Here is a 57671-nt window from a genome sequence, read left to right on the forward strand (position 1 = left end):
CATCATCACCCGTAGCGCTGACAGGCCCACCGCATCGGGTTGCCGGTCCTCGGAAAGTGCAAGCAGATCATCGCCTCGCAGCGCATGTGGCGTGCCGGGACGGCAAGGCGAAGGCCCCTCTTCCACCAAGTAGCGATACAGCTGGCCAGGCTCCACCGGTTCGCCGGATTCACCTTCGAACTCGAGTTGCAGGCCATAGCCAATGGCGTCCAGCAGATCACGCTCAAAACGCCGCAAGGTCCACGCCAACGGCTCGGTACTGGCCAGGCGCGGTAGCGTTCGTGCGTAGGCATCGAACAAGGCGGGATGCGGGTCCTGGCGCCCGGTCAGTCGTACGGCCAGCTCATTGAGATAAAGCCCGGCGAGGCCGGCATCGCCCAACAGACGCAATGGCGCACTCGTGCTCTCGGCACCCAGCAGGGTCGCGAGCTCTCCCCGCAACAACATATCGAGGGCCAGCGGCTGGAAGGGCTCCAGCTGAGCTCGCTGCAGGCGCGCGCGCTCGCGCCGCACGCCCCGCGCCACCACACCGATGCGGCCGTAGTCACGTGTCAGGCATTCGAGCAGCATGGATGTTTCGCGGTAAGGCCGCGAATGCAGGACGTAGGCCGGCTGCTGCTCGATGCGCATGAGGTGGTTACGATCGAGTACTGCGGAGCAGACGAAGAGTCAGTGCCAGCGTGCGGTCATCGCCACACCCGAGACGACGATGTGCGCCAGCCCCCTCGCCGTCCATGCCACGCCTCTCAGTCCGTGTAGCCGAACTTCTTGAGCATCGTCTCATCGTCCACCCAGCCTTCGCGCACCTTCACCCACAGGCGCAGGAACACTTTGCGTTCAAAGGTGCGCTCCATGTGCCGGCGCGCGGCCGTGCCAATAGCCTTGAGCTGCGCACCGCCGTTGCCGATCACAATAGCCTTCTGGCCATCGCGCTCGACCCAGATCACGGCATGGATCTCGGCAACACCATCGGGTCGATCCGTGAACTGCTCGATCTCCACCGTGGTGGCGTACGGCAGCTCCTGATCCAGACGCAGCATCAGCTGCTCGCGGACCATCTCGGCTGCGAGGAAACGCTCGCTGCGGTCGGTGATTTCATCTTCACCGTAAACTGGCGGCTGCACCGGCAGGCGATTGAGAATGCCCAGCTCCAGCTCCTTGAGCCCCTTCTGCTTCAGCGCGCTGATGTAGAAAACCGCATCAAAACTGTGACTTGCCATCAACTCGGCCACGAATGGCAGCATGGCCGACTTTTCCTTGGCCAGGTCGACCTTGTTGATCACCAGCAGCCGCGGCACCTTCTGTTCTACCAGCGCGTCGTAAAGCGCCTGATCTTCATCCGTCCAGCGACCGGCTTCGATCACCTGCACAACCAGATCCACCTCGCTGATCGCCGAGCGGGCAGCACGGTTAAGGCTGCGGTTCATGGCGCGCTTGGCGCCACGATGGAGGCCAGGCGTATCCACGTACATGATCTGCCCGGCTTCGCTGGTGGCAATGCCCAGAATGCGGTGGCGGGTGGTTTGCGGACGCGGGCTGACGATGGACAGCCGAAAGCCGATCAGCGCATTGAGCAGCGTGGATTTGCCCACGTTGGGGCGCCCCGCCAATGCCACGGTGCCGCAACGGAAGTCGTCGTGGGGAAGTTCGGCGGGTGCGCCGAGGTCGAGTTCGTCGTTGTCGTTCATGAGTTCAGTTCCTGCAATCGACGCAGCACGCTTTCGGCGGCGTCTTGTTCAGCGGCACGGCGACTGCCGCCGCGACCCTCAGCCCGGATCTTTGCGGGCTCGGCGATTTCGCAGGAGACGTCAAAGGTCTTGGCGTGATCCTCGCCGTGGCTGTCGATCAGATCGTACTGCGGCAGGGGCCATCCGCGCCCCTGCAATAATTCCTGCAAGCGGGTCTTGGCGTCCTTCGACGAGCGCGGGATCGCCGCCACCAGCGGTTCGAACAGCGCACGCACCACGGTGCGGCATGCGTCAAAACCAGCATCGAGATAGACCGCAGCCACCATGGCTTCAAACGCGTCAGCCAGGATGGACTCGCGACGAAAACCGCCGCTCTTCAGTTCGCCGGAACCAAGCTTGAGTTCGTCGCCAAGCTCCAGCTCACGGGCAATGACCGCAAGAGCCTGGCCGTTGACCAGCTGCGCTCGCAATCGGGAAAGCTCACCCTCACTGGCATTCGGGTGAGCCTCATACAGAAGCTCGGCCACAACCAAGCCCAGCAGTGCATCGCCCAGGAACTCCATTCGCTCGTTGTTCGGCTTCCCAGCGCTGCGATGGGTAAGCGCCAGCTGCGCGAGCGCGGGATCACGAAAACTATAGGCGAGCTTGGTCAAATCCTGGGCCTGCGCTTAACCGCTGACATTACCTTGCAGAGCCACACTTTTCTCGAAATGCAGCAGAAAATCGATGTTGTACATAAAGGGAATACGCTTGTCATAGCTGACCATCAGTTCCGCAGCGTTATCGGCGCGCTTGAGTGTAATGTCTTTGGGCTTGATGGTCGCGTCAGCTACGTACTGAAAATCGAGCTTATATATGAGATCACGACGCAGACTATCCAATGATCGTCCTTCTGCGCCGCCGCTGGCCACCTGATTCATAGCCTTGTTAACGCCCATAAACTCAACATATGCAGGAACCAGCTTCATGGCCATAAAACCGAAGAAGCTAGCGACGACCAATACGAACATAAACCCAATTAGGGTGATACCTGTCTGCTTCGATTTCATAGTCCCCTCGCTATGCCACACGTTGCGATTTCCGGCTGACTGGCCATGCGCCACCGACGCGCCCCGGCAGCCCGGTCGGCGCATCCATTGTCGCCGGTAGCTGCCCCAACGTCACTGGCAGACAGCCTATGGCCATCACGCTTTTAATGGATGACCGTGCCCATGCGATGGAACGCAACGCCCGAGCCAGTCCAGCTCAGCCAGATCAGGAAGGCCTTGCCCGCCAGATTCTGCTCCGGCAGACAGCCCCACCAGCGGCTATCCGTGCTGTTGTAACGGTTGTCGCCCATGGCCAGATAGCAACCCTGCGGCACCACCAGCGGCACGTGCGGGTTAGGCAGCGGCGGCGGCACCGCGTAGTTGGGCATGCGGGCCGCCAGATGGTTGACCACGCCGCCCTGACCGTTGGGCAGGTGCTCGTTCCACACCGTGGCGCCCATCTCCAGCATCAGGCGGGACTCCGCGCGCTTGGGGTCGCCCTCATAGGGACCGATCAGATCAGCAGCCACCGGCTCGCCGTTAACCACCAACTGGTCCCCATGCATTTCCACGCGATCGCCGGGCATGCCCACGATGCGCTTGATCCAGTTCTGGCTGGGCACCGGCGCATGCGGGTCGGCGCAGCTCTGGTCGCCACTGCGAACCAGCTTGCCGCCGTCTTCGCACAGATAACCGGGGAAGCGGAACACGATCACATCTCCGCGCTTGGGCTCGCCCAGGCTAAGAAACTTGTTGTTGAACGCCGGCATGCGCAGGCCGTAGGCGAACTTGTTGACCAGGATGAAGTCGCCCACGTCCAGCGTCGGCATCATCGAGCCGGAGGGGATGCGAAACGGTTCTGCCACAAACGAGCGCAGCAGCAATACCACCAGCACTACCGGAAACAGCGAACGGGACCAGTCCACCAGCACCGGCTCGCGCTCTTCCGCGCCCGCTGCCTCGGCCCTGGCCTTGCGCTTCTTGTGGAAGAACAGGCGGTCCAGGCCCCACACCACGCCGAACAGCACGGTGAGGCCAAGCAGAATCGCCGAAAAGTCGAAATCCATGCCCTACTCCAAGGTTGCTCGACGAGGGGAACGCCGAATCCACAGGTTTATTATTTGTCCACCTTCAATACGGCAAGGAAGGCTTCCTGTGGGATCTCCACGCGGCCGACCTGCTTCATGCGCTTTTTGCCTTCTTTCTGCTTCTCGAGCAATTTCTTCTTTCGGCTGACGTCACCGCCATAGCACTTGGCCAGTACGTTCTTGCGCAGCGCCTTGACCGTGGAGCGGGCGACGATCTGGGCACCGATGGCGGCCTGGATGGCCACGTCGAACTGCTGGCGGGGGATCAGGTCTTTCATGCGCTCGACCAGGTCGCGGCCACGACGCTCGGCATGGACGCGGTGCACGATCAGGCTCAGTGCGTCGACGCGATCGCCATTGATGAGCACATCCACGCGCACGAACGGGCCGGCCTCGAAGCGCTCGAAGTGGTAATCCATCGAGGCATAACCGCGCGACACCGACTTCAGGCGATCAAAGAAGTCCAGCACCACCTCGGCCAGCGGCATTTCGTACGTGATCTGCACCTGGGTCGCCAGATACTGAATGGAGCGCTGTACGCCGCGCTTCTCTTCGCACAACGTGATGATGTTGCCGATGTAATCAGCCGGCGTGAGGATGCTCGCCACGATGATCGGCTCGCGGATCTCCTCAATGAGATTCGCAGCCGGCAGCTTGGCTGGGTTGTCCAGCATCATCATCGAACCGTCGCTCTTCACCACTTCGTAGACGACGGTAGGCGCGGTGGTGATGAGGTCGAGGTCGTACTCGCGCTCCAGGCGCTCCTGCACGATCTCCATGTGGAGCATGCCGAGGAAGCCGCAACGGAAACCGAAGCCCATGGCCTCGGAGCTTTCCGGCTCAAAGAACAGCGCTGCATCATTGAGGCGAAGCTTGTCGAGCGCTTCGCGCAAAGCGGGATAGTCGTCAGCCGACACCGGGAACAAGCCGGCGAACACGCGTGGCTGCATGGTCTGGAAACCTGACAGCGGCTTCGCGGCCGGCTTGCCGGCCAGCGTCAGCGTGTCACCCACTGGTGCGCCATGCACGTCCTTGATCGACGCGGTAATCCAGCCCACCTCGCCCGGCGAGAGCTTGTCGAGCTTCTTGCGTTTGGGCGTGAACACACCCACTTCGCTCACTTCGTGCGCACGACCGGTCGACATCACCAACAGCTTGTCGCCCGGCTTGATCTCGCCCTGCACGACGCGCACCAGCGACACAACGCCCAGGTAGTTGTCGAACCAGGAGTCAATGATCAATGCCTGCAGGCGATCCGTGTCGCCTACTTTCGGTGGCGGGATGCGCGCCACAATGGCTTCCAGCACCTCGATCACGTTCTGGCCGGTCTTGGCGCTAACTGCCACGGCGTCGGTGGCATCAATGCCAATCACGGCTTCGATCTCGCCCTTCACCTTTTCCGGATCAGCGGTGGGCAGATCGATCTTGTTGAGGACCGGCACCACTTCCAGGCCCATTTCCACCGCGGTGTAGCAGTTGGCAACGGACTGTGCTTCCACACCCTGGGCTGCATCCACCACCAGCAGCGCCCCTTCACACGCGGCTAGCGAGCGACTCACCTCATAGGAGAAGTCGACGTGCCCCGGGGTGTCGATGAAATTCAGCTGGTAGGTTTTGCCGTCGCGTGACTTGTAAGGCAGCGACACCGACTGCGCCTTGATCGTGATGCCGCGCTCGCGCTCGATCGGATTGTTGTCGAGCACCTGCGCCTCCATCTCGCGTTCGGTCAGTCCACCGCAGATCTGGATGATGCGGTCGGCCAGTGTCGACTTGCCGTGATCGATGTGGGCGATGATGGAGAAGTTTCGGATCAGTTCCATGGAGCACGCTAGCTGCGTTTACTGCCTTGCGCGGTGCGCGGGCAGCGTATCGCCGGGGTTGGCAATACGAACCCGGCATTATCGCATGGAACGCTCGGTTGTCGGGCATCGCCGGAAGTTGCCAGCGCTCCCGCCACCATGCCCCGGGACGATGGTGGCCCAAGCGCCCATCGTCCCGAGGCCGTTGACGGCTGAAAAGACCTGTCGCGGCGCTGCCACGCCGCGCCCTGGGCTCCTCAGTCGTCCTTACCACCCGGCACGGTCAGTCCAATGAAGCCGCTCTGATTGCCGTGCCGTACGAGCAGCAGCACCGTATCGCCCGGCTTGGCGTCCTTGGTCGCCTCGCGGAACGCCGTGGCACTGCCCACCTTTTGCTGATTCACCATCAGGATCACATCGCCCGGCTGCAGGCCCGCGCGAGCGGCCGCCGCGCCAGTGACGTTATTGATGCCCACCCCCTCGCCAGCCTTCAGGCCCAGCTGCTGGCGATCGCCAGCGTCCAGGTCTTGCACGGCGAGGCCGAGTGCGCTGGAGCCGCTGGCAGCCGCTGCCTTGCCGGTATCAACCGAGGCCAGCACGGCACTCTTGTCGCGGGGCATCTCGCCGACATTGACGTTCACATCCTGCTTCTTGCCATCGCGAAGGATCTGCAAGGTCGCTTTGGTACCCGGCGTGGTCTGACCAACCAGCGGCGGCAGATCGGTGGACGAATTGATGCTCTGACCGTTGTAGGCAAGGATGATGTCACCCGCGTGCAGACCGGCCTTCTCCGCCGGGCCGCCCTTGGTCACTTCGGCTACCGCCGCACCGGATGCGTTGTCCAGCTTGAACGCCTTCACCATGGCATCGCTGATTGGCTGCACCATCACGCCGAGCTGGCCACGCGAAACGTAGCCCTTCTCCTTGATTTGCTTGACCACATTCATGGCCACGTCAATCGGAATGGAGAACGCCACACCCTGGTATCCCCCGGTGTTGGAGTAGATCTGCGAGTTGACGCCGACCACCCGGCCTTGCAGGTCGAACAACGGACCACCCGAATTACCGCGATTGATCGGCACGTCGGTCTGGATAAACGAGGTGTAGGGCTGATCCTGGCTACCCAGGTTGCGCCCGACCGCACTGACGATGCCTTGCGTCACGGTGTAGTCAAAACCAAATGGCGAGCCGATCGCCAACACCCACTGACCCGGCTTCAGCGCGCGCGAGTCACCGATGGTGACGGCCGGCAAACTGCCCTTGGCGTCCACCTTCAGCAATGCAATGTCGTATTGCGGGTCGCTGCCCACGACCTTGGCCGTCAACGTGCGATGGTCCTGCAGACGCACGGTGACCGTGTCCGCGCCATCCACCACATGGTTGTTGGTGAGGACATAGCCGTCCCCGGAAATAACGAAGCCCGACCCCAGCGAGGTGCGCTGCTGCTCCTCCGGTGAAGGCACCATGGGCATGCCGAAAAAGCGGCGGAACAGCTCCGCCGACGGATCATCACTATCATCGGGCATGTCCGGCATGCCGCGCGCTGCAGCACGTCCCTTGGTCTGCTTCTTGCCGCTGTACTTGGCCTCGACATGCACCACCGCCGGCGCGTTCTTCTGCACGATGCCGGTGAAATCGGGCAAGCCGGATACGGCGGGCGCAGCATTCTGTGCCTGTACACCGCCAGCCAACACCAGGCTCATCAGGACGGCGCACGACAGCGTGCGCAAAACGAGTCGATTCATGCATTCCTCCATGGGTACGTCAGGCGCATCCATACAAGCCCGCGACGCGGACTTGCATGAATGATTGGCAAGGGAAACAGATCAGGCAATAAAGCAAGCCGCGGGAATAGACACACGGCTACGCGTCACTGAGCGTTGGCGGGGGCCTGTGCAGCTTGCTGCTGTTCGGGGTGAATCAACAACAGATAACTGCCGTCGCCATTGTTCACGGGATACCGCGCCACACGATAAGGGGTCAGACTGTTGCGCGAATACAGCAGCGTGCTGTTGTCGCCCTCCAGCGTCGCGGATGCCTGCTGGCTCAGCTTGTAGGGAGAGTCGGCATACGCATTGACCCACGGCGGCGCCACCGCCGGCACATCCTGGTGGGCCGCCACCTGGATGCCGCTACCAGGCGTCGCCGCAACGGAGGTTGCAGAGGCCACCTGAGGCCCAGCACGATCCGCGCTCGGTCCTGCGGGCTGAGCCACCATGAGGGCAGCGACCGCCACGCTGGCGGCAATAGCGCCACCCGCCGACCAGTGCAGCCAGTGCCGGCGTTTGCCATGAGCCACCGCGCCTTCCTGCTCGATCGCCTGCATCACGCGGGCAGCGAAGCCCTCTGAGGCCTGCGGCGGAAGCTGGCGACGCAAGCCATCACGGGCTACGTGATAGCGCGACCAGGCCTCCTGCAGCGAGACATCGTGGTCGAGCCGGCGCATCAGGAAGCGCAGCTCTTCCTTCGACAGCTCGCCGTCCATGCCTGCAGAAAGGTTTTCGCGTTGGGTATCTGTCATGGGGTTTTGTCCTCGCGGTCGGACAACAGTGGCCGCAGTTTCTCATCGATAGCTTCGCGCGCCCGAAAAATACGTGAACGTACCGTACCGATCGGACAGCCCATCGCCTCAGCGATTTCCTCATAGCTGAGGCCGTCCACTTCACGCAAGGTGATCGCGGTCCGCAATTCCTCAGGCAGCGATTGGACAGTGGAAAATACGGTTTGTTCAATTTCTTGCCGCATGAGTTCGCGCTCGGGGGTGGCGCTCTCCTGCATACGATCTGCCCCGGGTATAAATGCGGCATCGTCAATGGCGATGTCGTCCGCCGGCGGGCGGCGCCCCATCGCCACCAGATGGTTCTTGGCGGTATTCACGGCAATTTTGTACAGCCAAGTATAGAAAGCACTTTCGCCACGGAACGAGCCAATCGCCCTCCATGCCCTGATAAAGGCCTCCTGGGCAATGTCTTCACACTCGCTGTGGTTCTTCACATAACGGGAAACCAGCCCCACGACCTTGTGCTGGTACTTGCGCACCAGCAGGTCAAAGGCCCGCTTGTCCCCTTGTTGGACGCGCTCGACCAGCGCACTGTCCAGTTCGTTTTCGCCCATCCGGGCCATCTCCTTCGTCGATGCTGCCACGCGCCTCGGGATGCCTAAGGATGTGAGCGGATTGCTCAGACAAGAACAATGCCTCCTAGTTCAGCATGACGGCTTGCGTTTACCAACCCCAGTTGGGGAGTGCGCCTAATGGCGACACTATCAAGGGAAAACGCACGAATGCGAAAGAGGCGCACCGCCCCTTGCCAAGCCGCTTACTGCCCCCTGGGCGCAGCCAACGGGCGCATCAGGCGCCCTTCACCAGAAGTATGGGGGCCATATGGGCCCATGCAAGTCAGGCGGCTGTCCCGCTGACGCCACTCAGCATGCGCTGGCGCTCCTGCAGCAACTTTTCGAAGGCCGGCTGTGGTAGAGGACGGCAGAACAGGTAGCCCTGCAACTCATCACACTGATTGTTACGCAGGAACTCCATATGGGGTTCGGTCTCCACACCCTCGGCCACCACCCCACGATTCAGTCGATGAGCCATTTCGATGGTCGCTCGAACGATGGCTTCGTCATCCGGATCAACGCCGATGTTGCGCACGAAGCTCTGGTCAATCTTGATGCGGTCGGCCGGCAGCTTGCGCAAATAGTCCAGCGACGCGGCGCCCGTACCGAAGTCGTCGATAGCGATGCGGCAACCCAACCGGTGCAGGCCCTGAAGGTTCTCCACCAGATTGGGGGCAGCCTTGATGCTGATGCTCTCGGTCACCTCCATTTCCAGCAGATTGGCATCCAGTCCGCTCTCGTCGAGCGCCGAGGCGACGATCTCCAGCAGGTTGGGCTGCATCAACTGCACCGCCGACAGGTTGACACCCAGGCGCAGGCCCAGCCCGAAGCGGCGCTCCCATTCCTGGGCATGGCGGCACGCGGTACGCAGCACCCATTCGCCGATGGAGACAATCAGCCCCGTTTCCTCAGCCAGAGGAATAAAGAACCCGGGCCCGATAAAGCCAAGCTCGGGATGCTCCCAGCGCACCAATGCCTCCATGCCGACGATGTCCTCTGTCACCGCGTCGACCTGCGGCTGATAGAACACACGCAGCTCGCCTTTGTGTTCGGCGTGGCGCAGGCCGGATTTCAGGGCGAGGTTTTGCTGTTGCGACTGATCGGCCCGTCCTTCAAAGATCTGGTAGTTGTTGCGCCCCAGGCTCTTTGCCGCATACATCGCTTCATCGGCGTGCTTGAGCAGGGTCTCGGCATCGGGCGCGTCGTCGGGGAAGAAGCTCACGCCGATGGATGCAGTGACCTGCAGCTCGGTGCCGTCGTCGATGCGCAACGGTGCGCCCATGACTTGCACGATCTTCTCGGCGATCCGCAGCACGTCTTCGTTCTTGACGATGTGGCGCAGGATCACCACGAATTCGTCGCCCGCATAGCGAGCCACGGTGTCCGAAGCGCGCACGGTGCCGCGCAGCCGTTGCGTGGTGGTGAGCAGTACCTGATCGCCTACCGCATGACCCAGGGTGTCATTAATGGTCTTGAAGCGATCCAGGTCGACAAACAGCAGTGCAAACGATTCGCCCGTGCGGTTGGCCTCGCGGATCACCGTATCCAGGCGATCGTTGAACAGCAGGCGGTTGGGCAACCCCGTGAGTGCGTCAAGCAAACCTTCCGCGCGACCCTGCTCGCGAGTGTGGCGCAGTTCGAGGGCATGGGCAAAACGCGATGCCGCACAACGCAGCACTGGCTGCACGATATCCAGCGACGGCAGCGGCTGACGCGTTCCGATCAACAATGCGCCAAGCACGGTGCGCCGCTCATCCTGTAGCGGCCAACCGGCGAAACCGGCCAGCCCAAGCTGTGCAAGCAAGGGATCCATCGGCGCCAGCCGGGCGGCATCCGCCTGATGCAACATGGCCTGCCCCGAAAGCACCAGGCGCAACGAACTTTGCAGGTGGGGTCCTGGCCACAGCTGCTCGTCACCGCGCCAATACTGCACCAACTGAATCGGCGAACCGGCTTCGTCTGGCCGTGATGACCACACAGCCACGTAGTCCAGCCCCATCTCTTCGTAGAGCATGCGAGCCGCGGCCGCCATACCTTCATCGCCGCTGCCCGAGCCGAACATACGCGCAAGCAGGCCGAGGGCGATCTCCGCACGCACGCCGGCGCGATCGCTACGGAAGACAAGTGCCACGGCATCACGGCCGGCGTGGCGCACGGCACGCGCACTCGCCTCGCCGCTATCCACGCCGCGCACTGAGCGACGCCGCCCGGGATACCAGCGACGCGCACCCTCAGCGATCACCTGCTCAACACTGACGTCGGCAAAGCTGAGAATTTCCTGCAACGGACGGCCACGTAACTCGTGATCACCCAAGCCGCTGTTACGCGCCAGCGTCGGGCTGTACTCGACCACGCGCCCGCGAGCCGGGTCGACGATCAACCATTCCCGCTCGGCTTCCTCAAACGCAAAGCGATAGTCGCTCTCTCCCGGTACCACGAGTTCGCCCGCAGTCGCGCCGGGGCGTGCCGCGACGCGCTGCATGCGTTGCCAGCGTGGCAGTAGCTCGTGTTCGATCTGCGAACCGTATAACCAGTCGGCAATGCCTGCAGGCAGCACGTTGGGCTTCAGTACGGCCGTATCGTCCAGTACGGCAATGACCGGCGCGACTGCGCAAGCCGGCAAGCTACGCAGCACCTCCATGCCGGCCATCGCCTCGCGGCCATCGCCATCAAACACCATGATGATCAGCGCCAGCGGCGGCCTGCCCTCCAGCAGGATGCCCGCATGAGTGGCATCGCGGGCGGAATGCACCACGAAATGCCCATCGCGCTCAAACGTATCGAACAAGGCCCGGCGCAGCTCACGCTGTGCCGCCACGACGAGAATGCCAGCAGGACTTGCCATGTCAGAGCATCCACCGGCCGTCGCGAAGACGTGGGCGCTGCGCAGGCTTGGGCTGGCAGCTCAAACGTACGAGCACGTCGTTGAAGCTGGTCAGCAGGGCATCCGGTGGATCGAGCATCACCACGCGACGAACATGACCCGCCGTGGCCCGTGCCAGCTGCCTCAGCAGGGTGGCATCAGCCATGGGTAAAGGCGCCGGCAAACGCTGCAGCAGGTACACGCCGAAATGATTGCTCTGCAACATATAACGCAGCGCAATATTCAGACGCTGCGAGCCAGGCAGCCCAATGTGCTCCTCGCGAAGGTTGCCAAGCCCCCCTTCCGGGGTCCACAGATAGACCGCCTGACCACTACGCCGGACCAGGGGGCGGAGTTGCCCGACCAGGCCCACTTCCTCGCCTCCCTCGAGCGCAAGCAAATTGCTGCGCGCAGCCAGGATGCGCTCCAGGATCTCGGCGCCAGCCTGGCTGGCGGGGGACGCGATAGGGGTACTCATTCGGGCTTAAATTACGTGGTTCGGGTGCGTTCGCCTAGGGAGAAGGCAAGCCTCGCCGGAATCCGCGCCGCATTTCATGCGGCAGCGCACAGGACGCGGTTTTACGGGACATTCATGGTTGGGCGGAACATACGCGCCCGTCTCGCAATCCTCGCTACGGAAAGGTATGGTGCGAAGCTTCCCGGTCACCATCTTTATCCCCATGTTCGAAGGATTGCGCTTCAATCATTGGAAGACGAGCCTGGATGACAGCGGCATCGTCACCCTCTCCCTCGATCGTGCCGGCAGCCATGTCAACGCGATTTCTCGCGAAGTGCTGGACGAACTCGGCCAGATCGTCGAGCGACTGGCCATCGAAAAGCCGGCTGGCGTGCTCATCCATTCCGCCAAGCCATTTGGTTTTGCGGTGGGCGCGGATATCAAGGAATTCGTCACCTACGCCCAGCAGGGCACGGTGCTGGAAAACATCGAGAACGGCCAGCGCGTCTATGAATCGCTGGCCCGGTTGCCCTGCCCCACGGTGGCGGCCATCCATGGCGCCTGCATGGGTGGCGGTACCGAGCTGATCCTGGCCTGCCGCCAACGTATTGCGGCGGACGACGACAAGACCCGTATCGGCCTGCCGGAAGTGATGCTCGGCATCCACCCAGGCTGGGGCGGCACGGCCCGCTTGCCGCGCCTGATCGGTGCCACCGACGCCCTGCCGGTGATGCTCACCGGCAAATCTCTGTCTGCCAAACGTGCCTTGTCGCTGGGTGTCGTCGATCGCCTGGCGCCACTGGCGGAACTGCTGGCAGAAGCCCGCGCCTTGTTGCGCCGCCCCTACGTCCGCCCCTTCGCCCTGCGCGCCAAGGCATGGGCCACCAATACCTGGGCGGCTCGTCAGATCCTTGCCCCGATGGTCATCAAGCAGACCGCCGCCAAAGTCCGCAAGGAGCACTACCCGGCGCCGTTTGCACTCATCGACGTGTGGAAGCGTGGCGGCGCAAGCATTCAGCAGCGACTGAAACTCGAGGCCCGCTCGGTCGCCAAGCTGGCGGAGACATCGACAGCGCAGAACCTGATCCGCATCTTCTTCCTGCAGGAACGCCTCAAGGGCCAGGGCAGCGGCATCGAGCACGGCATCAAACACGTCCATGTGGTCGGCGCTGGCGTGATGGGCGGCGACATCGCCGCCTGGGCCGCTTTCAAGGGCTTTGAGGTCACGCTGCAGGACCGTGAGATGAAGTTCATCCAGCCTGCGCTGGATCGCGCACGCCAGCTCTACGAAAAGAAGCTCAAGACGGCTGAAAAAGTGGAAGCTACCGCGCGCCGGTTGCGCGCCGATGTCGAAGGCAAAGGCGTTGCCACCGCAGACCTCGCCATCGAAGCCATCTTCGAGAATGCGGACGCGAAGAAAGCGCTGTATGCGTCCATGGAACCGCAGTTCCAGTCCGCTGAATTGCTGGCCACCAACACCTCCAGCATTCCGCTGGATGAATTGCGCGTGGGCCTGAAGGCGCCACAGCGCTTCCTTGGCCTGCACTTCTTCAACCCCGTCGCTCAAATGCCTCTGGTGGAAGTGGTGCGCCATGACCAGCTCGATGCCGAGGCGGAGAAGCGCGCACTCGCCTTCTGCAAGGCCATCGGCAAGTTGCCGGTGGCGGTCAAGGGCACGCCCGGCTTCCTGGTCAACCGCATTTTGATGCCGTATCTGCTGGAAGCCATGCGCCTGTACAGCGAAGGCGTACCGGGTCCCGTACTCGACAAGGAAGCCAAGAAATTCGGCATGCCGATGGGGCCGATTGAACTTGCCGACACGGTGGGCCTGGATGTCTGCGCCTCTGTCGGCAAGGAACTCGCCCCCTTCCTCGGCCTCGAGTTGCCGCCAGGACTGGAAGACAAACTTGCAGCCGGCAAGCGCGGCAAGAAGGACGGTCAAGGCATTTACGTCTGGCAGGACGGCAAGCCACAGAAGCCCGAGGTGGATCCGGATTACGCCGTGCCGGCTGACCTGCAGGACCGCATGATCCTTCCCATGGTCAACGAGGCCGTGGCTTGCCTCGCCGACGGCGTGGTGGATGATGCCGACCTGCTCGACGCGGGCGTGATCTTCGGTACCGGTTTCGCCCCGTTCCGTGGCGGCCCGATCCAGTACACGCGCAGTGAAGGCGCCACCGTGATCAAGGGCAAACTGGAGCGTCTCGCCCAACGCTATGGCGAACGATTCGCGCCGAAGAATGGCTGGGATCTGCCGACGCTCACCAAGACCGGTTTCGAGCTACCTGCCGACACGACGCAAGACGCTGCTGTCGAAGCCTGATCATCGTCGAGATGGCCTAAGAAAACGCCCGGCTGAAGCCGGGCGTTTTTTGTTCACGCTATCGAGCAATGAGCGACGTCACCACATCAAATCATCCGGCACGCCATCTTCGCCGACGCCGCCTTCGCTACCGGGCTCGACCAGCAAGGCCAGCTGGTGCACATCGATCGCTTTCACCTGCTCGGCAATCTCGCGCGTCACCAGCAAATAGCGGCCTTGCTGCTGTACGACACCGAGTTCGCCCGCATTGAGCGCGACCAGTTGGTCGGCGTCCACATGGATGCGACGGATCTTGCCGCCGTATTCAAAATGGCGCACTTGATCGACGTCGGCCTTGTTGAGCGTCTTGCCTTCCAGCAATTGCTGGATCTTCAATTTCCGCTCGCGCCGCAGGCGCGCTTCCTCAGCCGCGGCCTGCTCGGCCCGTTTGCGTTCGTTCGCTTCGGTCTGAGCGCGAATGGCATAAGCCTTGGCCAGGTCAATGTCTTCCTGGCTCTTGCCGCCCGGCGGCTTGCCCTGAGGCCGGTGCTGCCCGGGCTTGCCACCCTTTGATGGCGAACCGCCATGGCGCTGCTGGGGCGGCTTGCCACCTTGCGGCGGTGCCTGACGCTTTTCTTCGCGGACCTGTTTGACGATGCCGCTCTTGAGCAGCTGATCGCGCAGGGATTCGGCCATGATGAAAACTCGCTTGCGTGGTACGGGTACGAAGGGTAGCTATCAATAGTGCGGCGGCGGGGGCTCGCTATGGGGATCATGCCCCTGCGAAACCCGCATGGAGGACAGCTCGTTACGCAGGTCGCGAATGATCCGCTCAAGCGTCGCGATGCGTACCGACTGCTCGGCATCCGCAGAGGCCAGCGCATTCACCGTGTCGTCGATGAAAGTCAGCCGTACCTCAAGTTCGGTCAAGCGCTGCTGTAGCGATTCGTCAGCCATGCTCATTGCCTCAGGCTGCGTCCGCGGCCGATGCCGTAATACGCCAAGCCGGCTTCTTCGACCACCGCGGGGTCGTAAAGATTTCGGCCGTCAAAAATGGCGGGACTGCCGAGCATCGCGCGAACACGTGCAAAATCAGGGCTGCGGAAGGCCTTCCACTCGGTGACGATAGCGAGCACGTCTGCGCCTTCCAATGCCTGATAGGCGCTGTCGCAGAGAACCAGGTCGCCGCGGTCGCCATAGATGCGATGCGTTTCCTTGCGCGCCTCAGGATCAAAGGCACGCACCGTCGCGCCAGCGTTCCACAGCGCCTCCATCAAATTGCGGCTGGACGCCTCACGCATATCGTCCGTGTTTGGCTTGAACGCCAAACCCCACAACGCGATGGTTTTGCCCGCCAGCTTGCCGTCGAAATGACGCAAGATCAGCTCGAACAGCTTAGTCTTCTGATCGTGATTTACGGCCTCAACCGCGCCCAGCAGGCGCGCGTCGTAACCCACGCCACGTGCCGTGCGCTCCAGCGCCTGCACATCCTTCGGGAAGCAGGAGCCGCCATAGCCAGCGCCCGGATAAATGAAGTGGTAGCCGATACGCGGATCGGAACCGATGCCCTGGCGCACCAACTCCACGTCGGCACCCACTAGTTCGGCGATATTGGCGATTTCATTCATGAAGCTGATCTTGGTGGCCAGCATCGCATTGGCCGCGTACTTGGTCAGCTCGGCAGAGCGCTCATCCATCACCACCGTGCGGTCGTGATTGCGGTTGAACGGTGCATACAACTTGCGCAACACGCCGACTGCGCGCTCACTCGAGCTGCCGATGATGATGCGATCCGGGCGCAGACAGTCTTCCACTGCATCGCCTTCTTTGAGGAACTCGGGATTGGAGACGACATCGAACTCCACCGACACACCACGCTTGGTCAGTTCCTCAGCAATCGCAGCGCGAACACGATCCGCCGTACCCACCGGCACGGTCGACTTGTTGACCACCACGGTATAGCGATCCATGTACTGACCCACCGTGCGAGCTACGCCCAGCACATACTTCAGGTCGGCACTGCCATCTTCGTCCGGCGGCGTGCCTACGGCGATAAACACCACCTGGCCATGCTCGATTCCCGGGGCCGCATCCGTAGTGAAGTCCAGCTGCCCGCTCGCATGATTGCGCTTGACTATGGGCTCAAGACCGGGCTCATAGATGGGAATCTCGCCCTGCTTGAGGCGCTCCACCTTGCCCGCGTCGATATCGACACAGACCACGTGATTGCCCATTTCGGCAAGGCAGGCCCCGGTGACCAATCCCACATAGCCGGTGCCAAAAATGGTGACCTTCATTGTCGCGAGAACTCCCGGAAACAAGGTCGCAGATTCTAGCAGGCTGTACGTGACGCTATGCCTGACTGATATCAGCGAAATGCCCGACCTTCCGGTATGGCATCACCAGAAACAACACGGGGCGCGAATTGCTTCGCGCCCCGTGCCATGACCTTGAAGTCGGTACCGGCGATTACTTCGCGCCGCCAGCCTGCTCGCCAGCCGCCGTCGGGCCGGTCTTGACCAGGGTGACGTCGAAGATGATCGTCGCATTCGGCGGGAAGCCGTTCTGCGGCTGCGCACCGTAAGCGATGTTGGCCGGGATGAAGAACTTGTAGTGGCCGCCGACCTGCATCAGCTGGATGCCTTCGCGGAAGCCCGGGATCACGCCAGCCAGCGGGATCGAAGCGGCACCGCCGCCTTCGTGCTTAGCCGAATCGTCAAACACTTCGCCATTGACGAAGGAGCCGACGTAGTTGACCTGCACGGTGTCGTTCGGACCCGGACGAGCGCCGGTACCCTGGCTGAGCACCTGGTACTGCAGACCCGAGGCGGTGGACTTCACGCCGGCAGCGGTCTTGTTCTTGGCGAGGAAAGCGTCGCCTTCGGTCTTGTTCTTGGACGAGACCTGAGCGTACTCAGCCTTGGCCTTGGCCTGCAGATTGGCCACGAAAGCATCACGAACCTGCTTGGCTTCGGCTTCGCTCATGGTCGGCTTCTGGCCGGACAGAGCGGACTGCAGCGCGCGAGCCACAGTAGCCGGGTCCACTTCCTCGCGGACCAGCGGCGGCAGCGAGCTGGCCAGATCCCAACCAACCACGTAGCTGGCCTTGGTCTTGTCGACCGCGGCGGGAGCAGTGGCGGGGGCGGCGGACTTCGCGGCCTGTGCGTGCACGCCAGCGGTCATGCCCAGTGCAACGGCCAGGGCGGCCGCCGTCAGCGTAGGACGCAGAAAATGCTTCATGTGGAACTCCCTCGTATTTGGATGTGCCGGCGCTACCGGACTGGCCCCCCCGATGGAGGCAGGCCCCGCATTGTGCGGCGCTTGTCGAGTCTTGGCAACGATGTGGAACCTACGACCGTCAGTCGTGATTAAAAGTTCACAATACGGCTTTAAAGCGCGGTTTTTTACGATTTATGGACACCCACTGTGCTGAGTCAGGTGTGCCCATCATCGGATCGACCCGGCTTTTCGAGCGTATCGCGCAACGCTGCCTGTAGGCGCGCATGAACCTGCACCAGGCCGCGCCAGAGCAGCCACGCCAGCACCAGCAGCACCAGCACCAGCACCACTGCCACCTCACGCGGAGGCAGGATAGTGGAGGCCAAAGCGGCCACTAGCAGCCCAAGCACCCCCATCGTCGCGAGGGGGATAAATCGCGCCAATACGGCGCGAATACGCATGTTGTAGGCGCCACCAATACGCTCAGGAATGCTCAGTTCCGCCAGCAGCATGCCCAGCGCGGTCGCCTTGCGGTAGGCCGCCACAATCATCGGCAGGGAGACCAGGGCCGCGATCGACCATGCCAGGCTACGCCTCACCTGAGGCTTGTCGGCAAGAAAGTCCCAATGGAAAACGCCGCGCCGATGGAGAAAGGACATGATCAGGAAGGCGGCCACGACCAGCATCATGTTGATGATGATGTGCCACACCAGGCGCCGGATCATCTTGGCCACCATGGCCCCCTGCCCGCTCAGGCTGAGGTTGCCCATCCACTCGGTATACGCACTGAACAGGCCGGTGAGGTTACCCGGCAGCCTTTTCGCCAACCCACTGGCCAGCGGATCAGAAGCGCGAATGAGATACGGCGTGAGGAAGGTGGTAACGGCCGACACGGCCACTGCCACGGGATAGAGAAAACTGCTGGTCACTTTCAGGGTTGCGCCCAACGACGCGATCACGAAGGAGAATTCGCCGATCTGCGCCAACCCCATGCCTACGCGCAGCGAGGTGCGCCCGTCGTTGCCGGCCACAAACGTACCGAAACCGCAGGTAATCACCTTGCCCAGCACAACCACCGCCGTGACCACCAGGATCGGCGACCAATACTGTTTGAGCATCGCGGGGTCGATCAGCATGCCAATCGCCACGAAAAAGATCGCGCTGAACACATCGCGCACGGGCCCGATGATGCGCTCGATGCGCTCCACGCTCTGCGACTCGCCCACGATGGCGCCAATCATGAAAGCGCCCAGGGCAACGCTGTAGCCCATCTCGGAAACCAGCAGGCAAAAGCCGAAGCACAGGCCCAGCACCGCCACCAGCAGCACATCATCGCGGCTGACGTCCGCGATGTAGTCAACCACACGCGGCACCAGCAGCAGGCCGACCACCAGCGACACAACCATGAACAACGTGAGCCGGCCCACGGCGGCCATCGCCTCGCTGGCTTCCAGACCGCCGGTGCTGGCAATACCCGTGAGCAGCGCCATCAGCACAACGGCAATCACGTCCTCGATAATCAGAATGCCGAACATCAATTGCGCGAAGCGCTCACGCTTGAGGCCCAGATCGTCGAGCGCCTTCATGATGATGGTCGTCGACGACATGGAAAGCATGGCGCCAAGGAACAGCGAGTCCATCGAGCTCCAGCCGAAGAATCGCCCTATTTCGTAGCCGAGCCAGAGCATCAGCACGATTTCGCAAACCGCCGCCACCAGCGCCGCGCCACCGACTTCGCGCAGCTTCTTCAGGCTGAACTCCAGCCCCAGCGCGAACAACAGAAGGATCACGCCGAGTTCGGACAATGTGCGGATGGTCTGCGCATCGCGGATAAACACGACGGGAAACGTAAAGGGTCCCACCAGCACGCCGGCAATGATGTATCCAAGCACGACCGGCTGACGCAGCTTTTGAAAAATCACCGTCGTCAGTCCCGCGATCAACATGACGGTCGCGAGGTCTTGGATGAAATGCAGATCGTGCATCAATGAAATCCGTAGGGACGTCTGGCAAGACTAACAATCGAACACGCGATACACAGCCCTGCGTGACGAAGTAGATCGCTTGCACGGATTCAAGACACACCTGACGATCGATCACCGTGTTTGCGGATCGATGTAACTAGTTGTTGTTATTCGTTCGTGAAAGAAAGTTGAAAAATATTCACATCGAACGCTTGACGAAATCGCGATCTCTATCTATTCTTTCGGGCTTCCAGAGGCACACGGGGCCATAGCTCAGCTGGGAGAGCGCCTGCATGGCATGCAGGAGGTCGGCGGTTCGATCCCGCCTGGCTCCACCAAATTTAGATACGTCCCCATCGTCTAGAGGCCTAGGACATCACCCTTTCACGGTGGCGACCGGGGTTCGAATCCCCGTGGGGACGCCACTCTAACGCTAAACCGGGTTCCGGCGAAGCAGTCAGAGTGGACATGGATGTAGTCTAGATTGGTGTTGCGTTGGAAGCAGTAAAAATGCGGAGCGGTAGTTCAGTCGGTTAGAATGCTGGCCTGTCACGCCGGAGGTCGCGGGTTCGAGTCCCGTCCGCTCCGCCACTTTACGAAGAGCCCGCCATTGGCGGGTTTTTTGTTGCCCGAAGAAAAAGCTGAAGCACCGTTTTCGGGAGCGCACCCTGTGCGCGATAACCCTGCGAAGCGATAGGCCCGGAGTTCTGCGGTTGCGCACTGGGTGCGCTCCTACCGTTTCCTGTTAACCGGGCATCTCATCGGGCGACTGGTGATCTTCCAGCCGCTCCAGCGTCCCTTTCGAATGCCCCTGCTCCGCCAGGTATTCCAGCCAGCGCGAGAGAAAGCCATTCATGCGCAGGCGATGCTGAAACACCGTGTGCGCAGGTGGAAACGGGCCAAGCACCTGCCAAAGATGCCGGCCTGGATGACAGTGCAGCGCCTCAGCCACGTGCGCGTCGGTGTACATGCGCAATTGCGCCGATGGCGAGGGCTGTCCGGTATGCGCATCCACAAAGTTATAGGTGAGCTCCAGTTCCAGCGTATAGGGATGGCGCTCCTGTACCTGCAGGCGCACATCGAGCCCATCGTCCACACTGGACACGTAAAACCCCGGCGGCAGCTCCTGCGGCGCAAACAGCCTGACCAGCCGGTGATAGTTCTCCGCGTAAAGCCCCATCAGGAAGCCGAAGCGTCCCGGTAGCAAGGCATTGCGGCTGTCCAGTACGGCACTCATGGGCGATGCAGGCTCCTTTAGAACATGGTCCGCTCGATTCCGAAGCGGTCAAAGATCTTGCTCGCGATCTCCTCGATCGACACGTGCGTGGTGTTGAGATTCGGAATCCCTTCCCGGCGCATCAGCTTGTCGGCCTGCGCCAGCTCCCAGCGGCACTGCTCCAGCGTTGCGTAACGGCTACCGGCGCGCCGCTGTTCGCGGATCTGCGCCAGGCGCTGAGGATCGATGGTGAGACCAAACAGACGATCCTTATACGGTCGCAGGCGCGCCGGCAGTTCCAGCTTATCCAGGTCGTCATCGGTCAGGGGGTAATTGGCGGCGCTGACCCCGTAATGCAAGGCCATATACAAACAGGTCGGCGTCTTACCCGAGCGGGACACGCCCACCAGAATCAGGTCGGCCTGCGCGTAATCCACGTCGATGCCATCATCATGCGAGAGCGCATAATTGGTGGCATTGATGCGCGCCTCGTACTTGTCGAAGTCCACCAGACCGTGCGAGCGGTTGACCGCTCCAGAACGCTTGGCCCCCAGCTCATCCTCCAGCGGCCCGATGAAGGGCGCAAACACGTCCAGCATCAGTGCGCCACTTTCGGCGACAATCTCGCACAAGTCTCGCGAGGCCATGGTATTGACCACGATGGGACGCTGCCCGGTTTGCGCATAACGGGTCTTGATGCGCAGCGCTGCGGCCTCCGCTTTGTGGGAGTCGTCGATGAAGGGCAGACGGTGCTTTTCGAACTGCACCCCTTCAAACTGCGCCAGAATGCTGTTTCCGATCGTCTCGGCCGTAATACCAGTGGAATCGGAGATATAGAAAACCGTTCGCTGCATGAGTAACCCGAAGTCCCTGACTGTTCCTGCCCACCACCTTAGCGCAACGTCAAAAGCCTGTCTTTGCTTGACTCTCGGCTGACTGGTATGCAGTTGGCGCTGGTTTTGGCGTAAATGGTCTTCTTGTGCTCCGCACCATCGGCAGCGGACAATACCAGTTCTTTGTAACCCGGTTTCCCCAATCAACCGGGGGCAAGCCCACTTCCAAACCTATAAAGAGCTCTTGAGGAGACTCCCTTGAACGATCTGGTGCTTTGGCTCGACACGCTGCGCATGACCGACCTGGGCAAGGTCGGCGGCAAGAATGCGTCGCTCGGCGAGATGATCGGCAATCTCGCCAAACTCGGCGTGTCGGTGCCCGGTGGCTTTGCCACCACCGCTGACGCGTTCCAGCAGTACCTCGACAAGAGCGGTGTGGCCAAGCGCATCCAGGCGCGTCTGGCCACGCTGGATGTGGATGACGTGGAAGCGCTGACCGCCGCCGGCAAGGAAATCCGCGAGTGGGTCACCGAAACCCCGCTGCCGGCTGATCTGGACCAGGCCATCCGCGACGGCTACGCCAAGCTTTGCAAGGACGCCGGTGCGGAGAACATCGCCGTGGCCGTGCGTTCCTCTGCGACTGCCGAAGACCTGCCCGACGCTTCGTTCGCCGGTCAGCAGGAAACCTTCCTTAACGTCGTTGGCATCGAGGACGTGCTGCACAAGGTGAAGGAAGTCTTCGCCTCGCTGTACAACGACCGTGCCATCGCCTATCGCGTGCACCAGGGCTTCAAGCACGAAGACGTGTTCCTCTCCGCCGGCGTGCAGCTGATGGTGCGCTCGGACGTGGGCGCCTCCGGCGTGCTGTTCACCCTGGACACCGAGTCCGGTTTCCGCGACGTCGTGTTCGTCACCGGCTCTTACGGTCTGGGCGAAATGGTCGTGCAGGGTGCCGTTAACCCCGACGAGTTCTACGTGTTCAAGCCCACGCTCAAGCAGGGCAAGCCGGCCGTGTTGCGCCGCGCTCTCGGCGCCAAGCAGCAGCGCATGGTCTATTCGAACAAGCCCGGCGAGCGCGTGAAGATTGAAGAAACACCGGCTGAGCTGCGCAACAAGTTCTGCATCACCGACGCAGACGTGGAGGAGCTGTCCAGGCAGGCACTGATCATCGAGCAGCACTATGGCCGCCCGATGGACGTCGAGTGGGCGAAGGACGGCAACACCGGCAAGCTCTACATCGTGCAGGCCCGTCCGGAAACGGTGAAGTCGCGCGCGCATGCCACCCAGCTCGAGCGCTTCCACCTCAGCGAAAAGGGCAAGGTGCTGACCGAAGGCCGCGCCATCGGCCAGAAGATCGGCGCTGGCAAAGCCCGCGTGATCCGCTCGCTGGCGGATATGAACAAGGTGCAGCCGGGCGATGTGCTGGTTGCCGACATGACCGATCCCGATTGGGAGCCGGTGATGAAGCGTGCGGCCGCCATCGTGACCAATCGCGGTGGCCGTACCTGCCATGCCGCGATCATCGCCCGTGAGCTGGGCGTGCCGGCCGTGGTCGGCACCGGCAACGGCCTGGATATGATTCCCGATGGCGCCGAAGTCACTGTGTCGTGCGCCGAAGGCGATACCGGCATGATCTATCAGGGCGCGCTGAAGTTCGAGCGCGTGACCGCGGACCTGGGCGACATGCCCGAGGCCCCGCTGAAGATCATGATGAACGTGGCCAACCCGGAACGCGCCTTCGACTTCGGCATGTTGCCGAACGCAGGCATCGGCCTGGCCCGCCTGGAAATGATCATCGCCAGCCACATTGGCGTGCATCCGAAGGCGCTGCTGGAATATGCCAAGCAGGACGCTGAAACCAAGAAGAAGATCGACGAGCGCATGGCCGGCTATGCCGATCCGGTGTCGTTCTACGTCGATCGCCTCGCCGAAGGCATCGCCACGATCGCCGCATCGGTGTACCCGAAGCCGGTAATCGTGCGCCTGTCGGACTTCAAGTCCAACGAGTACGCCGGCCTCATCGGCGGTTCGCGTTACGAGCCGCATGAAGAGAATCCGATGATCGGCTATCGCGGCGCCAGCCGTTACGTCGATCCGGGTTTCGCCGAGTCGTTCGCCCTCGAGTGCAAGGCGGTCAAGCGCGTGCGCGAAGTGATGGGCCTGGACAACGTGTGGGTGATGATTCCGTTCGTGCGTACGCTGGACGAAGGCCGCAAGGTCATCGGCGTGCTCGGCAAGAACGGCCTCAAGCAGGGCGAGCATGGCCTCAAGGTCATCATGATGTGCGAAGTGCCGTCCAATGCCCTGCTCGCTGCTGAGTTCCTGGAGATTTTCGACGGTTTCTCCATCGGCTCCAACGACCTCACTCAGCTCACGCTGGGCCTGGATCGCGACTCCAGCATCGTGGCCAACCTGTTCGATGAGCGCGACCCGGCAGTGAAGAAGCTGCTGGCCATGGCCATCCACACCGCTCGCGAAAAGGGCAAGTACGTGGGTATCTGCGGCCAGGGCCCGTCCGACCATCCGGACCTCGCTGAGTGGCTGATGGATCAGGGTATCGAGTCCGTGTCCCTCAACCCGGACACGGTGGTGGATACCTGGCTGCGTCTGGCCAAGAAAAAGAAAGCCGCCTAAACGTCAGGCGTCGATCGAGGGGCGGTGGCAACACCGCCCCTTTTTCGTGCCCGTAGGGTCAGGGCGAACACGGTCGTCCACCCGCGTCGAACGTGCTGTCGTCGCTCCGTATAAGCCCCTGCCTGACCGTCAGAAAGGTGGATATCGACAAGACCAGTGGAGAGCTACTCTGCCCGCTCTTCGCGACGAAGCGCACCGCTACGTGATCACCTTGCACGACCATCTGCGCTATCTCGTCATGGATGTCGGGAAACGCCGCGAACAACGCGCGATAAGTCCGCTTGACCTCCTCACGCCCCACGCGAGGTGCGCAGAAATCCGATGAACTCAACAAGGCGTCGTCGGCATAGAGCTCCGCCATGGCCACGGCATCGTGGCGGTTAAAGGCATCGAACATCGCCCGCACCACCGCCTCCGGCGCGGGATCCGCAGTCACCGGGGCGGCCGGTACGGCCATCAGAAACACCAGGCTTTTCAGGTTCACGCGGATCTCCTTGCGCTTAGGCCAAGATCGCCAGCCTCGCGCGACAAGACTCGCGGCGCGTGTCATGCCTTGCTCATTTCTCGCCCCGGAACCTTTACCGAGAGGCAGGGTCCACTCAATTCAACGTGCCAACGGAGAGCGCCCATGCGATGGCTGACAGAGTCCCTAGCGAAGAACAAAGGCTTTCTCACCTTCATGCTTTGCATGTTCATGTTCCGCAGCGCCATCGCGGACTGGAACGTGGTGCCCACCGGGTCCATGCAACCCACCATCCAGATCGGCGACCGCATCCTGGTCGACAAAGCGGCATACGACGTGCGCGTGCCCTTCACGCACGTCTCCCTGCATCATGTCGCCGACCCGAAGCGGGGCGACATTGTCGTCCTGGATTCCAGTGCTGCTGGCGAGCGGCTAGTGAAGCGTGTCATTGGCATACCCGGCGATCGGGTGGCGCTCGTACAGAATCACCTCACCATCAACGGCGTGGCCGCCGACTACCAGCCGATCGCTGTGCAAGGCATCCAGGATGATCGCGAGGATCCTGCGCTATACGCCGTGGAGCGCGTGGGAGCCACGCATCACGCCGTGCGCTGGTCCATCGCCCAACAAGGCCACACCAGCGACTTTGGCCCGGTCACCATACCGCCCGGCCAATATCTGCTGCTTGGAGACAACCGCGACAACAGCGCCGACTCTCGTTATTTCGGCTTCTTTCCGCGCAACGAGATCATGGGGCGCGCGACTCGCGTTGCCGTGTCGCTGAACCCCGCCAACCACTATCTGCCCCGCAGTGGGCGCTGGGGCGCGGCCTTGCAGTAATTACCCCCTACCCCATTGCCACGCCCTTGCCCGGTGCGTACAATTGCCGGCTCGCGTGGACCACACGCACCGCTTTGGAGAGGTGGCAGAGTGGTCGAATGTACCTGACTCGAAATCAGGCGTACGTGTAAGCGTACCGTGGGTTCGAATCCCACCCTCTCCGCCAGAAACGCAAAACGCCCCCTCGTGGGGCGTTTTGCGTTTCTGGCGGAGAGGGTGGTGTGGACGAACCCACTTGGTTCGACAAATTCGTCTGGAACGAATTTGGACAGCGGAAGGCTGGCCCCGTAGCGCGCGAGCGCGGAGGGGTCGGGTCCATGGATGGACCCGACAATCCCACCCTTCACGCCATCGCGCAGTCGAACAAAGCCCCAAACATGCTGGTTTTAATCACCCACTTTCTTTGCGCATTCCCCCCACTTCCGTCATGCTCCCACCGGCCCGCTATACCAGGTCCCCCATGATCGAATTCGGACACGGAACACACGTCGGCCTGCGCCGCACGCGCAACGAAGACACCTACTACGCCGACGCCTCGCTCGGCCTCTTTCTCGTGGCCGACGGCATGGGTGGCCACCAGCACGGCGAAGTGGCTTCAGCTCTGGTTCGCGACGCGGTAGCTGACTTGGTAACCCGCGGACACAGCCTCGTCGAAGCGGTACGCGCTGCAGACGAGCGCCTTATCCAGCACAGCCGTGGTTTTCACGATCCGCGCCCAATGGGGACCACCATCGCCGCGCTACGCCTGCACGCAGACACCTACGAAGTCGTTTGGGTCGGCGACAGCCGCGTCTATCTCTGGCAGAAAACGCTACGCCAGGTTAGCCACGATCATTCGCTGGTACAGGAACTGGTAGCGGCAGGCACGCTCGATCCGTCCCAGGCTGCCCGGCACCCTCAGCGCAACGTCATTACCCAGGCGCTGGGCATCACCGCAGCAGAACAACTGCACATCGGTATGGCACGCGGCCGACTGGAACCGGGCATGTGCTTCCTGCTGTGCAGTGACGGACTTACTGAAGAAGTAGACGACACGGCGATCGCCAGTATCGTCTCGCGTTATGACTTGTCGGCCCAGGAGTGCACCGAGCATTTGCTGCTCACCGCACTGGATGCCGGCGGCAGCGATAACGTCACGGTGATGCTGGCACGTATCAACTGATACGCCATGCGGCGGTTCAGTGAACCGCCGCTCCGTCGTCGCGACGCCACACACTCGTGCCACCGGCACTCTTGTCGAGCGAATCGAGACGTTGCTCATGCGCCGCAAGCTCGTCGTCGTTGGCACGCAGCACTCGCGGACGGCGATCGAGCACGATCGGCGCCAAAGCTACCGTCGCACCCTGTTCCTGCGCTCCTTCGAATCCGAGGTCGAGCACGACCTGGCCCGAGGTCATCGAGAGATAGACTTCAGCCAGCAACTGCGAGTCGATCAGGCCACCGTGCAGGTCACGTGCTGAATTGTCGACACCCAGGCGCTTACACAGCGCATCGAGGCTGTTGCGCTGACCGGGATAACGCTCGCGCGCCATCACCAGCGTATCGAGCACGTTGCAGCGATCTTCGATGCGCCCGTACGACTCACCCATTCGCGCCAATTCCGCGTTGAGAAAACCAACGTCGAAGGTGGCGTTATGAATGATCAGCTCGGCGCCATCGATGAAGGCGAGAAATTCGTCGACGACGTCAGCGAAACGCGGTTTGTCGAGCAGAAATTCATCCTCAATGCCCGTGACCTGTCGCGCGCCCTCGTCGATGGCGCGATCCGGGTTGAGGTAAGTCTGGTAATGGCGGCCCGTAGGGCGGCGCTCGACCATCTCTATACAGGCGATTTCGATCAATCGATGACCCTGGCGTACTTCGAGACCGGTGGTCTCGGTATCCAGCACAATCTGCCTCATGCTTTACTCCTGTACTGCTCGGCCTGTTCGCGGGCCGCTACATCAACACGCTCGTTCTCTACATGGCCATTGTGGCCACGCACCCAATGCCAGCGCACCTGGTGCGCTTGCGTCGCGTTGGACAATCGCTCCCACAGATCCTGGTTCTTCACCGGTTTCTTGTCAGCGGTTTTCCAACCATTGGCACGCCACTTGGGCACCCATTGTTCGATGCCCTGCATCACGTACTTCGAATCGGTAGTCAGTGCCACTTTGCACGGACGCGTCAGCGCCTCGAGTGCCGCAATGGCCGCCATCAGCTCCATGCGATTATTGGTGGTATCCGGCTCACCGCCTGCGACCATGCGCTCGGTCCCTTTGGCGCGCAGCAGGGCAGCCCAGCCACCCGGCCCGGGATTACCCAGGCAGGCGCCATCCGTAAAAGCTTCAACTTCAGTCATTGTCACCCATCAAAAAATCAGGATTGTCTTTCAGGACGCCGCGTTTCGTCGCGCGCCGGGCGCCAGCCCCACGTTGACCGTCGCAGGCAAGGCTTTGGTTTTCAGTCGGATCGGCGTGGCCATGCGCCGGCGCTTGCGCGCGATCAGCAGATAACCGCCTCCAAACGCGTGCGATGCATCGAGACCCACGCGACTGCTCGGCCACCATCCGCCCACACGCTCGACACGCTCGATGTCCAGCTCCATACGCCGCACCCACCGCTCCAGGAGAATGGGTGAGTGCATCGCCGGCGCGCGCCCGCGGGTACGCCACATCATCCATGGCAGCCACGCACTAAACGGGTGCAGGCCGGTCAGCGCAAGCACGCCGCCAGGCGCCAGCACACGGGAAACCTCTTCCAGCATATCCAGCGGCGTACGCGATACTTCGAGAGCGTGGCGCAACAGCACCAGATCAAACGCGTCGTCCCTGAACGGCAAAGGCTCGTCGGCGCGGGCCTGTACGTCCCCGCCATAACGCTCTGCCGCCATGCTCAGCTTGATCCAGTTACCCAGTAAGGGAAGTACCGGTGGCACGTCCTCTTTGGTCGCACTCACCAGCAGCGCATGCGTGCCGCTGCAGCGCTGCAGACCTGGTCCCAGCGCCACCGTCTCCTCAGCCAACAGGCTGCGCAGAGGCGCGCTGGAATAGATGTCTTGATCGCGCTGAGACATGCCCTGGCTGGCCCGGTCGTATCGATGGGGACAGTGTACTTGCAGCCCGGACATAACGTGTCCTGGTTTGCAGGCAGACCGACGACGGGCCCACAAGGCTGAACAGTCCAACTGCTGATTAACGTCTCACTAACGAGTGCGCCGGCGGGGCGCTCTATAGTCCCTCCCTTCGCGCAAGCCAAGGATGCCTGCGTCAGTCGATACGAATATCGCGGAGGGTGATCTCCTTGCACGTCGTACCGTTACCGGCGCTTGCCGACAACTACATCTGGCTGCTGCACGACGACGATGGCCAGGCCATCGTGGTCGATCCGGGCGACGCCGACCCGGTAGAAGCAGCACTGCATCAGCGGAATTTGCAGCTCCGCGCGATCCTGTTGACCCATCATCACCACGATCATATCGGTGGCGTGGATGCGCTACTGGCGCGGCATCACGTGCCGGTCATCGCTCCTCGCGACGAACGCATCGCGAAGGCGACGCAGCGTGTGGACGATGGCGACATCGTGCAAATGGAGCAACCACGCGTGCGTTTCGAAGTCTTGGCCGTACCCGGTCACACCACAACCCATATCGCTTATGCGGGCGAAGGCATCCTGCTCTGTGGCGATACGCTCTTCAGCATGGGCTGCGGCCGGCTGTTTGAAGGCACGCCCGCGCAGATGCTCGCGTCACTCGATCGCCTCGCGTCGTTGCCAGGCAACACGCTGGTGTGCTGTGCGCACGAATACACCACCGCCAATGGGCGCTTTGCGCAAACGATCGAGCCCGCCAATCGCGCCTTGGCGGTAAGACAACAGGAAGTGGCGGCGCTACGCGCACACAACAAACCGAGCCTGCCAGTGACGCTTGCTACCGAACGGGCTACCAATCCGTTCCTGCGCACCGACAGCGACGCCGTGATCGAATGGGGCCGCCACCACGGTGCAGGCGAAGACCGTGTGGCGCGCTTCGCGGCGCTGCGGGCCAACAAGGACGTATTCAGGACATGAATACCCGGTGCCTTCGCCCCCTGCCCCTTGCCCTGACGGTCTTCCTTGCCGCCTGCGCAACCGGCCCCACTCAAAAGTTGCAATCACCTTCCGTCCAGGCCCCCAAGCCAGAGCCGGTGCGCGACCTTCGTCACTCCGTTACCGTGCCGGTCATTGCAGACAGCAATAACGGCAATATTTGGGAAGACCTGCGTGGCAGCTTCGCCATGGCCGATTGCGATGCCGACCCTGGCATCACCATGTGGGCTCGTCGCTACACGCAAAATCCAGACCGCTTCGAAAGCCAGATTGCTGCGGCCGCGCCACGCCTGGCCTATGTGCAACAGGTCGCGGCCAAGCACCATGTGGCTGGCGAGTTTGCACTGCTGCCCTGGGTAGAAAGCCAGTACCGCCCGGTTGCTGGCGGCAAAGGCATGCCCGCCGGTATGTGGCAGATCATGCCGTCTACCGCTGATGCGATGGGCATTCGCGTCAACCGGAACTTCGATGGACGTATGGACGTCCCCGCGGCGACCGATGCCATCATGGCGCTGCTCAGCCGGTATCACGATGATCTCGACGACTGGCGACTGGTGGATTACGCCTTTAACGCCGGCGAATTCGGGGTTAAGCGGATGGTGAGCCAACACGGCACGCCACCCGCCGAACCGGTGATTCCAAAGATGCCGGTCAAGCCGGTCACACGCGAACACCTGGTCAAACTATTGGCGATCGCCTGCGTGATCCGCGATCCAGGTCGCTTCAATGTCAGCCTGCCCTCCTTGTCCTCCGAGCAGCGCCTGGTAAAGGTCAGCATCGACAATTCCATGCCGATGGCCCATGCCGCCAGCAACGCGGGCATGTCCACTGACGAATTCAAAGATCTCAACGCGGCGTTCCGCAACGGCGTCGTCGATTCCGACGCATCCCCTTATCTGCTGCTTCCCAGCGGCCGCGCTCAGCAGTTCCGCAACTCCCTGCTGGCCTCCGCTAGCGGTGAGGCGCAGAGCGTGCCCGGTACCGCCTCTCTGCCGCCGCTTGGCGCAGCACTCAGCGGCGCGACCAGCGATGACGACACGCCGAAAGCCTCGACCAAACGCCACGCTGGCTCCGGCAAGACCCACACCGTGAAGTCAGGCGAAAGCCTATGGTCGATCGCTCGACTTTATTCGGTCGATATCAAGCAACTCGAGCAGTGGAACCACCTGCAGGGCCCCAGCGTGAAACCCGGCCAGGTACTGAAGGTCACGCCGGGCTGACACTGGCCCGCAGCATCCACTGATAAACTCCTGGTACGACGCCAACGGGTTCTCCGGGAGGGCTCATGGGATTCCTGCACGGTAAACGTGCGCTGATCGTAGGCATTGCCAGCCAGCGCTCGATCGCCTGGGGGATCGCCAACGCGATGCATCGTGAAGGCGCCCAGATGGCCTTCACCTACCAGAACGATCGCCTCAAGGATCGCGTCGACGAGGCCGCCAACGCGTTCGGCTCCAACATCGTGCTGCCATGTGACGTGGCCAGCGATGATCAGATCCATCAGCTATTCGTGGACCTCGGCAAGCATTGGGATGGCTTCGACATCCTGGTGCACTCGGTGGGCTTCGCGCCGCGCGAATCACTGCAGGGAGAGTTTCTCGATCACCTGACTCGCGAGAGCTTTTCCGTAGCGCACGACATTTCCAGCTATAGCCTGGCGGCGCTGGCCAAAGCGGCGCGCCCACAAATGAAAGGCCGCGGCGGCGCCATTCTCACGTTGAGTTACCTGGGCGCCGAACGCGCCATGGACAGCTACAACGTGATGGGTCTGGCCAAGGCCAGCCTGGAAGCCAATGTGCGATACCTCGCGCTCAACCTGGGCCCGGAAGGCACGAGGGTGAATGCGATTTCGGCCGGCCCGATCAAGACACTGGCCGCAGCCGGCATCGCCAACTTCCGCAAGATGCTCGACCATGTCGACGCTTATGCGCCACTACGCCGGAGCGTCACCATTGATGAAGTGGGCAACGTTGGTGCCTTTTTGTGTTCGGATCTGGCGTCCGGCATCACCGGTGAAATCACCCATGTGGATGCCGGCTACAACATCCTTGGTATGACCGGCATCTGATCTCCTTTTGTCGCCCCAACAAAAAGGGCGGCCATTCGGCCGCCCTTTTTATGTTCTATCGCAAAATCGGGCTTACATACGATCCGCCGCGATCTTGATCTCGGTCTTCGCCTTCAGCGCATCAATGAATTCCTGCGTAGCGAGGATGCCGTAGGCCTGGGACATCTGATCACGCAGAGTATTCCGCTGCTCGAAGGAGACCTTGCTCAGATCACCGTCCTGCACCTTATCGACAGCGACCAGCGCATAGTTGCCGTCCGCCGTCTCGACACGGGCAAACTGCGGCTTGCCTTCTGCCGGATGCGGCAGCAGGAACGCCTGCTTCAACACCTCTGGCGGAAGCGACGGCTGCATACGGAGGGCCTCCGGCACAGCCTGCATGTTGGCACCTGTGGATGCGGCAACCGCCTGGATCTCCTCGCCCTTCTGCAAGCGAGCCAGCAAGGCGTCGGCGCGCTTCTGCGCTTCGGTGGCGGTACGTTCGCTGAGGATCTTCTGGCGCACCTGGTCGCGGACATCGGCCAGCGGACGTGCTGCCGCCGGAATGTGCTTGTCTACGCGCACGACCACGGCATGGTTCGAGCCCAGATCGATCAGGCCGGAATTATTGCCCTGGGACAGCACGTCATCCGAGAACGCAGCCTGGACCAGCTTCGGATCGGCGGTGAGGCCCTCACCACCTTTACGCGAGAACAGCCCGGTGGTCTTGATAGGCAGGTTCAGTGCCTGCGACGCCGGTTCCAGCGACGAGGGGCTCTGGTAGGTCTGATCGGTCAACTTGCCAGCCAACTCACTGTACTGACGGTCACGCTCAGTGGAGAGGTAGTCCTTGGCGATCTGATCACGCACTTCGGCAAACGGCTTGGCGTCGCCACTGCGCACATCGCGCAGGAACAGCACGTGATAACCCTCATCGGACAGCACCGGCTTGGAAATCTGGCCCTTCTGCAGCGAGAACAACGCCGAATCGAACGCCGGGTTGGTCACGCCCTTTTCCAGCCAGCCCAGATCGCCGCCGGAGCGCTTCGAACCCAGATCGTCCGAATCCTGTTCGGCGAGCTTGCCGAAATTCTCTGCGTTGGCTTCACCAGCGATCTTCTCAGCCTTGGCTAGCGCGGCCTTCTGCTGGTCCGGCGTCGCGTTCTTGGGAACGTTAACCAAGATGTGCGACACCAAGCGCTGCTCCGGCTGTACGAAGCGCTGCTTCTGGTCCTCGTAGCGCTTCTTCAGTTCGTCTTCGCTGGGCTGCGCGTCGATCTTCAGATCGGCGCCATTGACCTCGATGTACTTCAACGACACCTGCTCGGGGTTCATGAAGTCGGTCTGGTGTTCCTTGTAATACGCCTCAAGTTGCGCGTCCGACACGTCGGTATCGGTCAGCGCCGGGCGCGGTACCGCAAACCAGCGCAAGTCGCGGCGCTGATAAAGCAGGCCGAGGTAACGATCCATGTCCGCATCGGTGATGATGGTGCCAGCGATGATGGCACGCGGCATCAGACCCGGCTCCAGCGATGCGCGCTGGCTGTTTTCGAACATGGCAGGCGTCATGTTCTGTGCGGCCAGGATGGCGCGATACGTCGCCGGATCAAACTGCCCGTTGACCTGGAAAGCCTGCTGATTGGCGATGCGGTCGCGCAGCTCGACGCTGGACACCTTCAGGCCAAGCTTATCGTTCGCCTGGCGAAGCAGCTGCTCGTTGATCAGCTGATCGAGGATCAGCCGCTTGGTTTCCGGCAGCTCGAATTGGGCCGCATTGAACTGATCGCCCATGCGCGCCTGTGCGTCGCGGCGGGCTTCATTCATGCGGCCCTGGAAATCCCGCTGGGAAATTTCATGCTTGCCCACCATCGCCACATACGTGTCGGTGCGTGAGCTGAAATAGGACTCGATGCCAAAAAACGAGATCGCGAAAACGCAAATGCCCAGAACGACAATGGAAGGCCATCCGTGAAGCTTGTTACGCAGTGCCTGCAGCATGGAGATGTTCCCGGCTCTCGTTGTTCAGCGCACCAAGTGCGCGGCGCTTAAAAGGCAAGGGCGCCACACGGGCGCCCTTGCGAACTGTGGCGGAGCGGACGGGACTCGAACCCGCGACCTCCGGCGTGACAGGCCAGCATTCTAACCGACTGAACTACCGCTCCGCATGTTTCTGGTGGGTGCTGTAGGGATCGAACCTACGACCCTCGCCTTGTAAGGGCGACGCTCTACCGCTGAGCTAAGCACCCGAAACTAAGCAAGTAGCCGCTTAGTTTAGGGCATCCTTGAGGGTCTTACCAGCCTTGAACGCCGGAACCTTCGAGGCCTTGATCTTGATCGTCTCATTGGTGCGCGGGTTGCGGCCCGTACGAGCAGCGCGCTTGCGCACGGTGAAGGTGCCAAAGCCGACCACCGACACGTCCTCACCCTTCTTCAGCGCCTTCTGCACGGTCTCGAAGAAAGCCTCGAGAGCACGGCCGGCGTCAGCCTTGGTGAGTTCGGCCTTTTCGGCAATGGCATTGATCAGATCGGTTTTATTCATTGAGACACTCCCTTAAACGGTTATGCAGCCCGCGTGGTCATTCTGGGACCAGGCGACGCCTCCTGTGACAGCGCACCGGGCATCGCCAAGCAACCCCGCATCACTGCGCATCGTGCTTGGCGTCAGGCTGCGGTGCCGCCTTTATACCAGTGCCCCCCAGGGTCCGCAATGACAAGCAATACCAAGGGTTCCCGCGATTCAGCATGCTTCGCAAACGCTTGCAAAGTGCCTGCTGAAACGCTAAGCGCGCACTGTTCCATGCATGTGACCTGGCTATGAAAAACGGGCGGATACCCGCCCGTTTTCGGTGACTCCTATCACAGGTCAATGAGGCCGCGCGTACGACTCCTGCGACTCATCCTGACTGTCTTCCCGCGGCGCCTCGACCTTGGGCTTGCTATCGCCTTCAGTGACCTGCAGCGGCTGCAACGGGCGCTCCAGCGCGATGTCGAGCACCTCATCGATCCAGCGTACCGGATGAATATCCAGCGACGCCGTGATGTTCTCCGGAATGTCTGCCAGGTCCTTCTTGTTCTCGTCCGGAATGATGATGGTGGTGATGCCGCCGCGGTGGGCCGCCAACAATTTCTCCTTGAGCCCACCGATCGGCAACACGCGGCCACGCAGGGTGATCTCGCCCGTCATGGCCACCTCGGAGCGCACCGGCACCTTGGTAAGCGCCGACACCAGTGCCGTGCACATGGCGATACCCGCGCTGGGGCCATCCTTCGGCGTCGCACCCTCCGGCACGTGGATGTGGATGTCGAACTTCTGGTGGAACTCCGGATCGATGCCAAGGCGATCGGCACGCGCACGTACCACGGACAACGCCGCCTGGATCGATTCCTTCATGACGTCGCCGAGCTGCCCGGTATTCACCAGGCGCCCCTTGCCTGGAACCACCGAGGCTTCGATGCTGAGCAAGTCGCCACCGACCTGGGTCCAGGCCAGGCCGGTCACCAGACCGACTTCGTTCTGGAGCTCCTTGCGGCCAAAGTCAAAGCGACGGACACCCAGGTAATGCTCCAGGTTCTCCGACGTCACCTTGACCGCTTTCTTCGATTTAGCCGTCTTTACGGCCGCCGAAGACTTCTTGGCTTCGACCTTCTTCTTACCCACCTGCGACAGCGTCAGCTCCTTCACCACCTTGCGGCAGATCTTGGAAATTTCGCGCTCGAGGTTACGCACGCCGGATTCGCGCGTGTAGTAGCGCACGATGTCCCGGATGGCCTCTTCGTCAACACTCAGCTCCTCCGGCTTAAGGCCATTGGCCTTAAGCTGCTTGGAAAGCAGGTACTTCTGCGCGATCCCCAGCTTCTCATCCTCGGTATAACCCGGGATACGAATGACCTCCATGCGATCCAACAGAGGACCGGGGATGTTCAGAGAGTTGGCGGTGGCAATCCACATCACCTCGGACAGGTCGAGATCGACCTCCAGGTAATGGTCGTTGAATGCATGGTTCTGCTCCGGATCGAGCACTTCCAGCAGCGCCGACGACGGGTCACCGCGGAAGTCCATCGACATCTTGTCGATTTCGTCCAGCACAAACAGCGGGTTCTTGGTACCCACCTTGTTCAAGTTCTGCACGATGCGACCCGGCATCGAGCCGATATAGGTGCGGCGATGGCCACGAATCTCAGCCTCGTCACGCACGCCACCCAGGCTCATGCGGACAAACTTGCGGTTCGTTGCCTTGGCAATCGACTGTCCAAGCGAGGTCTTGCCCACGCCCGGAGGACCCACCAGGCACAGGATCGGGCCGCGCATGGTGTTCACGCGCTGCTGCACGGCGAGATATTCGAGGATGCGCTCTTTGACCTTTTCCAGACCAAAGTGGTCGGCATCGAGCACGTCTTGTGCGAGCTGCAGATCCTTGCGGACCTTGCTCTTCTTCTTCCACGGCACGCCGACCAGCCAATCCAGATAGTTGCGAACCACCGTGGCTTCGGCCGACATCGGCGACATCTGACGCAGCTTGCCGAACTCGGCGCGCGCCTTGGCCAGCACCGCCTTGGGCATGCCAGCGTTGTCGATCTTCTTCTGCAGCTCTTCGACTTCGTTCGGGCCTTCCTCGCTCTCGCCGAGTTCCTTCTGGATGGCCTTCATTTGTTCGTTGAGGTAGTACTCGCGCTGGCTCTTTTCCATCTGCGACTTCACACGGCCGCGGATGCGCTTTTCCACCTGCTGCAGATCCATCTCGCCATCGACCAGCCCGATCAGCAGCTCAAGGCGCTGCCCCACGTCAGCAGTCTCCAGCACCTTCTGCTTGTCACCCATGCGCACGGACAGGTGCGCCGCAATCGAGTCGGCAACGCGCGACGGGTCATCAATGCCCGACAACGTAGCGAGCACTTCCGGTGGCAGCTTGCGGCTCTGCTTTACCAACTGCTCGAACAGCGAAATCAGCGTGCGCGACACCACATCGAGCTCGCGCTCCTTGTTGCTGTACACCGGCTCGATCACGCGCGAGGTGGCGGTGAGCATGCCGCCTTCCTCGTCGTAATGCTCAATCGCGACACGCGACTGACCTTCGACCAGCACCTTTACGGTGCCATCGGGCAGCTTCAGCAATTGCAGCACGCTGGCGAGCGTGCCGATCTCGTGCAGGTCGCCGATCTTGGGATCGTCGATATCCGGGCTCTTTTGCGCCACCAACAGGATCTGGCGCTCGCCCTCCATGGCGCGCTCCAGCGCACGCATGGACTTGTCACGACCCACAAACAATGGGATGACCATGTGGGGATAAACCACCACGTCGCGCAGCGGCAGCACTGGCAGTGCGTCGAGCGCGGCTCCGGTGGCGAGGGGATTTGGGGCGTTCTTTGCCATCGAAGAGAATCTCTCAGGGATGAATAGCGTCTTTTGCCCCGACACTGCGCCGGGACCTTCTGTACGTCAAGTGGTGGCAGACAGTCATGCACTCAAGTGCATGGCAAACCGCATAAACGCGATGGCCCCGGCAATACGCTGCCAGGGCCATCACAAAAGTTAATGCGATGTGTCGTTGGATCAGGCGGCGTCGCCGCCCTCACCCGCCGCGCGCGGCTGCTTGAGGTTGCCGCGATAGATGAGATAAGGCTCTGCCTGACCTTCGATCACAGCATCATCGACGACGACCTTGCTGACGTGCTCCAGCGAAGGCAGCTCGTACATCGTGTCCAGCAGCACCTGCTCAAGAATGGTGCGCAGGCCACGAGCACCCGTCTTGCGCTTGAGTGCCTTGCGGGCAATCGCCTGCAGGGCTTCCGGACGGAACTCCAGCTCCACGCCTTCCATCTCAAACAGCTTCTTGAACTGCTTGGTGACGGCGTTCTTCGGCTCGGTCAGGATCTTCACCAGCGCCGGCTCGTCCAGTTCGTCGAGAGTGGCGACCACCGGGAGACGACCGACGAACTCAGGGATCAGACCATAGCGAACCAGATCCGACGGCTCGACTTCGGACAGTAGTTTGCCCAGGTTTTCCTTGCGCTCCTTGCTGCGCACTTCGGCCGAGAAGCCGATGCCCACGGTATCGGAACGCTGTTGGATCACCTTTTCCAGACCCGCGAACGCGCCACCACAAATGAACAGGATGTTCTTGGTGTCGACCTGCAGGAATTCCTGCTGCGGATGCTTGCGGCCACCCTGCGGCGGCACCGAAGCCAGCGTGCCCTCGATCAGCTTCAGCAGCGCCTGCTGCACGCCTTCGCCGGACACGTCGCGGGTAATCGACGGGTTCTCGCTCTTGCGCGAGATCTTGTCGATTTCGTCGATATAGACGATGCCAGACTGCGCCTTGTCGACGTCGTAGTCGCACTTCTGCAGCAGCTTCTGGATGATATTTTCCACGTCCTCGCCGACATAGCCCGCTTCGGTAAGCGTGGTGGCGTCAGCGATGGTGAACGGCACGTTGAGCAGGCGCGCCAGCGTCTCGGCCAGCAGCGTCTTGCCCGAACCGGTGGGACCGATCAGGAGAATATTGGACTTGCCCAGCTCGACGTCATCGCTCTTCTGGCGCGATTCCATGCGCTTGTAGTGGTTGTACACCGCTACCGCCAGCGCCTTTTTGGCACGGGTCTGGCCGACCACGTACTGGTCGAGCGTTTCCATGATTTCGCGGGGCTTGGGCAGCTGGCTGCGCCCGGAGGCGGCCTTCTCCTCCAGCTCCTCGCGGATGATGTCGTTGCAAAGCTCTACGCACTCGTCGCAGATGAACACGGACGGACCCGCGATCAGCTTGCGCACTTCATGCTGGCTCTTGCCACAGAAGGAGCAGTAGAGAATCTTGCCGCTGTCGTTGGAACGGCCCTGACGGTCGTCGCTCATGCCTGGATCCTGCTGAAAAATCGATTGCGGTTTGAGAATAGCACAGGGTTCCGCGTCTGCACCGAGACGCGGAACCGCTTGCAAACCTGGTACCAGGTGCCTGAAATCAGGCCGATTTCACCGTTTCGATGGCGCGGCGGTCCAGAACCTGGTCGATCAGGCCGTATTCCTTGGCTGCCTCGGCGCTCATGAAGCGATCGCGCTCCATGTCCCGCTCGATCTTGTCGAGGGGCTGGCCGGTATGCTGAACGTAGATATCGTTCAGGCGGCGACGCAAGTACAGGATTTCCTGAGCCTGAATCTCAATGTCCGTGGCCTGGCCGCGGGCGCCGCCGGACGGCTGGTGGATCATCACGCGCGAGTTGGGCAGCGAGTAGCGCTTGCCCTTGGCGCCAGCCATCAGCAGCAGCGACGCGGCGCTGCAGGCCTGGCCGATGCACATGGTGCTGACGTCCGGCTTGATGAACTGCATGGTGTCGTAGATCGCCAGCCCGGCGGTGACCGCACCACCCGGGCTGTTGATGTACAGATGGATGTCCTTGTCCGGGTTTTCCGATTCAAGGAACAGCATCTGCGCGACCAGCAAGTTGGCCACCTGATCGTTCACCTCGCCCACGAGGAAGATCACGCGCTCCTTCAGAAGGCGCGAGTAGATGTCGTACGAGCGTTCGCCGCGAGCGGTCTGCTCAACGACGATCGGTACCAGGTTGAGGTTCTGGATCGGGTCCATAGCCATGCGTGTCGCTCTCCGGTTGATTGGCCTGAAGGATGCCTCAGGCGCTGACCGGGCGCATCACCTCGTCGAAGCCCAGATTCTGCACGGTGGTTGCAGCGTGATCTGCCACCCACTCTGCGACCTGGTCTTCCATCACGCGGTTCTGCAGCCCAGACATCAGTTGGGGGTCGCGGTTGTAAAGTTCAACAACCTTCTCCGGCTCCTCGTAGGTCGAGGCGATGGCAGCCAGCTGCTCGGCCACGCGGGTGCGATCAACGGCCAGCGACTGCTTGCGGGCGATCTCACCCATCAGCAGACCGGCAATGACGCGCTTGCGTGCGATCGGCGCGGCAGCCTCGACCAGCTGCGGCGGCACCTGCTGGCCGCGCGGCACGCTGCCCTGGGCGAGGGCGTGCGCTTCGGACTGCACCATCACGTTCGGCACGTCCAGATCGGGGTAGGCATTGGCCAGCTTCTCAGCCACTTCGGACTTGAGGCGAGCCATCAGCGTGGCCTTGAGCTCGCGCTCGAGGTTTGCGCGCACTTCCTTGCGGAAATGCTCCAGGTCGCCATCGGCAATGCCGAACAGCTTGGCGAACTCGGCGTCCACTTCCGGCAGCTTCGGCTCCTGCACCTTCACGATCTTGAAGTGGCACTTGGCCATCTTGCCGGCGAGGTTTTCGTTGCGGAAATCTGCCGGGAATTCGACGTCGGCGTCGAACTCTTCATCGGCCTTGCGGCCGGTGAGAACGTCATCCAATGCCTTGAACAGGTTGCCCGAGCCCAGCACGCTGCCGGCGCGCTCGAGGTTTTCGGCCGGGAAACGGTAGTCGCCCGCCTGCGCCGAGTACTCGAACATCACGAAGTCGCCTTCAACCGAGGCGCGCTCAACCGGGTCGAAGCTGCGGCGCTGGGCGCGCAGGGTTTCGATCATCTTCTCGATGTCGGCGTCGGACACTTCTGCGACCGGACGCGAAACTTCGAGCTTGGCGACGTCGACTTCCGGGAATTCCGGCATCACTTCGAAGGTGGCGGTGTAAGCGATCTCACCGTTCTCCGGGCGGCCCGTGGTGTCGATCGACGGGTTGGCGATCGGACGCAGGTTTTCCTGGTTGACGGCTTCGCGCAGCGTGCTCCCGATGAGGTCGGAAAGCACTTCGCCGCGCACCTGGTCACCAAAGCGCTGCTGGATCACCGCGGTCGGCACCTTGCCCGGACGGAAGCCCTTGAGACGCACAGTGCGACCCATTTCGGCGATGCGCGCGCTTACCTGCGACTCGAAGCGCTCCGCGGGAAACTTCACCGTGAGCTTGCGCTCGAGCTTGCCGACGTTTTCAACCGAAACCTGCATGACGTCTCCTGGAGTACCGATATGAGCGCCTGAAATGGCGCTTGGCAGCCACTGGCCGCCTGCATAAAAAACAAAGGGATGGTGCGAAAGGAGGGACTCGAACCCTCACGGGGTTACCCGCTGGAACCTAAATCCAGTGCGTCTACCAATTCCGCCACTTTCGCATCAGAACAACTCTGAGGAATTTACCGCAAGCACCGGATTACCAAGGAAAAAGATGGGTATGAATACCCTCGCACCCCGCCCCGCCAGCTTCCGGACACTCCGCCCTAAGTCGATGATTCCCTTACACGAAAGAGGGTCATTTTACGGTTCGTGCGGGGGGCAGCACAAGCGGTGCCGGGCACGCTGCCGCCGGGGTCGCGGCGGCGTTGCGACGAGCGCGTCAAACCGGACACAACCCGATCAAAGTTCTCGCAAAACACGGAAGCCAACACGGCCGCTGCGCACGCTTGCATCAGCCCCCTGGCGATAAGCCGAACGCACCTGATCCGGCGAACTGCCCCATGAGCCGCCCCGAACCACCCGCACCCCGCAACCTGGATTGACCCAGGCGCTGCCATCGCGGGGCGCACGGAGGTAGCTGTCGTGCCAGCAGTCCTGTACCCATTCGGAGACGTTGCCGTCGATGTCGTACAGACCGTACGGATTGGGCGCGAAGTTCATAACCGGCGCCGGCCCCCAGTAGCCGTCACGGTAACCGGCGAATGCGTTACTCCAGCGCCGGCCGCTGGGCGAGCGATCGCCACTGCCCGTCAGGTTCTCCACCTTGGACGTCGGCGCGCCCTCTCCCCACCAATAACGTGTGGTGGTGCCGCCACGCAGGGCATATTCGAACTCGGCCTCGCTGGGCAATCGATAGGTTTTGCCCGTGCGCTGGCTGAGCCACTCCACATAGGCCTTCGCGTCGTCCCAGGACACATTGACCACGGGCAACCGGCTATCCGCGGAATGGCCGACGTAGTCGGTCTGCCAGCCCGCATCGGCGTCGTCGCGCATGGCGCCCGTACTCTCGTCGTAAACGCTTGCGCCACCCAATTTGACCGAATCTGGCTGATAACCGCTCGCCCGAACAAAATCGCGGAACTGCCCGACTGTGATGGAGGTACGGGAGAGCGCGAACCCCTTGGCGACACTGACCTCGTGTTGCGGGGTTTCTGCATCTTGCCGACCGGCCTCGCCATCGGGCGCCCCCATCTGGAACGACCCGGTGGGAATCACCACCATCGAGGGTGTCTGCCCGGGCATGTCGACGAAGCGGTCATTGAATACCTGTCCGGGTTTGTAGCTGGCGTACAACCGCGCGTTGGTCAACCGCTCACCAAAGTCGGCCAATCCAGCGAGGTCGGGGCTGATGGCTTTAGCCTGATCGGCCAGTTGCTGCGCCAACGCCAGATTGCCTGCATCGAGCGCCGAGCGAGCCTGGGTCAACAAAGCATTGGCGCGCGACTGACGCATGCCATCGACACGACCACGCACGTCGCGCAACGCCGTCGAATCTGGCGACACCTGGCTCGCTTCGGCCAGCGCCTGATCCGCGCCCTTGAAGTCGTTCTGCGCCACCGCCGCCAGCGCGCGATCAAGCACGGCACGCTGCACTTGCAGAATGCCCTGCTCCGCCACGGCGTTACCCGGATCCAGCTGCAACACCTGACGATAGAGCTCCAGCGCGTTGTTGCCGGCGGGCTGATCGACGTTACCCTGCTGCAGCAACGTCGCCGCCTTGGCCAGCAACGGACGCGCCTGCGCCAGCGTCTTCAGCTTGCCCTGCAGCTGTGCCACGTCGTCGCTCGAATCAGGAAGCGTTTTAAGTGTCTCGATGAGATCGCCAACGGCATCGGCATCGCCCACGGCCAGATCCTGATTGATCTCCGCCACCAGACGCTGACGCACTTCGTACAACCCCTGGGCGGCACGGCGGCTATCGGGTTTTTCTTTGAGCGCTTGCTGATAAAGCGATGCGGCGCTGTTCTCGCCCCCGGCAAGCTGCCCGGCGCGCAATGCCTTATCGGCCCGGGTGATCAGCGCCTCCACCTCCGGCGTGTCAGCACTGAGCTGTTCCGGCAGGTTTGCATTTTTGTTGCCCAGACGGGAAACGATGACCGCAGTGGGAGCGAGCGTGAGTGGCGGCCCGGCATCGATCTCCGGCACGACCGGTACGCGTATCGCCTGCGCCGGCGCCGCCGAGGTCGCCGGCCCAAGATTCATCGCCCGGTGCGAGGCCGTAGCCGACGGCTCGACGTGAAATACGCGCGGAAAGAAGTGATAGACCAGCGCCATTCCCAGCACGACGACGCCAACGGCTCCGCCGAGGGCACGCTGTCGTCGTACGGTTTCCTTACTCGGCATGTTGGGGGACCTTGGGCGGCCTGTTATCGTGGACCGCCTAACCATAGGCAGAAACCGATGTCAGGACAATGCGCGAACGCGTGTTCTGCATCACCAGGAACACGCATGCAACAAGAAACCGCCCTATCCCCCGACGCTGCATGGATCGACCAGCGCGACGCCCTGCAGGCATGGCTTGCTGCGCTGCCTGACGATGCCGCGCTCGGCTTCGATACCGAGTTCATGCGCCGCAACACCTTCTATCCGCAGCTGGCATTGATCCAGTTGGGTTGGAATGGACGGTATGCGCTGGTCGACCCGCTGGCCTTTCCCATTGGCGAGTCGCTACGTCCGCTCATCGGCGAAGGCAACGCGGTGACTGTGATGCACAGCGCCAGCGAAGATCTTGAAGCACTTTCGCCCTTGCTACCGCATGGCCCACACCAACTGTTCGACACCCAGATCGCCGCGGCGTTTGTCGGCATGGGGCTGGGCATCAGCTACCGCGCCCTGGTGGCGGAACTGACCGGCGCTGAACTGGACAAGGGGGAAACGCGCTCGGACTGGCTGCAACGTCCGCTCACCGATTCTCAGCGCACCTATGCCACGCTCGATGTGGTGTATCTCAAGCCCGTGCACGAGCAACTGGCCGAGCGGCTCGCGCAACGCGACCGCGCTGCCTGGCATGCCGAAGATTGCGAACGGCTCAAGCAGCGCGCCTGCTACCGCGAAGGAGATCCGCAACCGCAACGTACCTTTCGCAGCGCCTCGGAATGGCGTCCGGAAAAGCGTGCCTTGCTGCGCCGCGTGCTGTTGTGGCGCGACCAGGTCGCGCGCTCGCTCGACCGGCCGCGCCCGTGGCTGCTTGAAGACGCACTGGTGATGAACCTCGTCCAGCAACAACCCGGCTCGGCCAGCGACCTGGAACAACGCACCCGCGGCCAGCGCGCGCTGCGATCGCCGCAACGTGGCGAATTGCTCGAGGTGCTGCAGCGGCCCATCGATGGGGACGAAGTGACAGCTACCGCGTCCATTCCCGAGACGCCCCAGGGCGAGGCCAAGCGAGCCCTTGCCGCCATGAAGGATTACGTGGACAAGTGCGCCGTCGAACAGGATCTGCCGGCTGGCCTGCTGTGCCCGCGCAAGGTCCTGGAGGAATACGTCGTTACAGAGCAGTGGCCGGAGTTTCTGGAGGGGTGGCGCCGCGAGGTACTACACGACGGACTCAGCCGTCTGCATCCCTGAAGAAACCGGGGGCTTGGCGAGGACTGGAACACGCTGGTAACATCGTTGGCTCATGTGGGGCCATAGCTCAGCTGGGAGAGCGCGTCGTTCGCAATGACGAGGTCGGGAGTTCGATCCTCCCTGGCTCCACCAAAACATTCCAGACAGAAAGCCCCGCGTACCTTCGTACCCGGGGCTTTTTCGTATGGATGCCGCGCAACACCCCTCGCTTGTATGCGTGACGTCGAAAGAGCCTGCGAAATAGCTGACTGCAAGGAAAACGAAAGTCGCTTACCCCTTGATGTCATGCATGCAGGGCACACTTTCGGCACTGCATCACCCGGTAGCCTGAGCGCCACATTGGGTGCCATTCGTAGCCCCTTGGAGATTCGCACGTCATGACACCGCAGGAACAACAGCTACTCGACGATTTTCTCCAGCGCCTCGCGGCCGCCGGCAGCGTGATGAAGGATCCGCAAGCCGACGCGCTCATTCGTCAGCGGCTGGCCAGTCAGCCCGATGCGCTTTATCTGTTGGTGCAGCGCAGCCTGCTGCAGCAACAAGCATTGGAAGGTGCCAAGGCACAGATCGCGCAACTGCAGGCGCAGCTCGCCTCGCAGCAAGGTGGAGGCAGCTTCCTCGGTGGACAGCAACAGTCCGCATGGGGCGCCTCGCCACCGCCGATGCCGCAGCAGCCTCAACCCGCCGCTGCGCCTGGCTGGCGCGATCGCCTGTTTGGCAGCGCGCCGGCACCCGCACAGCCGCCCGCAGCAGCACCGAGCTTCCTGTCGCAGGCGGCCACGACAGCCGCAGGCGTCGCCGGCGGCATGTTCCTGTTCGACGGTATTGAAAGCCTGATCGGCGGTCATCACGGCGGCGGATTCTTTGGCGGTGGTGGCCAATCCACCGTGGTCGAGAACGTCACCGAGAACAACTTCTACGACAACGGCGACCGTTCGCGCGGCATCAGCGATCAGGACTTCGCATCGACGGACGATTTCGACGACAGCAACGACGGCGGTTTCGACGACAGCAGCTGGTCGTAACGGCACGCCAGGCGCACCCAGTGGAGTACTGGGTGCGCTCTACGCTGTGACTGCGGCGAGGGCCCGCAACTCCGGGTGCCGCGACTGACTCAGGTCACAACGCAACGCTTCCGCAAAATAAGTGGGCGCAATCGCCATCGCCATGCGCAGCAGCGCGCACGCCTCTTCAATACGCCCTTCCTCGGTAAGCACTGAAGCCCAGCTGCACTGCCCGCGGTAATCGCCCTTCTCCGCCGAGCGGCGGTAGAGCTCCTTGGCCAGATCGGCATTCGGCGCCGTTTCCCAGCCGTGCTCGTAATACTGCCCCAGGAAATGCATGGCTCGTCCGTGACCCGCTTCCGCGGCACGCCCGAACCAATGAAACGCCTCCGCGCGATTCGGTTTGATGCCGCGGCCGTTGGCAAGCACGTGAGCGTAGTTGTACATGCCCCAGTCCGAACCGTGCTCAGCCGCTTCCCGATACCACACCGCAGCCAGTTCGTAGTTCACTGCGCCGCCCCAACCATTTTCAAGGCAGCGTCCGAGCATGTTCATCGCCATCGGCTCGCCCTGGTGCGCAGCGTGCTGGAACCAGTAGCGCGCCTCGGCACCATCGCGCTCGCAACCAATACCTTCCAGGTACATCTGGCCAACCGCCAACTGCGATGCGCAGTCACCGATAAGCGCCTGCGTAAGGAGCAGTCCGTGCGCGCGCGCCGGCGCCGACCGCAGCAGGTGAGGAAATTCGTCCGCAACGGCCGCCTGTTTCACGCTCATGTCTCGGACCAGGTTCGCAGCAAGTTGTGATAAATGCCGGTCAGTCTCAGCAGATCGGGCTGAGGCGCGCTGACCTGGGTCAGGCTCTGGATGGAAACGTCCAGCTCCAGCAGCAAACGCCGCTGAGCTTCGTCCCGAACCAGGCTCTGTATCCAGAAGAAGGCCGCCACCCGCTGGCCGCGCGTCACCGGCTCGACACGATGCAGGCTGCTGGCTGGATAAAGAATCATGTCGCCCGCCGCAAGCTTGACCGTATGCGTGCCGTAGGTGTCTTCAATGACCAGCCCGCCGCCTTCGTAACTGTCAGGCTCGCTGAGGAACAGCGTGGCGGAGAGATCCGTGCGAATGGGCGAGCTCGCACCGTTGCGACGGTCATAGCGGATCGCGTTGTCCACATGGAACCCAAACGACTGCCCACCGCGATAGCAATTGAAGAGTGGCGGAAAAATGTGACGCGGCAAGGCGCCCGCGAAAAACGTCGTGTTGCGTGCCAGTGCATCGAGCACCAGCGCGCCCAGCTCCCGCGCCTCGGCGCAATCCTCAGGAAGCTGCAAATTATCCTTGGCCTGAGCCGATTGATGGCCCGCCGTCACCCGCCCATCCACCCATGGCGCCTTGGCGAGGCGCTGCTGGCAATGCGCCAGCTCATCGGCGGTAAGCACTTCGGGGATCTGCAACAACATGATGTTTCCTCAGCTTTGCAAATCGATGACGTGCCACACGGGCACGTCATCGATTTCGGCGACCCTATCAGAAACTGAAGTTGGCCGTGAGCATGCCCGACCGCCCCGGCGCCACGGAGGCGTAGTGCGCGGCATAGGCCTTGTCGAAGTAGTACTTGTTGGTGAGGTTTTGCACGTTGAGCTGCAGGTTCAGGTGCTTGTTGACCTGATACGACACCATGGCATCGAAACGGGTCCACGCCGGCACCCACTTCGTGTTGGCGGTATTGCCGTACACCTTGTCCTGGTAATACGCGCCACCACCCACGCTCCATTGCGAGGTGATGGCGTAGCTCGTCCACAACGTAAAACTATTCGCGGGCGTATTGGGGAACTGGTTGCCCTGGCTGGCGAGATCGCCGGCCCCGGTCTTTACCAGCGTGCTGTCGAGGTAGGTGTAGCCACCGAACACATTCCAGCGTTCGGTGAGCTGACCGCTGAAGCTCAGTTCCACGCCATCCACGCGCTGCTTGCCCGCGTTGATTTGCGGGCTGCCGCGGCCACCGGTGGCTACGCGCGCGTTGTCTTTCTCGCTGCGAAATACCGCGGCGGTGAGTGACAAGCGTTCGTTGAATACATCCCACTTCGTGCCCAGTTCCAGATTGCGGCTGCTTTCGGGCTTCAGGTCTGCGTTGGTGACGGCGATGCCATCGGCGCCATCGCCCGCATCCACGCCTGGCGGATTGGACGATGTGCCCCACGACAGATAGACGCTGCCGTTCTGCGCCGGCTTGTAGACCACGCCGAGCTGGTAATTCCAGAAATTCGAATCATTGCTGAGACGGGACACCACACCGGTGGTGGTGGTCGTCGCCACCGATCGGGTGCTGAAGCTGTCAAAGCGCACACCGCCATTGACCGACCACTGCGGGTCAATCGTCACCGTATCGAATGCCCAGGCCGAACGCGTATCGGTCACGATGCGCGTGGGATTCTGGCCACCGATGATGACGCCATTGAACGGATCATTCGGCGTGGGATGCTGCGCGTTCGTGCACCAGTAGCCGGATGGTGCACCGATGCCGTACCTGGGGCTGCAGGCGCCGTTGATGATGGAGCCGGTGTTGTGCGTGTCCGTCGCGCTGGTTGCCGGGTCAACCAGATAGCTGGTGCGCTGCGTCTTCTCACTGCTCAGCTCGATACCCGCCGCGATGCTGTGCTTGAGCGATCCGGTTTCGAATTCGCCGGTGAGATCCGTCTGGTTGGTCAGGTTGGTGGTACTGCTGTTGCGGTTGTTGTTGCGGCGCCAGATGCCTCCGTTCACCAGGAAATTGCCCTGGCTGTCGTCCGGCTGGGTCCAGATGTAGTCGTTGGTGGTGCGTGCGTACAGCGTGGTGTTGCGCAGCGTCCAGCCGTCGCTGAAATCATGCTTGATCAGAATCGAACCGGTGTCGTTGCTCTGCTTCTGGTAGTCGCGAGCGAGCCAACCGTAATAGGTGCCACGCGGAACCGAATACGGCCGGCCATCGCCGTTGAGATTCGCCAGCGGGCTGGTGGCGGCAAACGGGTTGTTGTACGGAATGCCGCTGTCGGGCGTGTCATCGCTCTGCAGGTGGTAGTAGCTGAGCGTGACGCTGGTCGGCGCATGCAGGCCAAACGTCACCGAGGGTGCGATACCCCAGCGCGACATGTCAGGACCGTCACGGCCTGCGACGTCGTTGCTGTGCCCCATCACATTCAGGCGAATCGCCGAATCGCCGCCCACCTGCTGGTTCCAGTCGACCGTGGCGCGGTAATAGTTGTCCGAACCCACGCCGCCGGTGCCGCGCACGAAGTCCTCTGCCTTGGGTGCTTTGGTCACCAGATTGATGCTGCCACCCACGGCACCACGGCCCGTGTAGACGGAGCTCGGCCCCTTGATGACGTCGACCTGGTCGATGTCGAAGATCTCGCGCGACTGCGAACCGGAGCTGCGGATTCCGTCGATAAACACCGAACTTTCCGAATTGAAACCACGGATGATCGGCCGGTCGCCATTCGGGTTGCCGCCCTCGCCTGCACCAAACGTAATGCCCGGCACCTGCCGCAGCACGTCGAGCAACGACGTCGCCGCCGTCTGCTGGATGATCTGCTGGGGAATCACCGTCACCGAGCGCGGCGTGTCCAACAAAGGCACGGTGAACTTGGGCGAGGTGGTGTTGACGACCGTAGAACGCACCTTCACGCCATCGAGGTTCTGCGCATCCTGGGGATCGGCGGTCGTGTCGCTGGCAGCGTCGGCGGCGGTAGCGGCCATGGCCGACGTGGAGGCCAAGGCCAGGCCTAGCGCGCTCATGGCGAGCCGGACAGGCGGGTTGGCCGCGGAAGACACCATTGCTTTGGAGGTCATGCTCGATCCTTCGGGCAGGCGAACGCGGGCCACCCTGGTGGCCGGGAGCCCTTTCGCTGCGGGTTATGGGGTGGGATACGCGAGCCGTGGCGAGGTAACGACCTCCAGCTGGGCTGCACCAATGCACGGTAACAAGATTGAGAATGATTCGCAATATCTTACACGCGACGCGGTGCCGCACCCACAAAGGCTCAGCCCTCCCCTCACCTTGAGCGACCCGGTCCGCGCATCAGGTAACACCGCGCACGCCCATGAGCCCGCCCCTCCGATGGCTACGCCGGCACGCCATCGCGACAACGAAAGCAACCAACGCACAAACCCGTCACAGCACGCGCATCCGCCATCCGGCAAGCAACCTCTGGCCTAGCGGAAACAACAGCTGACCCTGATAGCCTTGCGCCGCTGACGCGCGTTGTGTCGTTCGATACGCGCAACATCACGTCAGTTTCTTATCAGGGGTACGCGTTCTGGTTATCTGCACAGGCAATCCATCGGATACCCTGCAGACCGAAGCGTTGCTCCACTTCAACCAGTCAGCGGAAACCCGGCATGCATAACCTGGAAGACACCAAGCTCGCCATCATTGGACTCGGCTATGTCGGCCTGCCGCTCGCGGTGGAATTTGGCAAGCACTACGACACCATTGGTTTCGACATCCATCAAGGCCGCATCGACGAACTGCGTGCAGGCCGCGACAGCACACTGGAAGTCAGTCGCGATGAACTTGCGGAAGCAGGGAGCCTGCGCTTCAGCTCGCAGCTTGCCGACCTTGCCGATCGCAACGTCTATATCGTTACCGTGCCCACGCCCATCGATTCGGCCAAGCGCCCGGACCTCACGCCGCTGATTCGTGCCAGCGAAACGCTGGCCAAGGTGCTCAAGCCCGGCGACGTGGTGGTGTACGAATCCACCGTTTACCCGGGTTGCACCGAAGAAGTGTGCGTGCCGTTGCTCGAAAAAGGCTCGGGTCTGGTGTTCAACCGCGACTTCTTCGCCGGTTACAGCCCGGAGCGCATCAATCCCGGCGACAAGCAGCATCGCGTCACCAGCATTCTCAAGGTCACGTCCGGCTCTACGCCCGAAACGGCGGATTTCGTCGATCGCCTGTACGGCTCCATCATCACCGCCGGCACGCACAAGGCCAGTTCGCTGAAAGTCGCCGAAGCCGCCAAGGTTATCGAGAACACCCAGCGCGACCTCAATATTGCGCTGGTCAATGATCTTTCCATTCTGTTCAACAAGCTGGGCATCGATACGCTTGAAGTACTGCAGGCCGCCGGCACCAAGTGGAACTTCCTGCCGTTTCGTCCGGGATTGGTCGGTGGCCACTGCATCAGCGTGGACCCCTATTACCTCACCCACAAAGCGCAGGAAGTCGGTCATCACCCGGACGTGATTCTCGCCGGCCGCCGCACCAATGACAGCATGGGTGGCTACGTTGCCAACGAAGTGATCCGGCTGATGGTGCGCAAGGGCATCAACCCGGTGCACGCGCGCGTGCTCGTGCTTGGCCTGGCCTTCAAGGAAAACTGCCCGGATCTGCGCAACACGCGCGTGGTGGATATCGTGCATGCATTGCGTGGGTACAACGCCGAGGTGGATGTGCATGACCCGTGGGTCAATGTGGCGGAAGCCGAACACGAGTACGCACTGACGCCGGTGGCGCAACCGCAGGTTGGCAGCTATGACGCCGTGATCATCGCCGTGGGGCATCGCCAGTTTGCCGCGCTGGGCGCCGAGGGCATCCGCGCGCTTGGCAAGCCGGCATCGGTGGTGTACGACGTAAAATATGTGCTGCCGCGCGACGCCGTCGACGGCAGGCTCTAAGGAAAAAACAGATGAAAGTGTTGGTCACCGGCACCGCCGGATTCATTGGTTCCCATGTTGCCGAACGCCTGTTGGCTCGCGGCGACGAAGTGGTCGGGCTGGACAACCTCAGCGATTACTACGACGTCACGCTGAAAAAGGCGCGACTGGCGCGTTTCGCGGATCGCCCGGGCTACACGCACGTCCATGCCGATCTCGCTGATCGCAGCGCCATGGAGCGCGCCTTTGCCGAGCATCGCCCGCAACGCGTCGTGCATCTGGCAGCGCAGGCCGGCGTGCGTTATGCCGCCGAGAACCCGCACGTGTACACCAGCAGCAACGTGACCGGCTTTCTGCATGTACTGGAAGGCTGCCGCCAGCACGGCGTGGAGCATCTGGTTTTCGCATCCACCAGTTCGGTCTACGGCGCCAACACGGCCATGCCGTTCTCCGAACACAAATCGGCCGAACATCCGCTCACGCTGTACGCCGCCACCAAGAAAGCCAACGAGCAGATGGCGCACAGCTACGCGCATCTCTACGGCATTCCTTCTACCGGCCTGCGCTTTTTCACGGTGTACGGCCCGTGGGGTCGCCCGGACATGGCGCTGTTCCTGTTCACCCGCGCCATCCTCGCGGGCGAGCCCATCCGCGTGTTCAACCACGGCCGGCACAAGCGCAGCTTTACGTATGTGGATGACATCGTCGAAGGCGTGATCCGCACGCTCGACAAGGTGCCGTCGATCGATGCGAACTGGAACAGCAACATGCCCGATCCGGCGAACAGCGGCGTAGCGCCCTATCGCCTGTTCAACATCGGCAACGAGCGCCCGGTGGAATTGCTGCACTACATCGAAGTGCTGGAACACTGCCTTGGCCGCAAGGCCGTCATGGAATTGCTGCCCCTGCAGCCGGGCGACGTGCCGGATACCGAAGCGGATGTAACGGACCTGATACAGGCCGTTGGCTATAGGCCGCAGGTTTCGGTAGAAACCGGTGTCGCTAACTTTGTACGCTGGTACAGAGAGTACTACCGCGTGTGATCGACCCGAGTCCGTACGCGATCTCCGCATAGCCAGTGCCGGAGATCGCGAGCAGGCTCCACGTCCGCAGTCAGCCCGGAGCGGCTAACGGGAATGCCAAGGACCAGATCCACGAAACGACACGTCTCTTGCGTGGATCAATGGAGCAGGCACTTAGGGGGTTGGTGTGATCATCGACTACTTGAGCGGGACACATCCGTCGGATGTGGAAGTGGATCTGTGCATCGTCGGCGCAGGTGCTGCCGGCATCGCCATCGCACATGCTTTCATCGGCACACCGGTAAGCGTGTGTCTGGTTGAAAGTGGCGGATTGGCCGCTGAACATCGCAGTCAGGCGCTGTGCGAAGGCAGCGCCGCCGGTTGTGCGGAGTTTGATCCCGGCACATCGCGCATGCGGGTGTTTGGCGGCAGCTGCAACTTGTGGGGTGGCGGCTGCATCCCGCTGAGTAGCGAAGACCTGAGCGCACGCGACTGGGTGCCGCACAGCGGCTGGCCCATCAGCTACGCTGAGCTGGAGCCCTACTACGCGCGTGCCCGCTCGTTCTGCCAGCTTGGCGCCATGGCCTTCACCGAAGGCAGCTTCGCCGAGCCCACGCCACGGCCCCCCATCGCTTTCGACGACGACAAACTGGTCAATCAGTTGTTTGCGCGCAGCCCCATCCTGTTTGGCGATGCGTATCGGAAAGAACTGGATCAGGCACCCAATGTGCAGGTGCTGCTTCACGCCAACCTGCTCGAGCTGAAGGCGGTGCCCAACGGCAGCCACGTACACGAAGCGAGCATCGGCTCACTGGGCGGGCATCGCGGCCGGATACGCGCCAGGCATTACGTGTTGGCCTGTGGCGGCATCGAAAATGCCCGCCTGCTGCTGTTGTCGAACACCACCGTGCCGCAGGGATTGGGCAATCACCACGATGTGGTCGGCCGCTACTTTATGGATCATCCCAGCGGCACGCTGGGCCGCCTCACTGCCGACAAGCCGCATCACGTCACCCGCCCCTACGAGCGCCGCCGCGGCAAGGGCGCGCCATCTTTTCCCGAGATCGTGCTGTCGCCGCATTATCAGCGCACTCATCGCATGCTCAACGGCCGTGTCCATCCATTCGGTGTGGAGGGGCCGTTGCCACTCGGCATCCGGGCCTTGCGGGAGCTGCGCTCGGCACTGCGGAAAACCGCGCAGGACGAGAACGCGCTGCTGGAGGCGCGCTTGTCCGACGCACTGCGCAATGCGCCGGCCGCCGAGGCCATCGGCGCACCGGACAGCCTCGGCCTGACGACGCTCAAGCTGGGCCTTGGCATCGGCGATATCGCCCGCGCCTTCGTGCACAAACTGGCTGACCGGCCCACCGTGGCCAGCAGCCATGTGGATCTCGTCGGATACTTCGAGCAGGCGCCTAATCCTGACAGCCGTATCACGCTGGGGCGCGAGACCGATGTACTGGGCCAGCGCAAGGTGCACGTGGACTGGCGACTTACCGAACTGGACCGTCACACCTACCGCAAGGCGGCCGCGCTGTTCGGCAACGAGCTGGCCCGCGCCAGCGGCGGACATGTTCACCTTGAGCCATGGCTGGCCGATCACCACGCGGCCACGCCGCAGGTTCACGGCACGGCTCATCACATGGGCACTACGCGCATGTCGAACGATCCGCGCACGGGCGTGGTCAATCGCGACTGCAAAGTGCACGGCATGGATAACCTGCATATCGCCGGCAGCTCCGTATTTCCCACGGGAGGATGGGCGTTTCCGACTTTCACCATCGTGGCACTGAGCCTGCGCCTCGCCGATGAACTGCGCGGACGCCTCACCACATATGCACCCACAGGTCTGCTCTAGGCTGCGGAGCCATTCTCCATGCGCCATGAAACCACGCCGCAGCCTTTCGCACGCGAGGCGACAACAGCCTTGCAGGCGACCGGCTTCGTGCCGCCGGGCGACAACGAGGCGCGCATCATCCAGTTCGAAAGCGCACCGTGGTGGCCTTTATTCCAGCAGGCTGTTCAGCTACTTCCCGAACACGAGATCACGCGGGCGCATCGATTTCATCATGCGCGGGATCGCAACACCTACGCGATCGCCCATGCGTTCTGGCGCGTCGCGCTCGGGCTGACGCTCAACTGTGCTGCGGATGCGGTTCCCCTGGGCAGGGGCACGCACGGCCAGCCCTTGCTGCCGGGCACGCCATTCGCCACCAGCCTCAGTCATAGCGGATCCCAGGTGGCCATCGCCATAGCGCGTGCGCAAACAGTGGGCGTCGATATCGAACAATTGCCACCCCGCGCATCCCTGCGCGAACTGATCGCCCTGTTGTGCACGCCTGCCGAAGCGCACGCACTGGAAGCCCTGCCCGACACAGCTCGCACACCGGCTCTGCTCGCGCTGTGGACACGCAAAGAAGCGTTGCTCAAGGCGTTCGGCATAGGTCTTCGGGTTGCGCCATCGACGATCGATGCGCCACTGGACTGCACCATCGAACCGCCCGCGGCCGCCGCCGATGCGCCCGCATGCCGCCTGCATCCACTGGAACTTTCGTCCTCGCTGACCGGCGCGCTCGCAGCACCGCCCTCCATCACGCACATCCAGATGCACACGTTGTTGTCCGCGCAAGCCGCACACCTCACAGCGTAAGCGCAGGTGTTACATGCCTGAGACAGCCGAACGGTTTCCCCTCGCTCCCCCGTAAGTTGCATCGACTGCGCGAGCACCGCGCGGTAGCCTTTTCGACGCTAAACGGACATAGCTAAGTCTTAGGGGTAAAGGGGGTCGGATGCTTCGTTTCCTGCGTCGCCAATCCGTACGATGGCTCGTCTTGCTCGGCCTATGCGAGCTTGCGCTGCTGGCTATTTCGCTGTGCCTGGCAACGTTTATTCGCTACGCGTACAACGTGGAAGAGCTTGCCGAGTTCACCGTGCATTTGCCGGAGCGCGCCTTTGTGTTCGCGGGCATCATCGTCACGGGCATGGTGGCGATGGGCCAGTATCAGGCGCATATCCGCATGACCCGGTTCGGCCTGCTGGCAAGGCAGGCCGTCGCTTTCGTGTTGGGCGGCATTCTGCTGGTGGTGGGCTACTACGTGGTGCCGCAGGCCTACGTCGGACGCGGCGTGCTGGCCATCGCGCTCTCGCTTGGGTTCCTGCTGGTGTTCTGTCTTCGCCTGGTGTTTCTGCAATTGGTGGAAGTGGAGGCGTTGAAGCGCCGGGTGATCATTCTCGGCGCGGGTTCGCGCGCATCCCAGATCCACAACCAGATGCGCCGCCGCACCGACCGTCGCGGCTTCTGCGTTGTGGGCTACATCCCGCACGCCAGCGAAACCGTCGCCGTGCCTGACGATTATCTTGTGCGCACCGGGCTGGATTTACCTGCCCTGGTTCTGCGCGAACAGATCGATGAGATCGTGGTGGGCGTTGACGACCGCCGCGGTCACCTCCCGATGGACGATCTGCTCGAATGCCGGCAGATGGGCATCACCATCACCGACCTTACCTCGTTCTTTGAACGCGAGTCCGGCCGATTGCAACTCACCATTCTGGATCCCTCCTGGCTGGTGTTCTCCAGCGGTTTCAATGCCACGCCGCTGCGCCAGTTGAGCAAACGCTGCTTCGACCTCGGCGCAGCCACCGTGCTGCTTCTGCTTTGCTGGCCGCTGATGCTGCTGGAAGCACTCGCCATACGCCTGGAATCGGGCCCTGGCCAACCCATCCTGTATCGGCAGGAGCGTGTGGGCGCACACGGTTGCACCTTCGAACTGCTCAAGTTCCGCAGCATGCGTACCGACGCCGAACGCGATGGCATAGCCCGCTGGGCCGCGAAGAACGACGATCGCGTCACCCATGTCGGACGCATCAGCCGCAAGCTGCGCATCGATGAGCTGCCGCAGCTGTGGAATGTACTCAAGGGCGATATGAGTATCGTAGGTCCGCGCCCCGAACGTCCCCAGTTTGTCGCCAACCTGGCGTCTCAGATCCGCTACTACAGCCTGCGTCATTGCCTTAAGCCTGGCCTCGCCGGGTGGGCACAGCTCAGCTACCCCTACGGGGCAACCGTCGAAGAGGCGGCGGAAAAACTCAAGTACGACTTGTTCTATGTGAAAAACCACAACCTGCTGCTGGATCTATTGATCCTCATCCAGACGGTGGAAGTGGTGCTATTTGGCCGAGGCGCTCGCTAGGGTCGCGATGCTCAGTTCCTGGTGTCCAGCCTCGGGCGTTGTCGAGTTCAACGTGCGGGTGGGGGGCCCAAACGACATGAAACCGCGAACCATACTTATCGACCCGATGGCCATCCGCTGGGCGGCCTCAGACGTAACCGCTATCCCGGTTATCGCCATGGATGTTTACTGGATCTCTCTCTACAGCCGGCATTTTGCCCACCCTGGCGGGCATGGCGGTCAGCACACCCGGCCTCTATGCCTGGGTGTCGCTGGAGGCATTGGAAGGCTCGGGCACCGGCGCTTCATTGATGTACTGCCACGCCAGCGCCACGATCACCACCAGCAATACGAACACGAGCACCGCGCGCCACTTTCTGGTCGTTCGTGGCGCTGCCGGCGCCTGGAACACCGGTGCGCTGGCCTCCGGTACCGAGAAACGCACTTGTGGCATGGCGCCTGGAAGGCGACCGTGTTCGCGCTGAAACACCATGGCCGCGTCGTACTGCGAGATAAGCCGCTGCAAACGTGCCGCTGTTGCCGGGTCGGACGTGCCGCCCTGACGATCGGGATGCATGCGTGCCACCTGCCGCCGGTAGGCCTGCTTGAAGACAGGCAGCGAACAGCCTGGGCGCAGGCCGAGCGTCCGGTACATATCGAGAAAGTCAGTCTCGTTAGCCAAGCCGGTCCCCCTCCGGGTGGCACTGCATTGAACGCCTGTTCGATACCTTCAGCGTGGCGAACCGCGCATCGACGCCAGGCGGCGAGAATTGTGGGCACAGCATGATGCCATTCGCAATATCGGCCATCCGTACGATGACGGACTATGCCATGCCGCATGGCCTGCGCCGCGGCTGCGCTCGCCGCTGGCATGCCACGGTCGTTGCGCTGCTACTGGCCTGCCCCGCGCTCACCACGGCACAGGGCGCAGCGCCTCGCGCCACCGATGTACCCAACGCACCTCCGCAGAATGCACCGCTGCTCGGCGCACACACCCTGCTGTCCCATTCCGAAGGCGAAGGCGTATCGCCCGCCGTCACCGCCCCCATCGAAACGCAGCCTGCGGGAAGCACCTTCATCGTGCTCAACGGCGGCTACGCCAAGAACGGGAACGGCCCCGTCGACAATTACGCCAATCGCTGGAAGCGCGTGGGGAGCCGAGTGGTTTTCAATGGCTACGGCGGCGCCTTTGATGTCACTGCCTATGTGGCTGTGGCCGGCAAAGGCGGTTCGGGACACAGCGTACGCATCGACAAATCCGGCTATCCGGAAGGTGAAATCACCGTACCCTTCATTGAAGTGCGCAACGCCGGCGTGCTCAAGGACATGGCGCAGAACTACCCCGCGCCAGCGCTCGTCATGACCAGCGGCGAAGTCACCACCACTGGCCCTGCCACCCTGGTCGCCGTGTGGTGGGGCGATGGCGGCGTCAAGACGATGACCACCCGCCCGGACAGTGGCTTCCAGATGATCGACAGTTATCTGCTGCTACCAGACAACAGCGGCGTGCAATGCGCTGTTGCCTATAGGCAGGTGGCGTCGGCTGGTACGTATCACGTGAGCTGGGTGGGGTCGCCGATGCAGGGGGCGATTCTTTGGTTGTTTGCGTTTCAGGCGGAGTGAGTGTGGTTTCTCTGAGGTTGTGTTCCATCGCCAGGTTGCCACGTACAACGCGAAGTGAGGAGTGGGTGCTCGCGGTGGTGTTGATTTCCCTCACCATCATCCCGGCGAAGGCT

At 62.2% G+C, this 57671-nt stretch carries 48 protein-coding genes and 8 tRNA genes (1 of these 56 cut by a window edge); 20 read left to right on the forward strand and 36 right to left on the reverse strand.

Going from position 1 to position 57671, the window contains the following annotated elements:
• The 11 genes from recO to OQE56_RS03995 form a co-directional block, all read right to left on the reverse strand.
• Positions 1 to 630 carry the 5' portion of a DNA repair protein RecO gene (gene recO / locus OQE56_RS03945; protein ID WP_267221737.1) on the reverse strand. The gene continues 84 nt to the left of window position 1, outside the view, so only the first 630 of its 714 coding nucleotides appear in the window; the start codon lies at positions 628 to 630; its stop codon lies beyond the left edge, outside the window.
• A gap of 116 nt (positions 631 to 746) precedes the next feature.
• Positions 747 to 1688, reverse strand: a complete 942-nt coding sequence (era, locus tag OQE56_RS03950) for a GTPase Era (RefSeq protein WP_267221739.1) — start codon at positions 1686 to 1688, stop codon at positions 747 to 749.
• Positions 1685 to 2341 (reverse strand): ribonuclease III, encoded by a 657-nt coding sequence (gene rnc / locus OQE56_RS03955; RefSeq protein WP_267221741.1) that lies wholly within the window; start codon positions 2339 to 2341, stop codon positions 1685 to 1687. The genes era and rnc overlap by 4 nt, the downstream gene beginning before the upstream one ends.
• Positions 2342 to 2356: 15 nt before the next feature.
• On the reverse strand, positions 2357 to 2737 hold the full coding sequence (locus OQE56_RS03960; protein WP_267221743.1) for a DUF4845 domain-containing protein: 381 nt from the start codon (positions 2735 to 2737) through the stop codon (positions 2357 to 2359).
• 143 nt (positions 2738 to 2880) lie between these two features.
• On the reverse strand, positions 2881 to 3783 hold the full coding sequence (lepB, locus tag OQE56_RS03965) for a signal peptidase I (protein ID WP_267221744.1): 903 nt from the start codon (positions 3781 to 3783) through the stop codon (positions 2881 to 2883).
• A 50-nt stretch (positions 3784 to 3833) separates the two neighbouring features.
• Positions 3834 to 5624, reverse strand: a complete 1791-nt coding sequence (lepA, locus tag OQE56_RS03970) for a translation elongation factor 4 (RefSeq protein WP_267221746.1) — start codon at positions 5622 to 5624, stop codon at positions 3834 to 3836.
• Positions 5625 to 5860: 236 nt separating this feature from the next.
• A complete protein-coding gene (locus OQE56_RS03975) occupies positions 5861 to 7348 on the reverse strand; it encodes a Do family serine endopeptidase (protein ID WP_267221749.1) in 1488 nt (495 codons plus the stop codon).
• A gap of 125 nt (positions 7349 to 7473) precedes the next feature.
• A complete protein-coding gene (locus OQE56_RS03980) occupies positions 7474 to 8124 on the reverse strand; it encodes a sigma-E factor negative regulatory protein (RefSeq protein ID WP_267221751.1) in 651 nt (216 codons plus the stop codon).
• Positions 8121 to 8717 carry an RNA polymerase sigma factor RpoE gene (rpoE, locus tag OQE56_RS03985; RefSeq protein ID WP_267221753.1) on the reverse strand — a complete coding sequence of 199 codons (597 nt, stop codon included), beginning with the start codon at positions 8715 to 8717 and terminating at the stop codon, positions 8121 to 8123. Before rpoE ends, OQE56_RS03980 begins: the two co-directional genes overlap by 4 nt.
• Positions 8718 to 9000: 283 nt before the next feature.
• Positions 9001 to 11562 carry a putative bifunctional diguanylate cyclase/phosphodiesterase gene (locus OQE56_RS03990; RefSeq protein ID WP_267221755.1) on the reverse strand — a complete coding sequence of 854 codons (2562 nt, stop codon included), beginning with the start codon at positions 11560 to 11562 and terminating at the stop codon, positions 9001 to 9003.
• A gap of 1 nt (position 11563) precedes the next feature.
• Positions 11564 to 12058 carry a hypothetical protein gene (locus OQE56_RS03995; RefSeq protein ID WP_267221758.1) on the reverse strand — a complete coding sequence of 165 codons (495 nt, stop codon included), beginning with the start codon at positions 12056 to 12058 and terminating at the stop codon, positions 11564 to 11566.
• A gap of 202 nt (positions 12059 to 12260) precedes the next feature.
• Here OQE56_RS03995 and OQE56_RS04000 point away from each other — a divergent pair, with 202 nt between their 5' ends.
• On the forward strand, positions 12261 to 14360 hold the full coding sequence (locus tag OQE56_RS04000; RefSeq protein WP_267221901.1) for a 3-hydroxyacyl-CoA dehydrogenase NAD-binding domain-containing protein: 2100 nt from the start codon (positions 12261 to 12263) through the stop codon (positions 14358 to 14360).
• A gap of 78 nt (positions 14361 to 14438) precedes the next feature.
• Here OQE56_RS04000 and OQE56_RS04005 read toward each other — a convergent pair whose 3' ends face one another.
• The 5 genes from OQE56_RS04005 to OQE56_RS04025 all read right to left on the reverse strand — a co-directional run bounded on the left by OQE56_RS04005 (position 14439) and on the right by OQE56_RS04025 (position 19543).
• The gene (locus OQE56_RS04005) at positions 14439 to 15035 is read right to left on the reverse strand and encodes a DUF2058 domain-containing protein (protein WP_267221759.1); all 597 of its coding nucleotides are present in this window, start codon (positions 15033 to 15035) and stop codon (positions 14439 to 14441) included.
• 42 nt (positions 15036 to 15077) lie between these two features.
• Positions 15078 to 15296 carry a SlyX family protein gene (locus OQE56_RS04010; protein WP_425601590.1) on the reverse strand — a complete coding sequence of 73 codons (219 nt, stop codon included), beginning with the start codon at positions 15294 to 15296 and terminating at the stop codon, positions 15078 to 15080.
• 2 nt (positions 15297 to 15298) lie between these two features.
• A complete protein-coding gene (locus OQE56_RS04015; RefSeq protein WP_267221763.1) occupies positions 15299 to 16636 on the reverse strand; it encodes a UDP-glucose dehydrogenase family protein in 1338 nt (445 codons plus the stop codon).
• Positions 16637 to 16808: 172 nt separating this feature from the next.
• Positions 16809 to 17579: an FKBP-type peptidyl-prolyl cis-trans isomerase gene (locus OQE56_RS04020; RefSeq protein ID WP_267221765.1), complete on the reverse strand. Its 771-nt coding sequence runs from the start codon at positions 17577 to 17579 to the stop codon at positions 16809 to 16811.
• Between the two features lie 194 nt (positions 17580 to 17773).
• Entirely contained in the window at positions 17774 to 19543 is a 1770-nt protein-coding gene (locus tag OQE56_RS04025; RefSeq protein ID WP_267221766.1) for a cation:proton antiporter, read from the reverse strand.
• A 241-nt stretch (positions 19544 to 19784) separates the two neighbouring features.
• On the opposite strand from OQE56_RS04025, the gene OQE56_RS04030 reads away from it, so the two are divergent.
• From OQE56_RS04030 to OQE56_RS04040, 3 genes are all read left to right on the forward strand, one after another.
• Positions 19785 to 19860: transfer RNA gene (locus tag OQE56_RS04030), tRNA-Ala, on the forward strand.
• Between the two features lie 11 nt (positions 19861 to 19871).
• Positions 19872 to 19947: transfer RNA gene (locus tag OQE56_RS04035), tRNA-Glu, on the forward strand.
• A gap of 89 nt (positions 19948 to 20036) precedes the next feature.
• A tRNA-Asp gene (locus OQE56_RS04040) sits at positions 20037 to 20113 on the forward strand.
• 154 nt (positions 20114 to 20267) lie between these two features.
• On the opposite strand, the gene OQE56_RS04045 is transcribed toward OQE56_RS04040, so the two are convergent.
• On the reverse strand, positions 20268 to 20759 hold the full coding sequence (locus tag OQE56_RS04045; protein WP_267221768.1) for a DUF1249 domain-containing protein: 492 nt from the start codon (positions 20757 to 20759) through the stop codon (positions 20268 to 20270).
• 17 nt (positions 20760 to 20776) lie between these two features.
• On the reverse strand, positions 20777 to 21592 hold the full coding sequence (gene ppsR, locus OQE56_RS04050; RefSeq protein WP_267221770.1) for a posphoenolpyruvate synthetase regulatory kinase/phosphorylase PpsR: 816 nt from the start codon (positions 21590 to 21592) through the stop codon (positions 20777 to 20779).
• 237 nt (positions 21593 to 21829) lie between these two features.
• Here ppsR and ppsA point away from each other — a divergent pair, with 237 nt between their 5' ends.
• Positions 21830 to 24205, forward strand: coding sequence for a phosphoenolpyruvate synthase (gene ppsA / locus OQE56_RS04055; protein ID WP_267221772.1), 2376 nt, complete (start codon positions 21830 to 21832; stop codon positions 24203 to 24205).
• Positions 24206 to 24263: 58 nt separating this feature from the next.
• On the opposite strand, the gene OQE56_RS04060 is transcribed toward ppsA, so the two are convergent.
• On the reverse strand, positions 24264 to 24755 hold the full coding sequence (locus OQE56_RS04060; protein ID WP_267221773.1) for a nuclear transport factor 2 family protein: 492 nt from the start codon (positions 24753 to 24755) through the stop codon (positions 24264 to 24266).
• Positions 24756 to 24833: 78 nt separating this feature from the next.
• Here OQE56_RS04060 and lepB (OQE56_RS04065) point away from each other — a divergent pair, with 78 nt between their 5' ends.
• The 3 genes from lepB (OQE56_RS04065) to OQE56_RS04075 all read left to right on the forward strand — a co-directional run bounded on the left by lepB (OQE56_RS04065) (position 24834) and on the right by OQE56_RS04075 (position 26670).
• Positions 24834 to 25508 carry a signal peptidase I gene (gene lepB, locus OQE56_RS04065; RefSeq protein WP_267221775.1) on the forward strand — a complete coding sequence of 225 codons (675 nt, stop codon included), beginning with the start codon at positions 24834 to 24836 and terminating at the stop codon, positions 25506 to 25508.
• 76 nt (positions 25509 to 25584) lie between these two features.
• Positions 25585 to 25674 (forward strand) — tRNA-Ser (locus OQE56_RS04070).
• A 294-nt stretch (positions 25675 to 25968) separates the two neighbouring features.
• On the forward strand, positions 25969 to 26670 hold the full coding sequence (locus OQE56_RS04075; protein WP_267221776.1) for a PP2C family protein-serine/threonine phosphatase: 702 nt from the start codon (positions 25969 to 25971) through the stop codon (positions 26668 to 26670).
• 16 nt (positions 26671 to 26686) lie between these two features.
• Here the strand turns inward: OQE56_RS04075 and dnaQ are convergent, their stop codons facing one another.
• The 3 genes from dnaQ to OQE56_RS04090 are packed head-to-tail and all read right to left on the reverse strand — an operon-like array spanning position 26687 to position 28563.
• A complete protein-coding gene (gene dnaQ / locus OQE56_RS04080; RefSeq protein ID WP_267221778.1) occupies positions 26687 to 27409 on the reverse strand; it encodes a DNA polymerase III subunit epsilon in 723 nt (240 codons plus the stop codon).
• Positions 27406 to 27849 carry a ribonuclease HI gene (rnhA, locus tag OQE56_RS04085; protein ID WP_267221780.1) on the reverse strand — a complete coding sequence of 148 codons (444 nt, stop codon included), beginning with the start codon at positions 27847 to 27849 and terminating at the stop codon, positions 27406 to 27408. Before rnhA ends, dnaQ begins: the two co-directional genes overlap by 4 nt.
• A 30-nt stretch (positions 27850 to 27879) precedes the next feature.
• Positions 27880 to 28563: a class I SAM-dependent methyltransferase gene (locus OQE56_RS04090; protein ID WP_267221781.1), complete on the reverse strand. Its 684-nt coding sequence runs from the start codon at positions 28561 to 28563 to the stop codon at positions 27880 to 27882.
• A gap of 227 nt (positions 28564 to 28790) precedes the next feature.
• On the opposite strand from OQE56_RS04090, the gene gloB reads away from it, so the two are divergent.
• The 3 genes from gloB to OQE56_RS04105 all read left to right on the forward strand — a co-directional run bounded on the left by gloB (position 28791) and on the right by OQE56_RS04105 (position 31641).
• Positions 28791 to 29555: a hydroxyacylglutathione hydrolase gene (gene gloB / locus OQE56_RS04095; protein WP_267221782.1), complete on the forward strand. Its 765-nt coding sequence runs from the start codon at positions 28791 to 28793 to the stop codon at positions 29553 to 29555.
• A 116-nt stretch (positions 29556 to 29671) separates the two neighbouring features.
• On the forward strand, positions 29672 to 30793 hold the full coding sequence (locus OQE56_RS04100; RefSeq protein ID WP_323748553.1) for a LysM peptidoglycan-binding domain-containing protein: 1122 nt from the start codon (positions 29672 to 29674) through the stop codon (positions 30791 to 30793).
• Positions 30794 to 30858: 65 nt separating this feature from the next.
• Positions 30859 to 31641, forward strand: coding sequence for an enoyl-ACP reductase FabI (locus tag OQE56_RS04105; RefSeq protein ID WP_267221784.1), 783 nt, complete (start codon positions 30859 to 30861; stop codon positions 31639 to 31641).
• A 72-nt stretch (positions 31642 to 31713) separates the two neighbouring features.
• Here the strand turns inward: OQE56_RS04105 and OQE56_RS04110 are convergent, their stop codons facing one another.
• From OQE56_RS04110 to OQE56_RS04155, 10 genes are all read right to left on the reverse strand, one after another.
• Positions 31714 to 33618, reverse strand: a complete 1905-nt coding sequence (locus OQE56_RS04110) for a SurA N-terminal domain-containing protein (protein WP_267221785.1) — start codon at positions 33616 to 33618, stop codon at positions 31714 to 31716.
• A gap of 87 nt (positions 33619 to 33705) precedes the next feature.
• Positions 33706 to 33782: transfer RNA gene (locus OQE56_RS04115), tRNA-Asp, on the reverse strand.
• A 9-nt stretch (positions 33783 to 33791) separates the two neighbouring features.
• Positions 33792 to 33866: transfer RNA gene (locus OQE56_RS04120), tRNA-Val, on the reverse strand.
• 20 nt (positions 33867 to 33886) lie between these two features.
• Positions 33887 to 34159: an HU family DNA-binding protein gene (locus OQE56_RS04125; protein ID WP_102302650.1), complete on the reverse strand. Its 273-nt coding sequence runs from the start codon at positions 34157 to 34159 to the stop codon at positions 33887 to 33889.
• A 324-nt stretch (positions 34160 to 34483) separates the two neighbouring features.
• Complete coding sequence (gene lon / locus OQE56_RS04130) at positions 34484 to 36991, reverse strand: endopeptidase La (protein ID WP_267221788.1); 2508 nt, start codon at positions 36989 to 36991, stop codon at positions 34484 to 34486.
• A 180-nt stretch (positions 36992 to 37171) separates the two neighbouring features.
• Positions 37172 to 38467 (reverse strand): ATP-dependent Clp protease ATP-binding subunit ClpX, encoded by a 1296-nt coding sequence (gene clpX / locus OQE56_RS04135; protein WP_267221789.1) that lies wholly within the window; start codon positions 38465 to 38467, stop codon positions 37172 to 37174.
• Positions 38468 to 38573: 106 nt separating this feature from the next.
• Entirely contained in the window at positions 38574 to 39203 is a 630-nt protein-coding gene (gene clpP, locus OQE56_RS04140) for an ATP-dependent Clp endopeptidase proteolytic subunit ClpP (protein ID WP_267221790.1), read from the reverse strand.
• 37 nt (positions 39204 to 39240) lie between these two features.
• Positions 39241 to 40533, reverse strand: a complete 1293-nt coding sequence (gene tig / locus OQE56_RS04145; RefSeq protein ID WP_267221791.1) for a trigger factor — start codon at positions 40531 to 40533, stop codon at positions 39241 to 39243.
• A gap of 79 nt (positions 40534 to 40612) precedes the next feature.
• A tRNA-Leu gene (locus OQE56_RS04150) sits at positions 40613 to 40697 on the reverse strand.
• Positions 40698 to 40938: 241 nt separating this feature from the next.
• On the reverse strand, positions 40939 to 42882 hold the full coding sequence (locus OQE56_RS04155; protein WP_267221794.1) for an SUMF1/EgtB/PvdO family nonheme iron enzyme: 1944 nt from the start codon (positions 42880 to 42882) through the stop codon (positions 40939 to 40941).
• A 105-nt stretch (positions 42883 to 42987) separates the two neighbouring features.
• Between OQE56_RS04155 and rnd the strand changes: the two genes are divergently transcribed.
• From rnd to OQE56_RS04170, 3 genes are all read left to right on the forward strand, one after another.
• Complete coding sequence (rnd, locus tag OQE56_RS04160; protein ID WP_267221796.1) at positions 42988 to 44106, forward strand: ribonuclease D; 1119 nt, start codon at positions 42988 to 42990, stop codon at positions 44104 to 44106.
• Between the two features lie 56 nt (positions 44107 to 44162).
• Positions 44163 to 44238: transfer RNA gene (locus OQE56_RS04165), tRNA-Ala, on the forward strand.
• A 245-nt stretch (positions 44239 to 44483) separates the two neighbouring features.
• Positions 44484 to 45131 carry a DUF2076 domain-containing protein gene (locus OQE56_RS04170; RefSeq protein WP_267221798.1) on the forward strand — a complete coding sequence of 216 codons (648 nt, stop codon included), beginning with the start codon at positions 44484 to 44486 and terminating at the stop codon, positions 45129 to 45131.
• 39 nt (positions 45132 to 45170) lie between these two features.
• On the opposite strand, the gene OQE56_RS04175 is transcribed toward OQE56_RS04170, so the two are convergent.
• From OQE56_RS04175 to OQE56_RS04185, 3 genes are all read right to left on the reverse strand, one after another.
• Positions 45171 to 45887 carry a tetratricopeptide repeat protein gene (locus tag OQE56_RS04175; protein ID WP_267221799.1) on the reverse strand — a complete coding sequence of 239 codons (717 nt, stop codon included), beginning with the start codon at positions 45885 to 45887 and terminating at the stop codon, positions 45171 to 45173.
• Complete coding sequence (locus OQE56_RS04180; RefSeq protein ID WP_267221801.1) at positions 45884 to 46570, reverse strand: Fe2+-dependent dioxygenase; 687 nt, start codon at positions 46568 to 46570, stop codon at positions 45884 to 45886. The genes OQE56_RS04175 and OQE56_RS04180 overlap by 4 nt, the downstream gene beginning before the upstream one ends.
• A gap of 67 nt (positions 46571 to 46637) precedes the next feature.
• Positions 46638 to 48938, reverse strand: a complete 2301-nt coding sequence (locus tag OQE56_RS04185; RefSeq protein WP_267221803.1) for a TonB-dependent receptor — start codon at positions 48936 to 48938, stop codon at positions 46638 to 46640.
• A 549-nt stretch (positions 48939 to 49487) separates the two neighbouring features.
• Here OQE56_RS04185 and tviB point away from each other — a divergent pair.
• From tviB to OQE56_RS04210, 5 genes are all read left to right on the forward strand, one after another.
• Complete coding sequence (tviB, locus tag OQE56_RS04190) at positions 49488 to 50765, forward strand: Vi polysaccharide biosynthesis UDP-N-acetylglucosamine C-6 dehydrogenase TviB (protein ID WP_267221805.1); 1278 nt, start codon at positions 49488 to 49490, stop codon at positions 50763 to 50765.
• Positions 50766 to 50776: 11 nt separating this feature from the next.
• Positions 50777 to 51787 carry an NAD-dependent epimerase gene (locus tag OQE56_RS04195; protein WP_267221807.1) on the forward strand — a complete coding sequence of 337 codons (1011 nt, stop codon included), beginning with the start codon at positions 50777 to 50779 and terminating at the stop codon, positions 51785 to 51787.
• A gap of 166 nt (positions 51788 to 51953) precedes the next feature.
• Positions 51954 to 53624, forward strand: a complete 1671-nt coding sequence (locus OQE56_RS04200; RefSeq protein ID WP_267221809.1) for a GMC family oxidoreductase — start codon at positions 51954 to 51956, stop codon at positions 53622 to 53624.
• 18 nt (positions 53625 to 53642) lie between these two features.
• Positions 53643 to 54416 (forward strand): 4'-phosphopantetheinyl transferase family protein, encoded by a 774-nt coding sequence (locus OQE56_RS04205; protein WP_267221812.1) that lies wholly within the window; start codon positions 53643 to 53645, stop codon positions 54414 to 54416.
• A gap of 139 nt (positions 54417 to 54555) precedes the next feature.
• Positions 54556 to 55956 carry a TIGR03013 family XrtA/PEP-CTERM system glycosyltransferase gene (locus OQE56_RS04210; protein ID WP_267221814.1) on the forward strand — a complete coding sequence of 467 codons (1401 nt, stop codon included), beginning with the start codon at positions 54556 to 54558 and terminating at the stop codon, positions 55954 to 55956.
• A gap of 235 nt (positions 55957 to 56191) precedes the next feature.
• Here OQE56_RS04210 and OQE56_RS04215 read toward each other — a convergent pair whose 3' ends face one another.
• Entirely contained in the window at positions 56192 to 56617 is a 426-nt protein-coding gene (locus OQE56_RS04215) for a J domain-containing protein (RefSeq protein WP_267221816.1), read from the reverse strand.
• Between the two features lie 101 nt (positions 56618 to 56718).
• On the opposite strand from OQE56_RS04215, the gene OQE56_RS04220 reads away from it, so the two are divergent.
• Complete coding sequence (locus tag OQE56_RS04220; protein ID WP_267221819.1) at positions 56719 to 57558, forward strand: hypothetical protein; 840 nt, start codon at positions 56719 to 56721, stop codon at positions 57556 to 57558.
• Positions 57559 to 57671 lie beyond the last annotated feature (113 nt).

Origin of the sequence: Dyella silvae, from assembly GCF_026421305.1 — a bacterium.
In the GTDB taxonomy this organism is placed as follows: domain Bacteria; phylum Pseudomonadota; class Gammaproteobacteria; order Xanthomonadales; family Rhodanobacteraceae; genus Dyella; species Dyella silvae.

Coding starts and splice junctions, on each gene's coding strand:
- era (WP_267221739.1), bottom strand. CDS start 1,688: ATGAACGACAACGACGAACTCGACCTCGGCGCACCCGCCGAACTTCCC.
- OQE56_RS03960 (WP_267221743.1), bottom strand. CDS start 2,737: ATGAAATCGAAGCAGACAGGTATCACCCTAATTGGGTTTATGTTCGTA.
- lepB (WP_267221744.1), bottom strand. CDS start 3,783: ATGGATTTCGACTTTTCGGCGATTCTGCTTGGCCTCACCGTGCTGTTC.
- lepA (WP_267221746.1), bottom strand. CDS start 5,624: ATGGAACTGATCCGAAACTTCTCCATCATCGCCCACATCGATCACGGC.
- OQE56_RS03975 (WP_267221749.1), bottom strand. CDS start 7,348: ATGAATCGACTCGTTTTGCGCACGCTGTCGTGCGCCGTCCTGATGAGC.
- OQE56_RS03980 (WP_267221751.1), bottom strand. CDS start 8,124: ATGACAGATACCCAACGCGAAAACCTTTCTGCAGGCATGGACGGCGAG.
- rpoE (WP_267221753.1), bottom strand. CDS start 8,717: ATGGGCGAAAACGAACTGGACAGTGCGCTGGTCGAGCGCGTCCAACAA.
- OQE56_RS03990 (WP_267221755.1), bottom strand. CDS start 11,562: ATGGCAAGTCCTGCTGGCATTCTCGTCGTGGCGGCACAGCGTGAGCTG.
- OQE56_RS03995 (WP_267221758.1), bottom strand. CDS start 12,058: ATGAGTACCCCTATCGCGTCCCCCGCCAGCCAGGCTGGCGCCGAGATC.
- OQE56_RS04000 (WP_267221901.1), top strand. CDS start 12,261: ATGTTCGAAGGATTGCGCTTCAATCATTGGAAGACGAGCCTGGATGAC.
- OQE56_RS04005 (WP_267221759.1), bottom strand. CDS start 15,035: ATGGCCGAATCCCTGCGCGATCAGCTGCTCAAGAGCGGCATCGTCAAA.
- OQE56_RS04010 (WP_425601590.1), bottom strand. CDS start 15,296: ATGGCTGACGAATCGCTACAGCAGCGCTTGACCGAACTTGAGGTACGG.
- OQE56_RS04015 (WP_267221763.1), bottom strand. CDS start 16,636: ATGAAGGTCACCATTTTTGGCACCGGCTATGTGGGATTGGTCACCGGG.
- OQE56_RS04020 (WP_267221765.1), bottom strand. CDS start 17,579: ATGAAGCATTTTCTGCGTCCTACGCTGACGGCGGCCGCCCTGGCCGTT.
- OQE56_RS04025 (WP_267221766.1), bottom strand. CDS start 19,543: ATGCACGATCTGCATTTCATCCAAGACCTCGCGACCGTCATGTTGATC.
- OQE56_RS04045 (WP_267221768.1), bottom strand. CDS start 20,759: ATGAGTGCCGTACTGGACAGCCGCAATGCCTTGCTACCGGGACGCTTC.
- ppsR (WP_267221770.1), bottom strand. CDS start 21,592: ATGCAGCGAACGGTTTTCTATATCTCCGATTCCACTGGTATTACGGCC.
- OQE56_RS04060 (WP_267221773.1), bottom strand. CDS start 24,755: ATGACACGCGCCGCGAGTCTTGTCGCGCGAGGCTGGCGATCTTGGCCT.
- lepB (WP_267221775.1), top strand. CDS start 24,834: ATGCGATGGCTGACAGAGTCCCTAGCGAAGAACAAAGGCTTTCTCACC.
- OQE56_RS04075 (WP_267221776.1), top strand. CDS start 25,969: ATGATCGAATTCGGACACGGAACACACGTCGGCCTGCGCCGCACGCGC.
- dnaQ (WP_267221778.1), bottom strand. CDS start 27,409: ATGAGGCAGATTGTGCTGGATACCGAGACCACCGGTCTCGAAGTACGC.
- rnhA (WP_267221780.1), bottom strand. CDS start 27,849: ATGACTGAAGTTGAAGCTTTTACGGATGGCGCCTGCCTGGGTAATCCC.
- OQE56_RS04090 (WP_267221781.1), bottom strand. CDS start 28,563: ATGTCTCAGCGCGATCAAGACATCTATTCCAGCGCGCCTCTGCGCAGC.
- OQE56_RS04105 (WP_267221784.1), top strand. CDS start 30,859: ATGGGATTCCTGCACGGTAAACGTGCGCTGATCGTAGGCATTGCCAGC.
- OQE56_RS04110 (WP_267221785.1), bottom strand. CDS start 33,618: ATGCTGCAGGCACTGCGTAACAAGCTTCACGGATGGCCTTCCATTGTC.
- OQE56_RS04125 (WP_102302650.1), bottom strand. CDS start 34,159: ATGAATAAAACCGATCTGATCAATGCCATTGCCGAAAAGGCCGAACTC.
- lon (WP_267221788.1), bottom strand. CDS start 36,991: ATGGCAAAGAACGCCCCAAATCCCCTCGCCACCGGAGCCGCGCTCGAC.
- clpX (WP_267221789.1), bottom strand. CDS start 38,467: ATGAGCGACGACCGTCAGGGCCGTTCCAACGACAGCGGCAAGATTCTC.
- clpP (WP_267221790.1), bottom strand. CDS start 39,203: ATGGCTATGGACCCGATCCAGAACCTCAACCTGGTACCGATCGTCGTT.
- tig (WP_267221791.1), bottom strand. CDS start 40,533: ATGCAGGTTTCGGTTGAAAACGTCGGCAAGCTCGAGCGCAAGCTCACG.
- OQE56_RS04155 (WP_267221794.1), bottom strand. CDS start 42,882: ATGCCGAGTAAGGAAACCGTACGACGACAGCGTGCCCTCGGCGGAGCC.
- rnd (WP_267221796.1), top strand. CDS start 42,988: ATGCAACAAGAAACCGCCCTATCCCCCGACGCTGCATGGATCGACCAG.
- OQE56_RS04170 (WP_267221798.1), top strand. CDS start 44,484: ATGACACCGCAGGAACAACAGCTACTCGACGATTTTCTCCAGCGCCTC.
- OQE56_RS04175 (WP_267221799.1), bottom strand. CDS start 45,887: ATGAGCGTGAAACAGGCGGCCGTTGCGGACGAATTTCCTCACCTGCTG.
- OQE56_RS04180 (WP_267221801.1), bottom strand. CDS start 46,570: ATGTTGTTGCAGATCCCCGAAGTGCTTACCGCCGATGAGCTGGCGCAT.
- OQE56_RS04185 (WP_267221803.1), bottom strand. CDS start 48,938: ATGACCTCCAAAGCAATGGTGTCTTCCGCGGCCAACCCGCCTGTCCGG.
- tviB (WP_267221805.1), top strand. CDS start 49,488: ATGCATAACCTGGAAGACACCAAGCTCGCCATCATTGGACTCGGCTAT.
- OQE56_RS04195 (WP_267221807.1), top strand. CDS start 50,777: ATGAAAGTGTTGGTCACCGGCACCGCCGGATTCATTGGTTCCCATGTT.
- OQE56_RS04205 (WP_267221812.1), top strand. CDS start 53,643: ATGCGCCATGAAACCACGCCGCAGCCTTTCGCACGCGAGGCGACAACA.
- OQE56_RS04210 (WP_267221814.1), top strand. CDS start 54,556: ATGCTTCGTTTCCTGCGTCGCCAATCCGTACGATGGCTCGTCTTGCTC.
- OQE56_RS04220 (WP_267221819.1), top strand. CDS start 56,719: ATGATGCCATTCGCAATATCGGCCATCCGTACGATGACGGACTATGCC.